The 56338-nt window shown below is 64.7% G+C and carries 54 protein-coding genes and 2 tRNA genes (2 of these 56 running past the window's edge); 24 read left to right on the forward strand and 32 right to left on the reverse strand.

Annotation, left to right across the window (positions count from 1 at the left end; translation table 11 throughout):
• The 11 genes from aspS to GVL12_RS00850 all read right to left on the reverse strand — a co-directional run.
• A protein-coding gene (gene aspS / locus GVL12_RS00800; protein ID WP_200843427.1) for an aspartate--tRNA ligase crosses the window boundary here: on the reverse strand, positions 1-293 show its start. It extends 1501 nt beyond the left edge of the window; the window shows 293 of its 1794 coding nt (coding positions 1-293); its start codon is at positions 291-293; its stop codon lies beyond the left edge, outside the window.
• Positions 294-340: 47 nt separating this feature from the next.
• Complete coding sequence (locus GVL12_RS00805; protein WP_159910735.1) at positions 341-961, reverse strand: DUF502 domain-containing protein; 621 nt, start codon at positions 959-961, stop codon at positions 341-343.
• A 9-nt stretch (positions 962-970) separates the two neighbouring features.
• Positions 971-1294 carry an FmdB family zinc ribbon protein gene (locus GVL12_RS26985; RefSeq protein ID WP_159910736.1) on the reverse strand — a complete coding sequence of 108 codons (324 nt, stop codon included), beginning with the start codon at positions 1292-1294 and terminating at the stop codon, positions 971-973.
• Positions 1295-1390: 96 nt separating this feature from the next.
• Entirely contained in the window at positions 1391-2845 is a 1455-nt protein-coding gene (locus GVL12_RS00815) for a sodium:solute symporter family protein (RefSeq protein WP_159910737.1), read from the reverse strand.
• 220 nt (positions 2846-3065) lie between these two features.
• Positions 3066-4631, reverse strand: a complete 1566-nt coding sequence (gene ubiB, locus GVL12_RS00820) for a ubiquinone biosynthesis regulatory protein kinase UbiB (RefSeq protein WP_159910738.1) — start codon at positions 4629-4631, stop codon at positions 3066-3068.
• The gene (locus GVL12_RS00825) at positions 4628-5158 is read right to left on the reverse strand and encodes an SCP2 domain-containing protein (RefSeq protein ID WP_200843399.1); all 531 of its coding nucleotides are present in this window, start codon (positions 5156-5158) and stop codon (positions 4628-4630) included. Before GVL12_RS00825 ends, ubiB begins: the two co-directional genes overlap by 4 nt.
• A gap of 137 nt (positions 5159-5295) precedes the next feature.
• The gene (locus GVL12_RS00830; protein WP_159910740.1) at positions 5296-6294 is read right to left on the reverse strand and encodes a Tim44 domain-containing protein; all 999 of its coding nucleotides are present in this window, start codon (positions 6292-6294) and stop codon (positions 5296-5298) included.
• A 67-nt stretch (positions 6295-6361) separates the two neighbouring features.
• Positions 6362-7093, reverse strand: coding sequence for a bifunctional demethylmenaquinone methyltransferase/2-methoxy-6-polyprenyl-1,4-benzoquinol methylase UbiE (gene ubiE, locus GVL12_RS00835; RefSeq protein WP_159910741.1), 732 nt, complete (start codon positions 7091-7093; stop codon positions 6362-6364).
• Between the two features lie 200 nt (positions 7094-7293).
• Positions 7294-7710 carry a gamma-butyrobetaine hydroxylase-like domain-containing protein gene (locus GVL12_RS00840; RefSeq protein ID WP_159910742.1) on the reverse strand — a complete coding sequence of 139 codons (417 nt, stop codon included), beginning with the start codon at positions 7708-7710 and terminating at the stop codon, positions 7294-7296.
• A gap of 19 nt (positions 7711-7729) precedes the next feature.
• Complete coding sequence (locus tag GVL12_RS00845) at positions 7730-8164, reverse strand: HIT family protein (RefSeq protein ID WP_159910743.1); 435 nt, start codon at positions 8162-8164, stop codon at positions 7730-7732.
• Positions 8161-12072: an FAD/FMN-binding oxidoreductase gene (locus tag GVL12_RS00850; protein ID WP_159910744.1), complete on the reverse strand. Its 3912-nt coding sequence runs from the start codon at positions 12070-12072 to the stop codon at positions 8161-8163. The genes GVL12_RS00845 and GVL12_RS00850 overlap by 4 nt, the downstream gene beginning before the upstream one ends.
• Before the next feature lie 402 nt (positions 12073-12474).
• Here GVL12_RS00850 and ugpB point away from each other — a divergent pair, with 402 nt between their 5' ends.
• From ugpB to ugpQ, 5 genes are all read left to right on the forward strand, one after another.
• Positions 12475-13782, forward strand: coding sequence for a sn-glycerol-3-phosphate ABC transporter substrate-binding protein UgpB (gene ugpB, locus GVL12_RS00855; protein WP_159910745.1), 1308 nt, complete (start codon positions 12475-12477; stop codon positions 13780-13782).
• Between the two features lie 217 nt (positions 13783-13999).
• Positions 14000-14881: a sn-glycerol-3-phosphate ABC transporter permease UgpA gene (ugpA, locus tag GVL12_RS00860; protein WP_159910746.1), complete on the forward strand. Its 882-nt coding sequence runs from the start codon at positions 14000-14002 to the stop codon at positions 14879-14881.
• A gap of 45 nt (positions 14882-14926) precedes the next feature.
• On the forward strand, positions 14927-15775 hold the full coding sequence (gene ugpE, locus GVL12_RS00865) for a sn-glycerol-3-phosphate ABC transporter permease UgpE (RefSeq protein ID WP_159910747.1): 849 nt from the start codon (positions 14927-14929) through the stop codon (positions 15773-15775).
• Positions 15776-15826: 51 nt separating this feature from the next.
• Positions 15827-16837, forward strand: coding sequence for a sn-glycerol-3-phosphate import ATP-binding protein UgpC (locus GVL12_RS00870; protein ID WP_159910748.1), 1011 nt, complete (start codon positions 15827-15829; stop codon positions 16835-16837).
• Positions 16838-16904: 67 nt separating this feature from the next.
• On the forward strand, positions 16905-17660 hold the full coding sequence (gene ugpQ, locus GVL12_RS00875; RefSeq protein ID WP_159910749.1) for a glycerophosphodiester phosphodiesterase: 756 nt from the start codon (positions 16905-16907) through the stop codon (positions 17658-17660).
• Between the two features lie 218 nt (positions 17661-17878).
• On the opposite strand, the gene GVL12_RS00880 is transcribed toward ugpQ, so the two are convergent.
• Together GVL12_RS00880 and GVL12_RS00885 are read right to left on the reverse strand one after the other, a co-directional pair.
• Positions 17879-18778: an N-formylglutamate amidohydrolase gene (locus GVL12_RS00880; protein ID WP_159910750.1), complete on the reverse strand. Its 900-nt coding sequence runs from the start codon at positions 18776-18778 to the stop codon at positions 17879-17881.
• Entirely contained in the window at positions 18778-19761 is a 984-nt protein-coding gene (locus GVL12_RS00885; protein WP_159910751.1) for a tripartite tricarboxylate transporter substrate binding protein BugE, read from the reverse strand. Before GVL12_RS00885 ends, GVL12_RS00880 begins: the two co-directional genes overlap by 1 nt.
• Before the next feature lie 121 nt (positions 19762-19882).
• Between GVL12_RS00885 and GVL12_RS00890 the strand changes: the two genes are divergently transcribed.
• Positions 19883-20833: a LysR substrate-binding domain-containing protein gene (locus tag GVL12_RS00890; protein WP_200843400.1), complete on the forward strand. Its 951-nt coding sequence runs from the start codon at positions 19883-19885 to the stop codon at positions 20831-20833.
• Here GVL12_RS00890 and GVL12_RS00895 read toward each other — a convergent pair.
• Positions 20786-21064, reverse strand: coding sequence for a hypothetical protein (locus GVL12_RS00895; protein WP_159910753.1), 279 nt, complete (start codon positions 21062-21064; stop codon positions 20786-20788). The genes GVL12_RS00890 and GVL12_RS00895 overlap by 48 nt on opposite strands.
• A gap of 74 nt (positions 21065-21138) precedes the next feature.
• Here GVL12_RS00895 and hemA point away from each other — a divergent pair, with 74 nt between their 5' ends.
• The 5 genes from hemA to GVL12_RS00920 all read left to right on the forward strand — a co-directional run bounded on the left by hemA (position 21139) and on the right by GVL12_RS00920 (position 26550).
• On the forward strand, positions 21139-22440 hold the full coding sequence (gene hemA, locus GVL12_RS00900) for a glutamyl-tRNA reductase (RefSeq protein ID WP_159910754.1): 1302 nt from the start codon (positions 21139-21141) through the stop codon (positions 22438-22440).
• A gap of 132 nt (positions 22441-22572) precedes the next feature.
• Positions 22573-23655: a peptide chain release factor 1 gene (gene prfA / locus GVL12_RS00905; RefSeq protein WP_159910755.1), complete on the forward strand. Its 1083-nt coding sequence runs from the start codon at positions 22573-22575 to the stop codon at positions 23653-23655.
• A 141-nt stretch (positions 23656-23796) separates the two neighbouring features.
• A complete protein-coding gene (gene prmC / locus GVL12_RS00910) occupies positions 23797-24636 on the forward strand; it encodes a peptide chain release factor N(5)-glutamine methyltransferase (RefSeq protein ID WP_200843401.1) in 840 nt (279 codons plus the stop codon).
• Between the two features lie 59 nt (positions 24637-24695).
• The gene (grxD, locus tag GVL12_RS00915; protein ID WP_159910756.1) at positions 24696-25019 is read left to right on the forward strand and encodes a Grx4 family monothiol glutaredoxin; all 324 of its coding nucleotides are present in this window, start codon (positions 24696-24698) and stop codon (positions 25017-25019) included.
• A 211-nt stretch (positions 25020-25230) separates the two neighbouring features.
• Positions 25231-26550 carry a hemolysin family protein gene (locus GVL12_RS00920; RefSeq protein WP_159910757.1) on the forward strand — a complete coding sequence of 440 codons (1320 nt, stop codon included), beginning with the start codon at positions 25231-25233 and terminating at the stop codon, positions 26548-26550.
• Here GVL12_RS00920 and GVL12_RS00925 read toward each other — a convergent pair whose 3' ends face one another.
• Entirely contained in the window at positions 26551-27213 is a 663-nt protein-coding gene (locus tag GVL12_RS00925) for a lytic transglycosylase domain-containing protein (RefSeq protein WP_159910758.1), read from the reverse strand. It lies immediately after the preceding gene.
• Positions 27213-28958, reverse strand: a complete 1746-nt coding sequence (locus GVL12_RS00930; RefSeq protein ID WP_159910759.1) for a proline--tRNA ligase — start codon at positions 28956-28958, stop codon at positions 27213-27215. Before GVL12_RS00930 ends, GVL12_RS00925 begins: the two co-directional genes overlap by 1 nt.
• A 54-nt stretch (positions 28959-29012) precedes the next feature.
• On the opposite strand from GVL12_RS00930, the gene GVL12_RS00935 reads away from it, so the two are divergent.
• The gene (locus GVL12_RS00935) at positions 29013-29720 is read left to right on the forward strand and encodes an RNA pyrophosphohydrolase (RefSeq protein ID WP_368855034.1); all 708 of its coding nucleotides are present in this window, start codon (positions 29013-29015) and stop codon (positions 29718-29720) included.
• Positions 29721-29823: 103 nt separating this feature from the next.
• Here GVL12_RS00935 and proB read toward each other — a convergent pair whose 3' ends face one another.
• The 4 genes from proB to rplU form a co-directional block, all read right to left on the reverse strand.
• The gene (gene proB / locus GVL12_RS00940) at positions 29824-30969 is read right to left on the reverse strand and encodes a glutamate 5-kinase (protein WP_159910760.1); all 1146 of its coding nucleotides are present in this window, start codon (positions 30967-30969) and stop codon (positions 29824-29826) included.
• A gap of 104 nt (positions 30970-31073) precedes the next feature.
• Positions 31074-32189: an Obg family GTPase CgtA gene (gene cgtA, locus GVL12_RS00945; protein WP_159910761.1), complete on the reverse strand. Its 1116-nt coding sequence runs from the start codon at positions 32187-32189 to the stop codon at positions 31074-31076.
• A gap of 294 nt (positions 32190-32483) precedes the next feature.
• A complete protein-coding gene (rpmA, locus tag GVL12_RS00950; protein ID WP_159910762.1) occupies positions 32484-32741 on the reverse strand; it encodes a 50S ribosomal protein L27 in 258 nt (85 codons plus the stop codon).
• Positions 32742-32754: 13 nt separating this feature from the next.
• The gene (gene rplU / locus GVL12_RS00955; RefSeq protein ID WP_159910763.1) at positions 32755-33066 is read right to left on the reverse strand and encodes a 50S ribosomal protein L21; all 312 of its coding nucleotides are present in this window, start codon (positions 33064-33066) and stop codon (positions 32755-32757) included.
• Positions 33067-33298: 232 nt separating this feature from the next.
• Here rplU and GVL12_RS00960 point away from each other — a divergent pair, with 232 nt between their 5' ends.
• Positions 33299-34228 carry a polyprenyl synthetase family protein gene (locus tag GVL12_RS00960; protein ID WP_159910986.1) on the forward strand — a complete coding sequence of 310 codons (930 nt, stop codon included), beginning with the start codon at positions 33299-33301 and terminating at the stop codon, positions 34226-34228.
• A 36-nt stretch (positions 34229-34264) separates the two neighbouring features.
• A tRNA-Pro gene (locus GVL12_RS00965) sits at positions 34265-34341 on the forward strand.
• A gap of 65 nt (positions 34342-34406) precedes the next feature.
• On the opposite strand, the gene GVL12_RS00970 is transcribed toward GVL12_RS00965, so the two are convergent.
• On the reverse strand, positions 34407-36518 hold the full coding sequence (locus GVL12_RS00970) for an aminotransferase class V-fold PLP-dependent enzyme (RefSeq protein ID WP_159910764.1): 2112 nt from the start codon (positions 36516-36518) through the stop codon (positions 34407-34409).
• Positions 36519-36616: 98 nt separating this feature from the next.
• Between GVL12_RS00970 and GVL12_RS00975 the strand changes: the two genes are divergently transcribed.
• Both GVL12_RS00975 and GVL12_RS00980 read left to right on the forward strand, forming a co-directional pair.
• Positions 36617-37084, forward strand: a complete 468-nt coding sequence (locus tag GVL12_RS00975; RefSeq protein ID WP_159910765.1) for an Lrp/AsnC family transcriptional regulator — start codon at positions 36617-36619, stop codon at positions 37082-37084.
• A gap of 172 nt (positions 37085-37256) precedes the next feature.
• Complete coding sequence (locus GVL12_RS00980; RefSeq protein WP_159910766.1) at positions 37257-37736, forward strand: carboxymuconolactone decarboxylase family protein; 480 nt, start codon at positions 37257-37259, stop codon at positions 37734-37736.
• Positions 37737-37751: 15 nt separating this feature from the next.
• Here the strand turns inward: GVL12_RS00980 and GVL12_RS00985 are convergent, their stop codons facing one another.
• Positions 37752-39203, reverse strand: coding sequence for a PLP-dependent aminotransferase family protein (locus GVL12_RS00985; protein ID WP_235033780.1), 1452 nt, complete (start codon positions 39201-39203; stop codon positions 37752-37754).
• A 251-nt stretch (positions 39204-39454) separates the two neighbouring features.
• Between GVL12_RS00985 and pilB the strand changes: the two genes are divergently transcribed.
• The 6 genes from pilB to GVL12_RS01015 all read left to right on the forward strand — a co-directional run bounded on the left by pilB (position 39455) and on the right by GVL12_RS01015 (position 45086).
• Positions 39455-41200 (forward strand): type IV-A pilus assembly ATPase PilB, encoded by a 1746-nt coding sequence (gene pilB, locus GVL12_RS00990; RefSeq protein ID WP_159910767.1) that lies wholly within the window; start codon positions 39455-39457, stop codon positions 41198-41200.
• Positions 41201-41228: 28 nt separating this feature from the next.
• Positions 41229-42437: a type II secretion system F family protein gene (locus GVL12_RS00995; RefSeq protein ID WP_159910768.1), complete on the forward strand. Its 1209-nt coding sequence runs from the start codon at positions 41229-41231 to the stop codon at positions 42435-42437.
• Complete coding sequence (locus tag GVL12_RS01000; protein WP_200843403.1) at positions 42437-43318, forward strand: A24 family peptidase; 882 nt, start codon at positions 42437-42439, stop codon at positions 43316-43318. Before GVL12_RS00995 ends, GVL12_RS01000 begins: the two co-directional genes overlap by 1 nt.
• Positions 43318-43962, forward strand: a complete 645-nt coding sequence (gene coaE / locus GVL12_RS01005) for a dephospho-CoA kinase (protein WP_159910770.1) — start codon at positions 43318-43320, stop codon at positions 43960-43962. The genes GVL12_RS01000 and coaE overlap by 1 nt, the downstream gene beginning before the upstream one ends.
• Before the next feature lie 132 nt (positions 43963-44094).
• Complete coding sequence (zapD, locus tag GVL12_RS01010) at positions 44095-44850, forward strand: cell division protein ZapD (RefSeq protein WP_159910771.1); 756 nt, start codon at positions 44095-44097, stop codon at positions 44848-44850.
• An 8-nt stretch (positions 44851-44858) separates the two neighbouring features.
• A complete protein-coding gene (locus GVL12_RS01015) occupies positions 44859-45086 on the forward strand; it encodes a DNA gyrase inhibitor YacG (RefSeq protein ID WP_159910772.1) in 228 nt (75 codons plus the stop codon).
• Between the two features lie 12 nt (positions 45087-45098).
• On the opposite strand, the gene GVL12_RS01020 is transcribed toward GVL12_RS01015, so the two are convergent.
• The 4 genes from GVL12_RS01020 to secA form a co-directional block, all read right to left on the reverse strand.
• The gene (locus GVL12_RS01020) at positions 45099-45560 is read right to left on the reverse strand and encodes an NUDIX domain-containing protein (protein ID WP_159910773.1); all 462 of its coding nucleotides are present in this window, start codon (positions 45558-45560) and stop codon (positions 45099-45101) included.
• Positions 45557-46504 carry an ATP-binding protein gene (locus GVL12_RS01025; protein ID WP_159910774.1) on the reverse strand — a complete coding sequence of 316 codons (948 nt, stop codon included), beginning with the start codon at positions 46502-46504 and terminating at the stop codon, positions 45557-45559. The genes GVL12_RS01020 and GVL12_RS01025 overlap by 4 nt, the downstream gene beginning before the upstream one ends.
• A 147-nt stretch (positions 46505-46651) precedes the next feature.
• The gene (gene argJ, locus GVL12_RS01030) at positions 46652-47881 is read right to left on the reverse strand and encodes a bifunctional glutamate N-acetyltransferase/amino-acid acetyltransferase ArgJ (RefSeq protein WP_159910775.1); all 1230 of its coding nucleotides are present in this window, start codon (positions 47879-47881) and stop codon (positions 46652-46654) included.
• A 111-nt stretch (positions 47882-47992) separates the two neighbouring features.
• A complete protein-coding gene (secA, locus tag GVL12_RS01035; RefSeq protein ID WP_159910776.1) occupies positions 47993-50740 on the reverse strand; it encodes a preprotein translocase subunit SecA in 2748 nt (915 codons plus the stop codon).
• A 283-nt stretch (positions 50741-51023) separates the two neighbouring features.
• Between secA and GVL12_RS01040 the strand changes: the two genes are divergently transcribed.
• Positions 51024-51323: a hypothetical protein gene (locus GVL12_RS01040; protein ID WP_159910777.1), complete on the forward strand. Its 300-nt coding sequence runs from the start codon at positions 51024-51026 to the stop codon at positions 51321-51323.
• Positions 51324-51373: 50 nt separating this feature from the next.
• Here GVL12_RS01040 and GVL12_RS01045 read toward each other — a convergent pair.
• The 6 genes from GVL12_RS01045 to petA all read right to left on the reverse strand — a co-directional run bounded on the left by GVL12_RS01045 (position 51374) and on the right by petA (position 55850).
• Positions 51374-51449 (reverse strand) — tRNA-Thr (locus GVL12_RS01045).
• A 364-nt stretch (positions 51450-51813) separates the two neighbouring features.
• A complete protein-coding gene (locus GVL12_RS01050; protein WP_159910778.1) occupies positions 51814-52308 on the reverse strand; it encodes a ClpXP protease specificity-enhancing factor in 495 nt (164 codons plus the stop codon).
• A 29-nt stretch (positions 52309-52337) separates the two neighbouring features.
• Positions 52338-52949 carry a glutathione S-transferase N-terminal domain-containing protein gene (locus tag GVL12_RS01055; RefSeq protein WP_159910779.1) on the reverse strand — a complete coding sequence of 204 codons (612 nt, stop codon included), beginning with the start codon at positions 52947-52949 and terminating at the stop codon, positions 52338-52340.
• Between the two features lie 107 nt (positions 52950-53056).
• A complete protein-coding gene (locus GVL12_RS01060; RefSeq protein WP_159910780.1) occupies positions 53057-53812 on the reverse strand; it encodes a cytochrome c1 in 756 nt (251 codons plus the stop codon).
• A 14-nt stretch (positions 53813-53826) separates the two neighbouring features.
• Complete coding sequence (locus GVL12_RS01065) at positions 53827-55242, reverse strand: cytochrome bc complex cytochrome b subunit (RefSeq protein WP_159910781.1); 1416 nt, start codon at positions 55240-55242, stop codon at positions 53827-53829.
• A gap of 11 nt (positions 55243-55253) precedes the next feature.
• Positions 55254-55850, reverse strand: coding sequence for a ubiquinol-cytochrome c reductase iron-sulfur subunit (gene petA / locus GVL12_RS01070; RefSeq protein WP_159910782.1), 597 nt, complete (start codon positions 55848-55850; stop codon positions 55254-55256).
• A gap of 149 nt (positions 55851-55999) precedes the next feature.
• Here petA and mscL point away from each other — a divergent pair, with 149 nt between their 5' ends.
• Positions 56000-56338, forward strand: the 5' portion of a protein-coding gene (mscL, locus tag GVL12_RS01075) for a large conductance mechanosensitive channel protein MscL (protein ID WP_159910783.1). It continues 99 nt past the right edge of the window; only the first 339 of its 438 coding nucleotides appear in the window; it begins with the start codon at positions 56000-56002; its stop codon lies beyond the right edge, outside the window.

The following is a 56338-nucleotide window of genomic DNA, read 5'->3' on the forward strand; positions in this document are numbered from 1 at the left end:
TCATGGCACAGCACTTCGATCTGGCCGCTCTTGAGCTTGTCGTTGGTCGTGCCCGCGGGGCGCGCGCGCACCAGGCCCTTGACCTGCACGCAGAATTCGTTGCGCACGCCTTCGGCGGTCTGGAACATCTCGGCGCGGTCCGGGTCGCAGACCACCTGCACATGGCCTTCGCGATCGCGCAGGTCGATGAAAATCACGCCACCGTGGTCGCGGCGACGGTTCACCCAGCCCGACAGGGTGACGGTTTGGCCCAACAGGGCTTCGGTCACAAGACCGCAATAGTGGGAGCGCATGGCCATGGCTAGTCTTCCTGCGCCCTCTTGGGACGCGACAAGGTTTGTTATTTCGGGTTCGCGAGCGTGGTGTCGGGTGGCGCCACCACGCCCATCGAAACGATGTATTTGAGCGCGGCATCCACGCTCATGTCGAGTTCAATGCAGTCGCTCTTGCGCACGATCACGAAATAGCCCCCGGTGGGGTTCGGGGTCGTGGGAACGAACACACTCAGGTATTCGTCGCGCAGATAGGCTGCGATCTCGCCGCTGGGCGAGCCCGTGACGAAGGCCACGGTCCAGACGCCTTCACGCGGCCACTGCACCAGCACGGCCGTGCGAAACGCATTGCCGCTTTCGGAAAACAGCGTGTCCGAAACCTGCTTGACGCTCGAATAGATCGAGCGCACCACAGGAATGCGGCTGACCACGGCATCGCCCCAGGATACCAGCGTGCGGCCCGCAAGGTTGCTCGCCGCGGCCCCGACCACCAGCAAGATGCCCAGCGTCAGCAGCACGCCGAAGCCGGGAATGTGAAAGCCCAGCAGACGGTCGGGCTGCCAGGCCTCGGGCAGGATGGTCAGCGTCTGGTCGAGCGTACCCACGATCCAGTTCAGCACCCAGACGGTGATGACGCCGGGAACAATCACCAGCAGGCCGGTGAACAGCCATTTGCGCAGAGCAGCCATGTGCCGGACTCAGTCGGCCGCGCCAGCGCTGGCGGTGGCAGGCGCGGCGGCCGGCGCCGCCGCAGCGGTTGCGGCCGGCGCCGCAGCGGCAGCAGCGGGGGCGGCGCCATCTGCGGCAGCAGGCGCCGAAGCGGCCGCAGGCTTGCTGCCGCCATTCTTGAAATCGGTGGCATACCAGCCCGTGCCCTTGAGCTGAAAGCCAGGGGCCGTGAGCTGCTTGGAGAACGCCTGTGCATTGCAGGCCGGACACTGCGTCAGCGGAGCATCGGACATTTTCTGCAGCACATCCTTGGCATGACCACAGGAACCACACTTGTACGCGTAAATGGGCATAGCGCTTCGAATCGAGGGAAAGTGCAAAACCCTCGATTATAGGCACGCGCCTCGAACCCGGCGCCGGCAGGGGTGTGTGAGCCCCTGCCCGAGTTTTCAGGCCGGCGTCTGAGCGAAATGATGCGCCGCTTCACGCTTGTTGCCGAACCATTGCGGCAGCAGCGATCCGGCCCACATGCCGCCCACCGCGCACAGCAGGCCCGCGAGCTGCTGCGGAAAGACTTCGGCCCAGCCGGGCACGCAGATGACGATCAGCCAGCCGCCCAGGCCCATCACCACCGCCGCCAGCGCGCCCTGGGTCGTGGCGCGCTTCCAGTACAGGCCCGCCGCCAGCGGCACCAGCGCGCCGACCAGCGGCACCTGGTAGGCACCCGAGACCATTTCATAGATCGAGCTGCCCTGCATGGCGATCGAGTAGACCAGCACGCACAGCGTGAAGCCCAGCACCGACAGCCGCATGGCCTTGAGCGTGTCTGCATCCGTCATGTTCGGGCGCAGGTTGCGCAGGATGTTTTCGACGAAAGCCGTCGACGGCGCGAGCAGCGTCGCCGAGGCCGTCGACATGATGGCCGACAGCAGCGCGCCGAAGAACGCGATCTGCAGCGCCAGCGGCATGCGCTCCATCACCAGCGTGGGCAGCAGCTTTTGCGGGTCGTCGGCAAGCAGCGCCTTGGCGGTCTCGGGCATGACCAGCACCGCGGCCGTGACCACGAACATAGGCACGAAGGCGAACAGGATGTAGAAAATGCCGCCGATGATGGGGCCGCGCTGCGCCACGGAAGCGTTCTTCGACGACATCACGCGCTGGAACACGTCCTGCTGCGGAATCGAGCCGAGCATCATGGTGATTGCCGCAGCGATGAAGAACAGCCACTCGCGCGCGTCGGCGCTTTCCGGGAAGAAGCGGAATTTTCCTTCGCGCGCCGCGAAGTCGATCACGCGCCCCGCGCCGCCGGCCAGATCAGCCGCGTACCAGGCGATCAACAGCAGGCCCACGGCGATCACGATCATCTGCACGAAATCCGTCATCGCCACCGACCACATGCCGCCGTAGAGCGTGTAGACCAGCACGATCAGCGTGCCCACCACCATGCCGGCCGTGACGGACATCGCGCCCTGCGTGAGCAGGTTGAACACCAGGCCCAGCGCGGTGATCTGCGCGCCCACCCAGCCCAGGTAGCTGAAGATGATGATTGCCGAGCACAGCATTTCTATCGTGCGACCGAACCGCAGGCGGTAGTAGTCGCCGATGGTCATCAGGTTCTTCTGGTAGAGCTTGTAGGCAAAGAACAGGCCGACCAGCACCAGGCACATGCCCGCGCCAAACGGGTCTTCGACCACGCCGCTCAGGCCTTCCTTGACGAATTGCGCCGAAACGCCAAGCACCGTTTCCGAACCGAACCAGGTCGCGAAGGTGGTCGCGACCACCACCGCCAGCGGCAGGCTGCGGCCGGCCAGCGCATAGTCGGCCGTATTCCTGACGCGCGTGGCCGCATGCAAGCCTATCCCTATGGACGCAAGCAAGTACAGAACGATGAACGTGATCAGCATGGCACCTCTCCCCAACCCCGGGTATTGTCAAAACCGCTGCGGATTATCAAGGCAATAGGCACCCTCCATCCAGACCTGTGGTGCAAATGATGCGCGCAATGAAAAACCATGGGGGCGTCATACAAGGCGGGCCTGCGAGCAGGGGCTGCGCGGCCCCCGTTCGCCCTGGGTTCTGAGCCTGCCCGAGGATCGAAGGGCCTATCCCTCCGGCAGGCGGGATTCAATAAAACCGCACGCGCGCCAGGACCTGCATCACCAGCAGTCCTAGCAGAAAGCCCACGCCGCCATAGACCAGCGCCTGCAGCAGGCTGTTGGTCCGATGCTGGGCCCTGACCAGCTCCTGCAGCGCCTTGTTCTGGTCGTCGTTGTTGTTGTGCAGCGCGCGGTACAGCAGGCGCGGCAGCTCGGGCAGCAGCTTGGCATAGGTCGGGGCCTCGTTGCGCAGTTCGCGCCACAGACGCTGCGGCCCCATCTGTTCGAGCATCCACTTCTCGAGGAAGGGCTTGGCCGTGCTCCACAGGTCGAGGTCGGGGTCGAGCTGGCGGCCCAGGCCCTCGATGTTGAGCAGGGTCTTCTGCAGCAGCACCAGCTGCGGCTGGATTTCGACCTGGAAGCGCCGCGAGGTCTGGAACAGCCGCATCAACACCATGCCCAGCGAGATTTCCTTGAGCGGCCGGTCGAAATACGGCTCGCAGACCGAACGGATCGCCGACTCGAGCTCCTCGACGCGGGTTGTCGCCGGCACCCAGCCGCTTTCGATATGCAGCTGCGCCACGCGCTTGTAGTCACGGCGGAAGAACGCCGTGAAATTCTGCGCGAGGTATTCCTTGTCGAACTCGGTGAGCGTGCCGACGATGCCGAAGTCTATCGAGATGTAGCGCCCGAAGGTCTGCGGATCGAGGCTGACCTGGATATTGCCCGGGTGCATGTCGCCGTGGAAGAAGCCGTCGCGAAACACCTGCGTGAAGAACAGCGTCACGCCATCGCGCGCGAGCTGGGGAATGTCCACGCCGGCTTCGCGCAGCCGCTCGACTTGGCTGATGGGAACGCCTTTCATGCGCTCCATGACCATGACCTGCGGATGGCAGAAATCCCAGTGGATCTCGGGAATCAGCACCAGGTCCAGCCCTTCCATGTTGCGGCGCAGCTGCGCGGCATTGGCGGCTTCGCGGATCAGGTCGAGCTCGTCGTGCAGATAGGTGTCGAATTCGGCGATCACCTGGCGCGGCTTGAGGCGCTTGGCGTCCGCCGACAGGCGCTCCACCCAGCGCGCCATCATGTGCATCAGCTGCAAGTCCTTGTCGATCACCGCCAGCATGCCGGGGCGCAGCACCTTCACGGCCACTTCGTGCTCTACGCCGTGGCGGTCGCGCAGCACGGCGAAATGCACCTGGGCGATCGAGGCGCTGGCCACGGGCTGCCGATCGAAGCTCACGAAGATCTCGGCCAGCGGCCGCTGGAACGAGCGCTCGATGGTCGCGACCGCGATCTCGGGATCGAACGGCGGCACGCGGTCCTGCAGCTTGGCGAGCTCGAGCGCCACGTCGGGCGGCAGCAGGTCGCTGCGCGTCGACAGCACCTGGCCAAACTTGACGAAGATGGGCCCGAGCTGCTCTAGCGCCTGGCGCAGGCGCACGCCGCGCGGCGTATGGAAACGCCGGCCCACGGTCAGCACCCGGCTGAGCAGGCGCAGCGACGGCTGCTTGAAGCCGGACAGCACCAGTTCATCGAGCCCGTACCGGAACACCACCCACAGGATGGTCACCCCACGCAGCAAGCGGCTCATGGCAGATTCCGGCCGCCAGCGTCCCCAGGATGCGTCTCGCCTGCATCCGTCGCCCGTGCCCCACGCGCGCCGACGAACTGGCGCAGCGTCTGCGTGGCCTTGCGCGCGACCTGCGACACGGTATGCGCGGGCGCGTCGCCGATCACGCGCGCCAGGTCTTCCTCTATATCCCACTGGACGTTGTCGACCAGCCAGTTGATGTCCGCAGCCAGTTGCACATCGCCTTCGATGCGGATCGCCGGCTTGTCGCCGCGCAGCGCGGCCTGGGCCAGCGCCAGCGGCGAGGAGTCGGCGACTTCGAGCTGCAGATCAGGCACGGCGTCGGCTTCGGCCAGGTCGAGCAGGCCGGCGGGCGTGATCGCCAGCGCCATGGAGAACGAGCGCCACTGGACGCGGGCGACGCGGCCTTTTTGCCGCACCAGACGCTCCATCGCCGCTTTCTCCTGCATCAGCACATGGTTGAGGAACAGCACCGTGCGCTGCTGCACTTCGTGCACCAGCCAGGAAGGAAGTTGCGGGCCTGACACAACGCGTTCCAGGAGGCCGTTCAGGAAAGAAAAAGGGGACTGTGTTGCCATAGTCCCCGATTATTCCCTAGTTAGTGCGCCCCACAAAACCCTTGAGACGTCGTTGCGTCGGGTTCTGCTGGGCGCCCTTGTGGAAATTACTGCAAAGCCTGCACTCCGGCCACCAGCCAGCCGCTGTTGCCGCTCTTGGTCTTGGTCATATTCCACACTTCGCGGAAGGGGCTGGGGCTGGCCGAAGCTTCTTCGCGGATCATGCCGGAGAACTCGACGCTGGCCATGTAGCCGTCGCCCAGGTCTTCGATGCCCAGCAACTGGGCTTCGATCATCAGCACGTCGGTCTGGTTGACCGCGCCGGGATGCTCGGCTTCACGCTCGGCCAGCTGGCTGCGGATTTCCGACAGCATGCCGTCGGTCATCATCGCGCGCAGGCTGTTGATGTCGGAACGGTCCCAGGCTTGCTGCAGGGTCACGAAGTTGCTCTTCGCGGCCGTGAGGAAACCTTCGGCGTCAAAGCCTTCGGGCACGCTCCAGCTCGAAGGCAGGCCCGCGCCAATCAGCGAACCCGAAGCCGAAGCCGCGGCCGGCTCGAAGGCCGTGGCCTGGCTTTCCCAGGGACGGGCCGACGCATCGTTGCCGACCTTGTCCGGGCTGTACTGGCGGGCCATGGGCACATCGCCCGCACCGCCAGCGCCTGCGCCCTGGAAGGCAAACGGGCTGCGCGCCGCGTTGACGTTGCCGGCCTTGGCCTTGCGCGCGCGCATCACCATGCCCACGACGACCATGATGGCCATCGCCAGCAGACCGAACATCAGCATGTTGGCGAACGCTTCACCAAAGCCCAGCGAGTTGGCCAGCCAGGCGAGGCCCAGGCCCGCGGCCAGGCCGCCGAGCATCGCGCCCCAGGGCTTCTTGGGCGCTGCCGCCGCCGGCGCAGCGCCGGGCCGGGCCGCAGCCGAATTGTTGCTTGCATTCTGCGTGGGCGCAGCGGAATTGCCAGGCGTCGCGCCCGAATCACGCTGCGTCACATTGCTCGATTGCTTGCCCATGGACTTGCCGCCGCCCATGCGCCTGGCGTCGGCATCCAGATGCACCACCGACAGCATTGCCACCAGTACTACCGACCAGAGCTTCATCATGTCATCTTCCTTCCGTTGTTCGTTTTACATACGCCCGGGATTGCGGCGTGTCTCGTCTCTATCCTACTCAGCACTTGATACCCACATGAAGCGCCACGATGCCGCCCGTCATGTTGTGGTAGTCGACATGGCCGAAGCCGCACTGCTTCATCAGCGCCTTGAGTTCATCCTGGCTGGGGTGCATGCGTATCGATTCGGCCAGATAACGGTAGCTCGCGTCATCGCCCGCGACCAGCTTGCCCAGCGTGGGCAGCACCTTGAACGAATACCAGTCATAGGCCTTGGTCAGCGGCTTGGCGACGCGCGAGAACTCGAGCACCAGCAGCCGGCCGCCGGGCTTGAGCACGCGGCACATCTCGCGCAGCGCCGCGTCCTTGTGCGTCATGTTGCGCAGGCCGAAGGCCACGCTCACCACATCGAAATGCGCATCGGGAAACGGCAGCTGCTCGGCATCGCAGACCAGGGTCGGCAGCAGCACGCCCTTGTCGATCAGCCGGCTGCGGCCCACGCGCAGCATGGCTTCGTTGATGTCGGTGTGCACGACTTCGCCGCTGGCGCCGACCTTCTTGGAAAACGCCAGCGACAGGTCGCCCGTGCCGCCGGCAATATCGAGCACCTTGCTGCCTTCGCGCAGGTTGGCCACCATGACGGTATAGGCCTTCCAGGCGCGGTGCATGCCGCCCGACATCAAATCGTTCATGACGTCGTACTTGGACGCGACCGAATCAAAGACGCCGCGCACATGGCGCGCCTTTTCCTGTTCGTCGACCGTCTCGAAACCGAAATGTGTGGTGCTCATATGCCATCAATGCTAAGCCGAGCATGCGTCTGGCGTACAGCGACAACCCCGTGGCGTCGCAGGGCTTGCCAGGCCTGCAGCTCAATGGAAAAATCATCTGCGGCGCAGGCTGAAACTGCGGCCGAAGCTACTATTAATATAGCATCCTCGACACGCCGGACCAGGGATTGTCCGTAGGCGCCGCGCGCGCCAGCAAGGCTTCAGTGGCTCGAACAGCCGTGTCCGGCGGACTTGCCCGGCATGGGCGTATCCCTGTCCACGCCCGCCGCCTCCAGCCGCTGCAGGTATTGCGCCCACCGCTGCTCCTGTTCGGTGCCCAGCTCATAGAGATAGACCCAGGTGAACAGCCCGCTCTCATGGCCATCGCTGAAGATCGGCTTGATCGCGTAGTTGCCCACGGGCTCGACGGCAACGATCTCCACGTTGCGCTTGCCGTACTGCAGCACTTCCTGGCCCGGGCCGTGGCCCTGGACTTCGGCCGAGGGCGAATACACGCGCAGCAGCTCGAACGGCAGACGGAACTGCGCGCCATCGGAATAGCCGACTTCGAGCACGCGCGAGGCGCCATGCACGGTGAGGGATTCGGGGGTCGGGATTCCGGGCTTCAAGCCTGCCATGTCGTCACCTTTTCTATGTTCAAGACCAGGGCTGCAGTGCCGCAGCCAACAGCGCATCGACTTCGGGCAGGCGCGCAGCCAGCGCGGCTTCCTGCTCCAGTGTGCGTTCGCGCTGGGCCGCGGCCCAGATCGGCGCCGGAAAGTGGCTGTCCCAGTCAAAGCGCGCAACCACATGCCAGTGCAGGTGCGGCACCATGTTACCCAGCGCCGCGAGATTGATCTTGGTCGGCTGCAGCTGCGCGCGCAAGACGCGCTCGACCGCGGCCACCACGTCCATGCACAGGCCCCGCTCCGCCGGCGACAGGTCGGAGAATTCCGCGACATGGTCCGTCCAGACCACGCGGTAGAACGCCGGGAAACCCGGCTCGTCGGCACGGATGACGCGCACGCGCGCGCCCTGCCAGACCAGGGCCCCGCCCGGCGTGGTGCAGAGCACGCAACCGCTGTCGTTCATACCAGCACCCGTTCGATGCCGCCGGCGTTGGCACGCTCGACGTACTCGGGCATCCAGTTCTCGCCCAGGATCTTGCGCGCCATCTCGACCACGATGTAGTCGGCTTCGAGCAGGCCGTTTTGCAGGTCGTCGCCGTAGCGGCTCAGGCCCTGCAGGCAGCTCGGGCAGCTGGTCAGGATCTTGACGTTGTCCTGGGCGTCCAGCGCACCCGCAGCCTTGAGCTGCGCCTGGCCCTTGAGCAGTTCTTCCTCCTTGCGGAAGCGGATCTGCGTCGAGATGTCGGGACGGCTCACGCCCAGCGTGCCGGATTCGCCGCAGCAGCGCTCGCTCTTGAGCACCTGGTCGCCCATCAGGCCCTTGACGGTCTTCATCGGGTCCTGCAGCTTCATCGGCGTGTGGCAGGGGTCGTGGTACAGATAGCCTCCGGCCTGGCCCAGCGTGATGCCCTTCTCGAGCAGGAACTCGTGGATGTCGATGATGCGGCTGCCGGGGAAGATCTTGTCGAACTCATAGCCCTGGAGCTGGTCGTAGCAGGTGCCGCAGCTCACCACCACGGTCTTGATGTCGAGGTAGTTGAGCGTGTTGGCGACGCGGTGGAACAGCACGCGGTTGTCGGTGATCATCTTGTCGGCGACATCGAACTGGCCGCTGCCGCGCTGCGGGTAGCCGCAGCACAGATAGCCCGGCGGCAGCACGGTCTGCACGCCCGCATGCCACAGCATGGCCTGCGTGGCCAGGCCCACCTGGCTGAACAGGCGCTCCGAGCCGCAACCGGGGAAGTAGAACACCGCCTCGGTATCGGCGTTGGTCGATTGCGGGTTGCGGATGATGGGAACGTAATCCTTGTTCTCGATGTCCAGCAGCGCGCGCGCGGTCTTCTTGGGCAGGCCACCGGGCAACTTCTTGTTGATGAAGTGGATCACCTGCTCCTTGATCGGCGCCTTGCCCACGGTCGACGGCGGACGCGCGGTCTGCTTGCGGCTCACGGCCTTGAGAATGTCCACGGCCATGCGCTGGGCCTTGAAGCCCACGCCGACCATGGCCTTGCGCATGAGCTTGATGGTGTCCGGATTGGTCGCGTTGAGGAACGTCATCGTGAGCTTGTTGCCCGGATTGAAGCTCTTCTTGCCCATCTTGCGCAGCAGGTTGCGCATGTTCATGGTCACGTCGCCGAAGTCGATCTTGACCGGGCAGGGGTTGAAGCACTTGTGGCAGACCGTGCAGTGGTCGGCCACGTCCTCGAATTCCTGCCAGTGCTTGATCGACACGCCGCGCCGCGTCTGCTCCTCGTAGAGGAAGGCCTCGACCAGCAGCGAGGTCGCGAGAATCTTGTTGCGCGGGCTGTAGAGCAGGTTGGCGCGCGGCACATGCGTGGCGCAGACCGGCTTGCACTTGCCGCAGCGCAGGCAGTCCTTGACCGAGTCGGCGATCGCGCCGATGTCCGACTGCTGCATGATCAGCGACTCGTGGCCCATCAGCCCGAAGCTCGGGGTGTAGGCGTTGGTTAGGTCCGAATACATCAGCGATTCGCGCGTCGCATGGCCGTCGTGCCGCAGCTCGCCCGCCGTGAGATGCGCATTGCGGATCAGCTTGCCCTTGTTGAAGCGGCCTTCGGGGTCGACGCGCTGCTTGTAGGCCGCGAACGGCGCGAGCTCTTCGTCGGTGAGGAACTCGAGCTTGGTGATGCCTATGCCATGCTCGCCCGAGATCACGCCGTCCAGACGCCGCGCGAGCACCATGATGCGCGCCACGGCTTCGTGCGCGGTCTGCAGCATTTCGTAGTTGTCGCTGTTGACCGGGATGTTGGTGTGCACGTTGCCGTCGCCGGCATGCATGTGCAGCGCCACCCAGACGCGGCCCTTGAGCACCTTCTGGTGTATGGCCTGGGCTTCGTCGAGGATGGGCTTGAACGCCCCGCCCGAGAAGATCTGCGCCAGCGGCGCGCGGATCTGGGTCTTCCAGCTCGCGCGCAGGCCGTGGTCCTGCAGTTCGGGGAACAGCGTTTCGACATCGGCGAGCCAGCCGGCCCATTGCGCGCGCACGCCGTCGACCAGCTCCAGCGCCTGCTGGACCCGGTCCTCGAGCAGCTCGGCCGAAGGAATCTCGCCCGCGTCGTCCTGCTTGCCCAGGGGCAGATTGCCGTGGGCGAAGAAGTCGTGCAGCGCGTCGCAAAGCGCGATCTTGTTGCGCAGGCTCAGCTCGATGTTGATGCGCTCGATGCCGTCGGTGTACTCGGCCATGCGCGGCAGCGGAATCACCACGTCTTCATTGATCTTGAAGGCGTTGGTGTGGCGCGAGATCGCAGCGGTGCGCTTGCGGTCCAGCCAGAACTTCTTGCGTGCCTCGGCGCTCACCGCGGTGAAGCCTTCGCCATTGCGCGAATTCGCGATGCGCACCACTTCGGCCGCGACGCGTGCCACGTCGTCGGCGTTGTCCCCGGCGATGTCGCCGAGCAGCACCATCTTGGGCAGATGGCCATTGCCCTTCTTGCTCTTGGTCGCGTAACCCACGGCCTTGAGGTAGCGGTCGTCGAGATGCTCGAGGCCGGCCAGCAGCACGCCCGAGCGCTTTTGCTCGGCGAACATGAAGTCCTTGATCTCGACGATGCTGGGCACGGCGTCCTTGGCGTTGCCGAAGAACTCCATGCAGACCGTGCGCGTGTGCTGGGGCATGCGGTGCACGACCCAGCGCGCGCTGGTGATCAGGCCGTCGCAGCCCTCTTTCTGTATGCCCGGCAGGCCCGACAGGAACTTGTCGGTCACGTCCTTGCCCAGGCCTTCCTTGCGAAAGCTCTTGCCGGGAATGCTCAGCGTCTCGCTGCGCACCGGCGTCTTGCCGTCGGCCTCGAAGTAGCGCAGCTCGAACGTCGCGACCTCGACATCGTGGATCTTGCCCATGTTGTGGTCGGTGCGCGTGACTTCGAGCCACTGCGCATCGGGCGTGACCATGCGCCAGCTGACCAGGTTGTCGAGCGCCGTGCCCCACAGCACGGCCTTCTTGCCGCCGGCGTTCATCGCGACATTGCCGCCTATGCACGAGGCTTCGGCAGATGTGGGGTCGACGGCGAACACGAAGCCGCCGCGCTCGGCCGCATCGGCCACGCGCTGCGTCACCACGCCGGCTTCGGTCCAGATCGTGCCCACTTCCTGGGCCTGGCCCGGAATGCGCAGCATCTCGACTTCGGTCATGGCTTCGAGCTTCTCGGTGTTGATCACCACGCTGCGCCAGGTCAGCGGAATCGCGCCGCCGGTGTAGCCCGTGCCGCCTCCGCGCGGAATGATGGTCAGCCCCAGCTCGATGCAGCCCTTGACCAGACCGGCCATCTCGGCCTCGGTGTCGGGCGTCAGCACCACGAACGGGTACTCGACGCGCCAGTCGGTGGCGTCGGTGACGTGGCTCACGCGCGAGAGTCCGTCGAACTTGATGTTGTCCTTGGCCGTGAGGCGGCGCAGCGTGCGCTGCACGCGCCGGCGCAGTTCGGTGGCGGCTTCGAAGGTAGTGTCGAACTCGGCGATCGCGCCGCGCGCGGCTTCGACCAGCTGGCCGACCAGCACATCGCGCTCGGCGTCTATGCCGGGCTCGCGGCGCTTGTCGACTTCGGCAAGGCGGTGCTGCAGCGCGTCGACCAGCGACTTGCGGCGCTCGGGGTTGTCGAGCAGGTCATCCTGCAGATAGGGATTGCGCTGCACCACCCAGATATCTCCGAGCACCTCGTAGAGCATGCGTGCAGAGCGGCCCGTGCGGCGCTCTTCGCGCAGCTGGTTCAACACGTCCCACATGGACGTGCCCAGCAACCGGATCACGATCTCCCTGTCGGAGAACGAGGTGTAGTTGTAGGGGATTTCTCGGAGACGGGCAGGTTCGGCAGCCTTGGCCAACAAGGCGGCCTGCGCAATCGGAAAGTTCATGGGGTGGACCGTGTTGGGCGTTTTGTACGCCCTTTGCCATGGGGATGGAGATTTTAAGCCGCGCACTGTTACTTGATGCATCCGCACTGGCGATGGCCCCCGGCGCCGCGGGCGTTTGCAGCAACCAAAAACGCGTCAAAAGGAAAAGAATCGACGTCCCAGCAATTGGTGTTTCCCCTATATTTACGCGCGGATCAGCCCGGAGCCGTGCCCTAGAATGCAATTTCGCCCGCGTTACGTTTCTTTCACATTCTTGCGACGAATCCTTGGCCAGCCCGGCCGGTTGCGGGTTTACGCGTTGATGTGACACGCGGCATATGCGCACAATCCATGACACAAATCTGTCATGCCCTGCACCTAGCATGGGCGGATTGTTCTTTCGTCTCGATTCGAGGAGTTTTCATGAATTTCAAACCATTGGCCATCGCTGCAGCCATTGCTGCCACCTGCGTTTCCGCCCAAGCCCAAACCGAAATCCAGTGGTGGCATTCGATGACGGCGGTGAACAACGAGTGGGTCACCGACCTGGCCAAGCAGTTCAATGAAAGCCAAAAGGAATACAAGGTCGTTCCTACTTTCAAGGGTGTCTACGATGAAAGCATGACGGCCGCGATCGCCGCTTTCCGCTCGGGCAACGCACCCCACATCCTGCAGGTGTTCGAAGTCGGCACCGCGACCATGATGGCGTCCCAGGGCGCGACCGTGCCCGTGGGCAAGATCATGACCGACGCCGGCCTGAACTTCGACCCCAAGGCCTACATCCCCGCCGTGGCCGGTTACTACACCGCGCCCAACGGCCAGATGCTGAGCTTCCCGTTCAACAGCTCGACCACGATCTTCTATTACAACAAGGACGCTTTCAAGAAGGCCGGCCTGAACCCCGACGTGGCACCCAAGACCTGGCCCGAAGTGTTCGAAGCCGCCAAGAAGCTCAAGGCCAGCGGCCACAGCTGCCCGATGACGCTGGCCTGGCAAGGCTGGACCCAGCTCGAGAGCTTCTCGACCTGGCACAACGTCGAATTCGCCACCAAGGCCAATGGCCTGGGCGGCATGGACGCGCGCATGAAGGTCAACTCGCCGCTGCACGTCAAGCACATCGACAACCTGGGCAAGGCTGCCGCCGCGGGCGAATTCGTCTACAAGGGCCGTGCCTCGACCGCACAGGCCTCGTTCACCTCCGGTGAATGCGCGATGATCCAGACCTCGTCGGGCTTCTACGGCGACGTGGCGAAGAACGCCAAGTTTGCCTACGCACTCGCTCCCCTGCCCTACTACCCCGACGTCAAGGGTGCTCCGCAGAACACCGTCATCGGCGGCGCATCGCTGTGGGTCATGGCCGGCAAGAAGCCTGCCGAGTACAAGGGCGTGGCTGCATTCTTCGACTTCCTGTCGCAGACCAAGGTCCAGGCCGCCAGCCACCAGCGCACCGGCTACCTGCCCATCACCATGGCAGCCTATGACCTGACCAACAAGTCGGGCTTCTACGAGAAGAATCCCGGCACCGACGTGGCCGTGCAACAGATGATCCGCACGGTCACCGACAACTCGCGCGGCATCCGTCTGGGCAACTACGTGCAGATCCGCACCATCGAGGACGAAGAACTCGAACAGGTCTGGAGCGGCAAGAAGTCGGGCAAGGACGCGCTGGACTCCATCGTCAAGCGTGGCGATGAATTGCTGGTGCGTTTCGAGCGCGCCAACAAGAAGTAAGCAATTTATACAAGGCTAAACCCCTATATTTGACGATATAGCGGGTTTTACGCTGGCACAGCGGCTGCCAGCTAGGCACAATACGCGCATATTCGCTGGATTAAGCGCTTCGACTCGGTTCGTTTAGATTCGCTTTTCACACCCAAGGTGGCCGGCGCCTTCCAATCCTCCGAATTCCATCAAAGGGGTTCGGCGGTTTTTTTTGTTTGTGAATCCCATGGAAAAACGCGTACTTTTCCGCTCGACATGGCTGCCCTGGGCGCTGCTGATGCCCCAATTGCTGGTCATTGGCATCTTCTTCTTCTGGCCCGCGGCCCAGGCAGTACTCCAGTCGTTCCAGATCGAAGATGCCTTTGGCATGAGCACCGAATGGGTGGGCCTGGAGAACTTTACCAACCTGCTCAACGATCCGACCTATCTCAACTCCTTCATGCGCACCGCCCTGTTCTCGGTGCTGGTGGCGGGCTTGGGTATCACGGTCTCGCTGGGCCTGGCGATCTTTGCCGATCGCATCGTGCGCGCGGCCATGATCTACAAGACGCTGCTGATCGTCCCCTACGCCGTGGCGCCGGTGATTGCCGGTGTGCTGTGGATGTTCATGTTCTCTCCCTCGCTGGGCGTCGTCGCCCACTACCTGGGCGAGCTGGGCTACAACTGGAACCACATCATGAACGAGAACCAGGCCATGGCGCTGGTGGTTCTGGCGTCGGTGTGGAAGCAGATCTCGTACAACTTCCTGTTTTTCCTGGCCGGCCTGCAGTCGATTCCGAAATCGCTGATCGAGGCCGCGTCCATCGACGGTGCCGGCCCCTGGCGCCGGTTCTGGAACATCCAGCTGCCCCTGCTGTCGCCGACCACCTTCTTCCTGCTGGTGATCAACATCGTCTACGCGTTCTTTGACACCTTCGGCATCATCGACGCAGCAACGGCCGGCGGCCCGGGTCAGTCGACCTCCATCCTGGTCTACAAGGTCTACCAGGACGGCTTCAAGGCGCTGGACCTGGGCAGCTCTGCCGCCCAGTCGGTGATCCTGATGATCATCGTCGTGGCCTTGACCGTGGTGCAGTTCCGCTACGTCGAAAAGAAGGTGCAGTACTGATGACTACCTCCTTCACCGCACCTGTTTTGAATCTGGAGCCCTGCCATGGTTGACCGCCGTCCCTGGATCACAATCTTCTCCCACTTCGTGATGATCGTGGGCGTGCTGATCGTGGCCTTCCCCCTGTACCTGGCCTTCGTCGCGTCCACGCACACCGCGGATGCGATCGTCCAGTCCCCCATGCCACTGCTGCCCGGCGCACACCTCTGGGACAACTACCAGGCCGCGCTGTTCGGCTCGGGCAAGCTGGGCTCGAACACCAACGTCATGCACATGATGTGGGTCAGCTTCGTGACCGCCATGGTGATCACCGTCGGCAAGATCGCGATTTCGCTGCTGTCGGCTTTCGCCATCGTCTACTTCCGCTTCCCGTTCAAGATGCTGTGCTTCTGGGCCATCTTCCTGACGCTGATGCTGCCCGTGGAAGTGCGTATCCTGCCGACCTACAAGGTCGTGGCGGAACTGGGCATGCTCAACACCTACGCGGGTCTCACGCTGCCGCTGATCGCCTCGGCCACGGCCACCTTCCTGTTCCGCCAGTTCTTCCTGACGGTGCCGGACGAGCTGGTCGAAGCCGCGCGCATCGACGGCGCCGGCCCCATGCGCTTCTTCAAGGACGTGCTGGTGCCGCTGTCCAAGACTTCGGTCGCCGCACTGTTCGTGATCCAGTTCATCTATGGCTGGAACCAGTACCTGTGGCCACTGCTGATGACTACCAGCGAAGACATGTACCCGGTGGTCATCGGTATCAAGCGCATGCTCGCCGGCGGTGAAGCCGCCGTGGACTGGAACATCGTGATGGCCACCGCCATCATCGCCATGCTGCCGCCCGCGGCGGTGGTGATGTTGATGCAAAAGTGGTTCGTAAAGGGCTTGGTGGACACCGAGAAATAAGCCCAGCATCCGCTCCTTTTGAACCTCTGAACGATCTGAACGAATACTCTCATGGCATCCATTACCCTCAAGAACGTCGTCAAGCGCTACGGCAGCGGCAAGACCGCAATTCCCGTGATACACGGCGTCAACGCCGAGATCCAGGACGGCGAATTCATCGTCATCGTCGGCCCTTCGGGCTGCGGCAAGTCGACGCTGCTGCGCATGATTGCCGGCCTGGAAGAAATTTCCGGCGGCGACATCTCCATCGGCGACCGCGTGGTCAACAACCTGGAGCCGGCCCAGCGCGATATCGCGATGGTGTTCCAGAACTACGCGCTGTACCCGCACATGACGAACTTCGAAAACATGGCCTACGGCCTGAAGATCGCCAAGGTGCCCGTCGACGAGATCAAGCAGCGCGTCGACAAGGCCGCGAAGATCCTCGAGCTGGGCCACCTGCTCGACCGCAAGCCACGCCAGCTCTCGGGCGGCCAGCGCCAGCGCGTCGCCATGGGCCGCGCCATCGTGCGCCAGCCCAAGGTGTTCCTGTTCGACGAGCCGCTGTCCAACCTCGACGCCAAGCTGCGCGCGCAGACCCGCATCGAAATCCAGAAGCTGCACAACGAGCTGGGCATCACCAGCCTGTTCGTGACCCATGACCAGGTCGAAGCCATGACCCTGGCCCAGCGCATGATCGTGATGAACGGCGGCGTGATGGACCAGTTCGGCACGCCCGAAGAGGTCTACAACACCCCGGCCACGACCTTTGTCGCCAGCTTCATCGGCTCGCCGCCCATGAACCTGCTGAAGAACGCGCCCGGCGGCAAGGCCGGCCAGATCCTGGGCATACGCCCCGAGCACATCGACATCGTGGCCAGCGGCGGCTGGGAGATGGAAATCATCACCGTCGAACTGCTGGGCGCCGAGCGCCTGGTCTACGGCACCGTGGGCGGTGAAATGGTCACCGTGCGCATCGAGGAAGCCCATGCCTTCCCCAAGGCCGGCGACACCATCCGCATCCAGCCGCGCGAAGAACGCCGACTGCACTGGTTCAATGCAGAGACTGGAAAACGCATCTAACTGCACCCCGCAAGAGAGCCCGAGTGGCTCTCTTTTTACGTTCCCCGTCATTTTTAATGGATTAGCGATGACCGCCCCCTCGACCTCCTGGCCCTATCCCCGCTGGATTGCCCACCGCGGCGCCGGAAAGCTCGCCCCCGAGAACACCATGAGCGCCTTCCGCCTGGGCGCGGCCCATGGCTGGCGCATGTTCGAATGCGACGCCAAGCTCAGCAGCGACGGCGTGCCCTTCCTGCTGCACGACGCCACGCTGGAGCGCACGACCAACGGCCAGGGCACGGGCAGCAACCTGACCATGGGCGAGATCGCCCGGCTAGACGCCGGCAGCTGGCATTCGCGCGCCTACGCCGGCGAAGCCCTGCCCACGCTCGAGGCGCTGGCACGCTGGTGCCTGGCCAACCATTTGTGCCTCAACGTGGAAATCAAGCCCACGCCCGGCCAGGAAGCCGAGACCGGCCGCATCGTCGCCGAACTGATGACCCGCATCTGGCCGCGCGACGCCGTCCAGCCCCTGTTCAGCTCGTTCAAGCCCGAAGCGCTGCAGACCGCCAGGGAAGCCGCGCCGCATATCCCGCGCGCCCTGCTGGTCGACAAGTTCGCCGCAGACGATGCCGATTTCCAGATCGCGCAAGACCTGGACTGCGTGGCCATGGTCTTCAACCACGCGCTGTGGGATGCCGCACGCGTGGCACAGGTGCATGGCCTGGGCATGCGCTGCCTCAGCTATACCGTCAACGACGAATGGGCCGTGCAGCGGCTGCTCGACCTGGGCACGGACGGCATCATCAGCGACCGGGTGGATCTGTTCAGCCCTGCCGCCTGAAACTGCCCCGGCTGTTCGTTCTCCATCAGCTGGACGAATACCGGGGCTTCGATCCTTCGACGGGCTCAGGACTCAGCCCGAACGGATCTTTTGCGGTCATGCCCGAGCTCAAACGTTCGTGGTGAGCCTCCACCTCCCGTTCGCCCTGAGCTTGTCGAAGGGCATCACACAAACAAAAATCCAGGCCATGGCCTGGATTTTTCATGGACGCCGTCAAATCAGGCCATGCCAGACAAAGGCAATTGGGCCCGCACATACTCGGCCACACCCTGCATCACCTTGTCCAGATGCGCCTGCAGCGGCGCGAAGCCGGCATTCGGCGCGCGCGTGTCCTCGTCCATATAGATGGGGCGGCGGATCTCGATCTGCAGGCTGTGGCGGTGGAGTTGCGGCTGGCCTATGCGGCCTATCAGCTCCACGCCCTTGTACGGCTCGTTGTAGGCCACGCTGTAGCCACCGGCCTGCAGCAGCTCGCCCACGAGGCGGATGAACTCCGGCGCGCAGGTCGTGCCGTCGCGGTCGCCGAGCACGAAGTCGGCCAGCGTGGCATCCGTGCGGCCCAGCCGCCGGTAGACGTCGTTGGGCATCGAATGCAGGTTCAGGTGCCAGACGCCGCCGAAACGCGCGACGCTGTCGTCTATCGCCTGCCGCAGCGCCGCGTGGTAGGGCTGCCAGTAGCCCTGCAGCCGCGACTGCACTTCGGCCACGCTGAGCTGGCGGTCGTAAAGCGGCGTGGGCTGGCCGTCGCGGATGATGCGCTGCCAGATGAGGCCCAGCCCCTGGCGGGTCTTGACGCTGGGCGCGAGCGGCGACGGCCAGGCCGTGGCCAGCTGCGCCGGATCGATGTCGTCGGCGGAACGGTTGACATCGATATAGGTGCGCGGAAACGTCGCCGCGAGCAGCGTCGCGCCATGCGCGGGCCAGCGCTGCCAGAGCCTGTGCACATCGGTGTCTTCGCCGCGGCGCAGCAGCGCCATCTCGACGCAGTGGCCGAAATCAGCCGGGTAGGCGGTGCCGCTGTGCGGCGAGTCGCAGACCAGCGGCAGGGCGCGCGCGGTCGGCGCGAACACCTCGACCGGGGTGTCCGGGCGGGGCTGCAGGAAGTCAGGCGCGGACATCAATCCAGCTTGATGTTGGCGCGCTTGGCAACGGCCGTGTAGCGGTCGATGGCGGCGGTGATCTGGCGGCTGAACTCGGCCGGCGTATTGCCCATGGATTCACCCGAAATGCCTTTTTGCTTCTCCAGGTAGTCGGGCATGGCCATGACCTTGTGCGCCGCGGCATTGAGCTTGGCGATGATGGCCGGGGGCGTGCCCGCAGGCGCGACCAGGCCGAACCAGCCGCCGTCGCCCATGCCGGGGAAGCCCAGCTCGGTATAGGTGGGCACATCGGGCAGCACCTCGCTGCGCTTGAGCGCGAGCACGGCCAGCGGGCGCAGCTTGCCGGACTTGATGTGCACCAGCGTCGATGGCAGGTTGTCGGTCATCGCCGTGACCTGGCCGGCGAGCGCGTCGTTGATCGCCTGGCCCGCGCCCTTGTAGGGGATGTGCAGCATGTTGATGCCCGCCAGATTCATGAAGTTCTCGATGTTCGCATGGCCCAGCGAGCCGCTGCCGGGCGAGGCAAAGGTGTACTTGCCGGGCTCGGCCTTGGTCAGCGCGATGAATTCCTGCATGGTCCTGGCCGGCACGCTGTTATGGATCACGAACACGCTGGGCACGGACATCACGTTGGTGATGGGCGCGAAGTCCTTGACGGCGTCATAGGGCAGCTTGGCCATGATGGCCGGGTTCGAGCCGTGCGTGGACACGGTCGCCATGCCTATGGTGTAGCCATCGGGCGCGGCCTTGGCGATCGCATCGGCACCGATGGAGCCGCCTGCGCCGCCGCGGTTCTCGACCACCACGGCCTTGCCCAGCACCTGGCCCATCTTGTCGGCCAGCAGGCGCGCCACCATGTCCGTCGAACCGCCGGCGCCGAACGGCACGATCAGACGCAACGGGCGGTTGGGGTAATCGGCCTGGGCATGGGCCAGGGGCGCCAGCAAGGCGGTCGCAGCGCAGGCTGCAAGGCTGGACAACAGGGTTCTACGCAGGGCCATGGGAAATCCTCTCGGGGGATGTGGTTCGAAAACGCTGATTCTGGGCAGACTGCGCGCCCGCGAAAAGAGACAAAATGACACGCAACTATTACCAACCGTCATAATTGCCCGCGCCATGCGCATGCACTCCCCTTCCCTCTCCGAATTGCACGCTTTCTCAACCGCGGCGCGCCTGGGCAACTTCTCGCTCGCGGCCGACAATCTGCATGTCACCCAGGGCGCGATCAGCCGCGCGATCGCCCGGCTCGAAGAGCACCTCGGGCTGGCACTGTTCGAGCGCCATGGCCGGCGCAGCGTGCTCACGGCTGCCGGGCGGGCCTACCTTGACGCGGTGGGCCCGGCCATCGTGACCATCGAATCGGCGTCGGCCCAGCTGCGCCGCCCGCATGCCGGCACGCACTTGCGCCTGTCGGTCACGCCCACGCTGTTCAGCCACTGGCTGATCCCGCGGCTGCCCGACTTCAACGCGCACTTTCCCGGCGTCATGCTGTCTTTCGCGCCCTACCGCCGCGACGACCCGGTCAACGCGCCGGAGATCGACGGCTGGCTGCGCATAGGCCAGAACCCCTGGCCCGCGCATATCGCGGCCGACTACATCGTCGGGCGCGAACTCGTGCCAATCTGCCGCCCTCAGGACCTGCTGGGCACCCAGGCCATACGCACGCCTGCCGACCTGCTGCGCCGCCCGCTGCTCGCGCATACCAATTACCAGGGCAATTGGGCCCAGTGGTGCGCACATGCCGGCTGCGAAGGCGAAGTGCCCGCGCCGGCCGCCGACTTCGAGCTGGTGTCCATGCTGGTGCAGGCGGTGATTGCGGGCATGGGCGTGGCCGTGGTCCAGCGCTGCCTGATCGAGGACGACCTGGCCGCGGGCCGCATCGTGGTCGCGATCGACCAGGCCGTGCAGATCGAACGCGGCTACTTTCTATGCCGGCCCGCAGGCCGCACACCGACGCCGGCGCTGCTCGATTTCCGCGAATGGCTGCTCAAACAGGCCGCGTCGGGGCACGACCACCCGGTCGTATCAGCGCCGCCAGGCGCCCGAGAGAACCCACTGGCAACAAGCACATGACAGCACCAGCGCCGCATAGGTGGCGAGCTTGCCATCGTGCCCGAACCAGACCAGCCCGCCCAGCAGCACGCCACCACCGACAGCGAAATTGATAGCTACCTGTGCCCACCAGCCAGTAATATGGGATGCTTTCGATACGATGAAGCGGGCAGCTACGGCCAGCCCCAGCGCGAGCACCAGGGCCGGGGCGAAAAAGTTCAGCAGATGCGCGAGCGCGGCGGGAAAACCCATGGCAGATGACCTAAATCAAGGCTTATGAAAGCAGAGGATGCCAAGTTGGCGCATAAATTTTATAATCTCAGTCTATGGCAGTCTGGGCTTTAGGCATCAACCACCACACGGCTCCGCTTGATTTGCGGGGTCGTTTTGCGTTTGCGCTCGACCAGATCGCACCGACGCTGCAAGGCCTGCGCCAGTCTTTGGCAAGCAGTGGCCGGCACGACGGCGTTGAAACCGCCATTTTGTCGACCTGCAACCGCACCGAAATCTACTGCGCGGCCAACACCCCGGCCATTGCCCACACGCTCGACTGGCTCGCGCGCAGCGGCGGCGTGAGCCCCGAGGTGCTGCGCTCGCACTCCTATCAACTGGAAGAAGGCCTGGCCGCGCGCCATGCGTTTCGCGTTGCCAGCGGCCTTGACTCGATGGTGCTGGGCGAAGCGCAGATCCTCGGCCAGATGAAGAACGCCGTGCGCGCCGCCGAAACCGCGGGTGCATTGGGCACCACGCTCAACCAGCTGTTCCAGCGCAGCTTTGCCGTCGCCAAGGAAGTGCGCAGCTCGACCGAGATCGGCGAGCACAGCATCAGCATGGCCGCGGCCGCCGTGCGCCTGGCCGGCCAGCTGTTCGAAGACCTGGGCAAGATTCGCATCCTGTTTGTCGGCGCGGGCGAAATGATAGAGCTCGCGACCACGCATTTCGCGGCCAGGAATCCACAGCACATCACGATCGCCAACCGTACCATGGAGCGCGGCGAGAAACTGGCCGCACGCTTCGGCGCCGAAGTGATGCGCCTGTCCGAGCTGCCCGACCACCTGCACGAATACGACGCGGTGATCAGCTGCACGGCCTCTAGCCTGCCCATCATCGGACTGGGCGCGGTCGAGAGCGCGCTGAAGAAACGCAAGCACCGGCCCATGTTCATGGTCGACCTGGCCGTGCCACGCGACATCGAACCCGAAGTCAAGGCGCTGCGTGACGTCTATCTCTACACCGTGGACGATCTGGCGCATGTGGTGCAGACCGCCCAGGCCCACCGCCAGGCCGCCGTGGCCCAGGCCGAAGCCATCATCGACACTGGCGTGCAGAGCTTTCTGCACTGGATGGACCAGCGCAGCCCGCAAGGCGGCGTTGTGCCGCTGATCCAGCAACTGCACGCGCAGACCGATGCCTGGCGCGCCGCGGAAATCGCACGCGCCAAGAAGCGCCTGGCCAAGGGCGAAGACATGGACGCCGTGCTCGAAGCGCTGTCGCGCGGCCTGACGCAGAAGATGCTGCACGGCACCATGACCGAACTGCATTCGGGCGACGCGCAGCAGCGTGCCCAGACCGTTCAAGCCGTCTCGCGGCTGTTCCTGCGCTCGCAGGGCGACAAGAACGCGCTCTAGCGGCGCTCCCGGTCGCGCGCCTGCCTGGCCGCGCCTCGCCGGCCACGTCTCGCCAGCCGCGCGCCGGTACCGCACTGATGGTGCAGCCCCCTTTTCAGCTATGCCCTGCATAGCGCACAACCGCTCCCCGCCATGCAAAATTTTCTCCGCAGCCAGCTGCAACGTTTCGCCCAGCGCCTAGAGGAACTCGACTTCCTGCTGTCGCGCGAAGACATCATGAGCGACATGGCCCAGTACCGCAAGATTTCGCGCGAGCATGCCGAGGTCACGGCTGTGGCCGGGCGCTACGCGCGCTATGAGCAGCGCGAGGCCGACCTGGCCGCAGCGCAGGAAATGCGCGAAGACCCCGAAATGGCCGACATGGCGCAGGAGGAAATCGCCAGCGCCACGGCCGAACTGGCCCAGCTCGAAGACGAGCTGCAGCGCCTGCTGCTGCCCAAGGACCCTGACGATGCGCGCGATGCCTACCTCGAAATCCGCGCCGGCACGGGCGGCGACGAGTCGGCGCTGTTCGCCGCCGATCTGGCGCGCATGTACACGCGCTACTGCGACAGCGTGGGCTGGAAGGTCGAAGTCATGAGCGCCAACGAGAACGAAGTCGGCGGCTACAAGGAAATCGTGCTGCATGTCTCCGGCGACCAGGTCTATGGCAAGCTGCGCTTCGAGTCCGGCGGCCACCGCGTGCAGCGCGTGCCCGCGACCGAGACCCAGGGCCGCATCCACACCAGCGCCTGCACCGTGGCCGTCATGCCCGAGCCCGACGAAGCCCAGGCGATCACGCTGAACCCGGCCGACCTGCGCATAGACACCTTCCGCGCCAGCGGCGCCGGCGGCCAGCACATCAACAAGACCGATTCCGCGGTGCGCGTGGTCCACCTGCCCACGGGCATCGTCGCCGAATGCCAGGACGGACGCAGCCAGCACGCCAACAAGGCCAAGGCACTGCAGGTGCTGCAGGCGCGCATCCAGGAAAAGGAGCGCAGCGAACGCGCGGCCAAGGAGGCCGCCCAGCGCAAGGGGCTGATCGGCAGCGGCGACCGCTCCGACCGCATCCGCACCTACAACTTCCCCCAGGGCCGCTTCACCGACCACCGCATCAACCTCACGCTCTACAAGCTGCTGTACATCATGGAAGGCGACATGGGCGACGTGCTGCAGGCCTTGCAGCACGCGCGCGAAGCCGAACAGCTCGCCGAGCTGGAAGTCAACACTTGACCCCCCTGAGCGGCTGCGCCGCTTCCCCCCAGGGGGACGACACCATCGCTGCGGGGCGGCCCTTGCTCGGTGTCGCTGGCTTTGGGACACGCCAGTTTCGAAGGCTGTGCACAATGCGAACGCCATGGATGACCCATTCCTATGACAAATGAACAAGCTTTGCGCCAGGCCCAGCAGGCCGGTCTGTCGCGCATCGATGCCCAGTTGCTGCTGCTGCATGCGGTGGGCCGGCCCGATGCCGGCCGCGCTTGGCTGCTGACGCACGATACCGACGCACTCACGCCAGAACAGCAGCAGGCATTCGACGCGCTGGCCGCACGGCGCCTGGCGGGCGAGCCCGTGGCCTATCTCACGGGCCGCAAGGAGTTCTACGGCCTGGCGCTGCAGATCGATGCGCGCGTGCTCGACCCGCGCCCCGACACCGAAACCCTGGTCGACTGGGCGCTCGAAGTGCTGGCCGACTGGAATGCGCCGCGCATCGTCGACCTGGGCACGGGCAGCGGCGCGATTGCGCTGGCGCTGCAGCAGCAGCGCCCCGACGCCAGCGTCTGGGCCGTGGATGCAAGCGCCGATGCGCTGACCGTTGCCCGGGGCAATGCGCACAGCCTCGACTTGCATGTGCAGTTCGCCCAGGGCTCGTGGCTGCAGGCGCTCGCGCCCGGCCAGTTATTCGACGCGATCGTGAGCAACCCGCCCTATATCGCCGCCGATGACCCGCACCTCGCCGCTCTGACGCACGAGCCTTTGTGCGCACTGGCCAGCGGCGCGGACGGGCTGGCCGACATCCGTGCGATCATCGAACAGTCGCCCGCACACCTTGCGCCCGGCGGCTGGCTGCTGATCGAGCATGGCTGGGACCAGGCGCCGGCCGTGCAGGCATTGCTGCGCGCCGCGGGTTTTGCCGCCGTGCAAAGCCGCAACGATCTGGCCGGCATTGCCCGTTGCACCGGCGGGTGCATGACGGATCTGGACAGACAGTGAAATAATCACGGGTGTACCCCCTGCCGCACAAGCGGCCGCCCCCCCCTTTGGAGCCAACCATGAGCAATACCCACCAACGCATCGACGACCTCGTCAAGACCAACGACATCCTGCTGTTCATGAAAGGCAACGCGAGCTTCCCGCAGTGCGGCTTTTCCGGCCGCGCACTGCAAATCCTCAAGGCCTGCGGCGTCGACACCAAGACCATCGCCACGGTGAACGTGCTCGAAGACCAGGAAATCCGCCAGAGCATCAAGGAATACAGCCAGTGGCCGACCATTCCCCAGCTCTACGTCAAGGGTGAGTTCATCGGCGGCTCGGACATCATGATGGAGATGTACGAATCCGGCGAACTCCAGCAAATTTTGGACAGCAAGGCCTGAGCCTGCGCTGACAACCACCAAGCCGCCTTCGGGCGGCTTTTTGCCGCCAGGCCCCTCTTGGGCAACGGCGGACCTTGCGCAGCCGGTGAAGCTGCCGGGTGATTTTTCGTGTGTGCGGCGGCCTCCTTCAAGGAGTTGGCATCTTTTATGATGCAATGCCAGCCATGGCCCTGCTGCGAGGCCCTTTTCGCAGCTTTTCGTTCTTTTGCCTATGAGTCTGTCCCAAAGTCTGTTCACCATTGCCGTGCTGATTGCTGTCAGCGCCTTTTTCTCGATGGCCGAAATCTCGCTGGCCGCCTCCCGGCGCCTGCGGCTGCGACAGATGGCTGACGAAGGCGACGCCCGCGCCGATCGCGTGATGCGCATGCAGGACCAGCCGGGCTACTATTTCACGGTGGTACAGATTGGACAGAACGCGATTGCCATCCTCGGCGGCATCGTCGGCGAAGGCGCCTTCAGCCCCTATTTCACGCGCGCGCTCGAACTGTGGTTCTCGCCGACCACGGCCGCTACCCTGGGCTTTCTGTCGTCCTTCTTCATCATCACTTCGCTGTTCATCGTCTTCGCCGACCTGATCCCCAAGCGCCTGAGCATGGCCGAGTCGGAAACCGTGGCGCTGCGCGTGGTCGGGCCCATGCAGACCTGCATGACGCTGTTCAAGCCCATCGTCTGGCTCTACAGTCGCACCACCGACGGCTTCTTCAGGCTGCTCAAGCTGCCGACCCAGCGCGACGAGCGCATCACGTCCGACGACATCCTGGCCATGACCGAAGCCGGCGCGCGCACCGGCATGATGGGCCAGCGCGAGCAGCAGATGATCGCCAATGTGTTCGAACTCGACTCGCGCACCGTGTCCTCGGCCATGACCCAGCGCGAGCGGATTGCCTACTTCCTGCGCGACGACTCCGAGGAAGTGGTGCGGCTGCGCATCGCCGCCGAGCCGTTTTCGACCTACCCGGTCTGCGAAGGCGACATCGACCATGTGGTCGGCTATGTCGACGCCAAGGACCTGTTCCAGCGCGCGCTGACCAACCAGCCGATCTCGCTGCGCGACGACACGCTGGTGCAAAAGGCGCTGGTCGTTCCCGACCGGCTGACGCTGACCGAAGTGCTGGACCAGTTCCGCCAGGTGCACGAAGACTTTGCGATCATCCTCAACGAGTACAGCCTGGTGGTGGGCGTGGTCACGCTCAACGACGTGATGAGCACGGTCATGGGCGACATGGTCGACATGGACGACGAAGAACAGATCGTGCGCCGCGACGCCAACTCCTGGCTGATCGACGGCGTGACACCGATCCAGGACGTGCTGCGCGCGCTGTCGCTCGACTCCCTGCCGCATGACCAGGAGTACGAAACACTGGGCGGCTTCCTGATGGTCATGCTGCGCCGCGTGCCGCGGCGCACCGACAGCGTGAACTGGGGCGGCTACAAGTTCGAGGTGCTTGACGTGGACAGCTATCGCATCGACCAGGTGATGGTTTCGCGCATCGATACCGATGCTCCGCCCGCAGCGGCTGCGCCAGCCTGATCAGGCGCGGCCCGCGGGATCGAACAGCCACCTGCGCTGCGCCGCAAACACCGCGTTCGGATAAGGCGGCTTGCCGCGGCTGCCGTTGTAGCGGCCCAGCGCCATGAACATGTCGCCGCGTTCGCGGTCGAGGTAATGGCGCAGGATCACGCAGCCAAAGCGCAGATTGGTCTGCATGTGGAACAGCTTGCCCGCGTCGCCATCGCCGATCACGCGCATCCAGAACGGCATGATCTGCATGTAGCCGCGCGCGCCCACGCTGGAGATCGCGAACTTGCGAAATGCGCTTTCGACTTCGATCAGGCCCAGCACCAGGCTCACGTCGAGGCCCGCGCGCCGCGACTCATACCAGACGGTCTGCAGGAATTCAAGTCGCACATCGGCATCTGCCTTGCGCCGGTAGAGCCGGTCGCTCATCGCGGCCAGCCAGCGCAGGTAAGACAGCTTGGCTTCGGTCGAGGCAAACGCAAGCTCGGGCGGCCCGGCGCTGGCCACCGCCGCGCGCAACGCGGTGCGCACCGAATCGGCCAGCGGTTCCTCGAGCTGCCCGCCCGCATGGGCAGGCAGGGCCAGCCACGCCGGCAGCGCGGCCAGCAGGCCACGCCGGCGCAGCCCTGCGGCCGCGGACCGCGGCAGGGGTGCAGCGGTGCGGCCGGTGGGCATCACAGGCCCAGTCGCGCCTTGAGGTGGTCGAGAATGCCGTCCTGCGCGACCTTGCTGGCTTCGGTCTCGCGGCGGTGCTGGTACTCGACCGTGCCCTCTTTGAGGCCGCGGTCGGAAATCACCACGCGGTGCGGCACGCCGATCAGCTCCCAGTCGGCAAGCATTGCACCCAGGCGTTCGTCGCGGTCGTCGAGGATCACGTCCACGCCCAGCGCGATCAGCGCGTCATACAGGCCGGTGGCCGTCGCCTGCACGGCTTCGCTGCGCGCCATGCCGATGGGGCACAGCACCACGGTGAAAGGCGCGATCGCGTCGGGCCAGATGATGCCGCGCTCGTCGTGGTTCTGCTCGATGGCCGCGGCCGGCAGGCGCGTGACGCCAATGCCGTAACAGCCCATCTCGAAGAACGCGGGCTTGCCGTTGTCGGCCAGGAACGTGGCGTTCATGGCCTTGGAGTACTTGTCGCCCAGGTAGAACACATGGCCGACTTCGATGCCGCGCTCGATCGCGAGCTGACCCTTGCCGTCGGGCGATGCGTCACCGGCCACCACATTGCGCAGATCGGCAACGACCGTCGGCTCGGGCAGGTCACGGCCCCAGTTCACGCCGGTCATGTGGAAACCTTCGGCGTTCGCGCCGCAGATCCAGTCGCCCATCACCGCGACGTCGCGGTCGACGACCAGATTCACGGGCTGCAACAGGTTCAGAGGGCCCAGGTAGCCGGGCTTGCAGCCGAAGTGCGTTTCGATCTCGGCCTGGGTCGCGAAGCGAAAGCCCGCGTCGAGGCCAGGCACCTTGGCGACCTTGATCTCGTTCATGTCGTGGTCGCCGCGCAGCAGCAGCAGCCAGACCTGGCTCTTGACCAGCACGCCCTTGTCGTCGAGTTCGTCGGTGGCCAGCACCAGCGACTTCACGGTCGTGGCCAGCGGCACGCCCAGCAGCTCGGCGACATCGGCGCAGGTGCTCTTGCCCGGCGTTGCGGTCTTGTTCAGCGCCAGGGTCGCGGCGGGGCGTTCAGCCGTGGGGGCCAGCGCTTCGGCCTTCTCGAGGTTGGCGGCGTAATCGCTGTCGGGGCAGTAGACGATCGCGTCTTCGCCGGTCGCGGCAATGACCTGGAATTCCTCGCTCAGGTCGCCGCCGATCGCGCCGCTGTCGGCGCGCACGGCGCGGTAGCGCAGGCCGAAGCGATCGAAGATCTGCTGATAGGCCTGGCGCATGTTCTGGTAGCTCAGCTGGGCCGCGTCGCGGCTCTTGTCGAAGCTGTAGGCGTCCTTCATGATGAATTCGCGGCCACGCATCAGGCCGAAGCGCGGACGGCGCTCGTCCCGGAACTTGGTCTGGATCTGGTAGAGATTCTTGGGTAACTGCTTGTGGCTGCGAAGTTCCTGGCGTGCGATGTCGGTGACCACTTCCTCGCTCGTTGGCTGGATCACGAAGTCACGGCCATGGCGGTCCTGGATGCGCAGCAGCTCGGGGCCCATCTTCTCGAAGCGGCCGGTTTCCTGCCACAGCTCGGCCGGCTGAACGACGGGCATGGCGATTTCAACCGCACCCGCGCGGTTCATCTCTTCGCGCACGATGGCTTCGACCTTGCGGATCACGCGCAGGCCCATGGGCATGTAGTTGTAGACACCCGCGCCCAAGCGTTTGATCAGACCTGCACGCATCATGAGCTTGTGGCTGACCACTTCGGCGTCGGCCGGAGCTTCTTTGAAGGTGGAGATGAAGAATTGAGAGGCTTTCATGGGGGCAGAGTACAGCGGAAATCAGGCGGGCGCGCTTGCCGGGGGCATGGCACCATGCATAATGGACGCAATTCAAAAAATTGGGGTTCGATTATGCTTGACCGGGACGGATTTCGCCCGAACGTCGGCATCATCCTGCTCAACCATAAAAACCAGGTGTTCTGGGGAAAACGCATCCGCACCCACAGCTGGCAGTTCCCGCAGGGCGGCATTGACCGGGGGGAATCTCCTGAGCAGGCCATGTTCCGCGAACTGCACGAAGAGGTGGGTCTGAAGCCCGACCACGTTCGCGTGGTCGCCCGAACCCGGGACTGGTTGCGCTACGAGGTGCCAGACCGGTATATCCGACGCGACGCGCGCGGGCATTACAGAGGCCAAAAGCAGATCTGGTATTTGCTGCAATTGATGGGCCACGATTGGGATCTGAACCTCAGGGCCACAGACCATCCGGAATTCGATGCCTGGCGCTGGAATGATTACTGGGTTCCGCTGGAGGTAGTGGTCGAATTCAAGCGCGGCGTCTATGAAATGGCGCTCACCGAACTCGCACGCTACCTGCCCCGGCAGGAACAGCGCAATCGCTACCTGCGCAGCGGCATGCGCAACCGGGAGCAGGATGGTGGCGTCCTGCCGATGACCTCACAGCCCTCGCGCACCACGCTGGGCCTGCTGCATCCGGGGCTTGAATTGCCGCCTGGCGCGAGCTTCGATCCCGATCCTCAGACCGATCTGACCGCGGCCAGCCAGCGCAAGCATTCCTGAAACCGGCGCGGCCCAGCATGGGGGCAGCGAGGAAGGGCCGCCCCGCACCGAAGCTGCCGTCCCCCTCCACCGAAGGTTGAGAGGGGGAAGCCGCGTCAGCGGCTCAGGGGGTGCCGTTAACAATCATATTGTCTCGGTGGATCATTTCGGATTCAGCGCTGTAACCCAGCAGTCGCTCGAATTCCGACGAGCTCTTGCGGCACAGCAAGCGCGCTTCGGCACTGGCATAGTTGGCCAGACCACGGGCAATCTCCCGGCCCTGCGGATTGCGCACCGCAATCACATCGCCGCGAGAGAAAGTGCCTTCGACGCCCGTCATGCCTATGGGCAGCAGGCTTTTGCCTTCCTCCTGCAGCTTGTCGGCCGCGCCCTGGTCGACGCTGACCGCGCCCCTGAGCTGCAGATGGTCGGCGATCCATTGCTTGCGCGCCTGCTTTTTCGGCGTCTGCGCCAGCAGCAGGCTGCCAATGGCCTCGCCCGCGACCAGCCGGCCCAGCACATTCGGCTCGCGCCCCCAGGCAATCACGGTCGACGCGCCCGAGCCCGCGGCGCGCTTGGCGGCAAGGATCTTGGTGATCATTCCGCCGCTGCCTATGCTCGAGCCCGCGCCGCCGGCCATGGCTTCGAGGGCCGGGTCTCCCGCCTGCGCTTCGTCGACGAAGCGCGCATCCGGGTTCTTGCGCGGATCGGCCGTGTACAGGCCTTTCTGGTCGGTCAGGATCACCAGCGCGTCGGCGTCGACCAGATTCGCGACCAGCGCGCCCAGCGTGTCGTTGTCGCCGAACTTGATTTCGTCGTTGACGACGGTGTCGTTTTCGTTGATGACCGGCACCACGCCCAGGTTCAGCAGCGTCAGCAGGGTGGTGCGCGCATTGAGGTAGCGCTCGCGGTCGGCGAGGTCGGCATGGGTCAGCAACACCTGGGCACTGCCCACGCCCTGCTCGCGCAGCTTGGTTTCGTACATCTGAACCAGGCCCATCTGGCCCACGGCCGCGGCCGCCTGCAGTTCATGCACCTGCCTGGGACGCGTTTTCCAGCCCAGGCGCTTCATGCCTTCGGCAATCGCGCCGCTGGAGACCATGACCACTTCGCGGCGCACGCCATCGGCGTCGCCGCGCACCAGGGCAGCGAGCTGCTGGCTCCACTGCGCGATCGCCTCTTCATCCAGGCCCCGGCCTTCGTTGGTCACGAGGCTGGAGCCCACTTTCACGACGATACGACGCGCGTCACGCAAAACACTGGAAGCCATGGTTCAGATTGTTCTTGAGCGCCTGCCCTGCAGGCCACAGGCGCTGGTCAGTCGATGGCCCTCAGGCCCCTCCCCCGGCAGGCCTTGCGGCCCGCCCGGCACTCTCATTGCGCGTCATCGCCCGCAAAGCGCGGATCGCGCGGATCGACTTCCGCCGGCGCATCGCCGACGAAGCGCAGATCGATTTCCTCGGGCGTGTTCTCGGCGCGCTGCTGCGTCTGGACATGCTGGAAGATGGTCTTGATCAGCGGCTCGCAGCCTTCGCGCGTCAGCGCCGAAATCTCGAACACCGGCCCCTTCCACTTGAAGCGCTTGACGAAGTCCTTGACGCGCGCGGCACGTTCCTCGGCCGGCACCATGTCGAGCTTGTTGAGCACCAGCCAGCGCGGCTTGTCGTAGAGCGCGGCATCGTACTTCTTGAGCTCGCCCACAATCGCCTTGGCCTGGGCGACGGGATCCACGGCATCGTCAAACGGCGCCATGTCGACCACGTGCAGCAGCAAACGGGTGCGCTGCAGATGGCGCAGGAACAGATGGCCCAGGCCCGCGCCTTCGGACGCGCCTTCGATCAGGCCCGGAATGTCGGCGATCACAAAGCTTTGCTCGGGTCCGACGCGCACCACACCCAGGTTGGGGTGCAACGTGGTGAACGGATAGTCGGCGATCTTGGGGCGTGCGTTGGACACGGCCGTGATCAGCGTCGACTTGCCTGCATTGGGCATGCCCAGCAGGCCCACGTCGGCCAGCACCTTGAGCTCGAGCTTGAGGCTCTTGCGCTCACCGGGCCAGCCCGGCGTCTTCTGGCGCGGCGCGCGGTTGATCGCGCTCTTGAAGCGCATGTTGCCAAAGCCGCCGTCACCGCCCTTGGCGATGGTCACGACTTCGCCCGGTGTCAGCAGCTCGTACAGCACTTCGCCGGTTTCCTGGTCGGAGAAGATCGTTCCCACGGGCACGCGCAAGGTGATGTCGGTGCCGGCAGCGCCGAACATGTCCGAACCCATGCCGTGCTCGCCGCGCTTGGCTTCATGGCGGCGCGCATAACGGAAATCGACCAGGGTATTCAGGTTGGAATCCGCTACCGCGAAGACGTGGCCGCCGCGGCCGCCGTCTCCCCCATTGGGGCCGCCGAATTCCTTGTACTTCTCGTGTCGGAACGAGACGCAGCCATTGCCGCCGTCACCGGCAGCAATGTCAATATAAGCTTCATCGACGAACTTCATGAGGCATCCAGTTTACAAAACAGTGTGCTTTCGGGCAGCGTGCTGCGTAGCCCGCCCCGCGCAAAAGCATAAGGCCCCGGGGAACGGGGCACTAAAAGGGGAAGAATACCCCTTGAAAGCGGCTAACAAAACCCAGCAAATCTTCAGATTTGCGGTTGAGGCTAGGCGCGGTGCCGTAGGCAGTGCAAGTAGCACGACAAGGCAACGCAACGACGCCTCAAGGGTTTTGATAGCCGCTCTAAACAGCAAAGCCCCGACAGGTCGGGGCTTCGCTGCGTGTCGAAGTGACAAACCTTAAGCAGGCGTCACATTGACCATGTGCTTGGACAGTGCGCCCTTGGTGGAGAAGGACACGTGGCCCTCGACCAAGGCAAACAGCGTGTGGTCCTTGCCCACGCCGACGTTGTCGCCGGGGTGGAACTTGGTGCCGCGCTGGCGAACGATGATGGAACCAGCCGTGATCAACTCACCGCCGAAAGCCTTCACGCCGAGCATCTTGGGCTTGGAATCGCGCCCGTTTCGCGTAGAGCCGCCGCCTTTTTTCTGTGCCATGACTCAGCTCCTATTAAGCAACGATTGCCACGATCTGCAGTTCGGTGAACTGTTGACGGTGACCCTGACGCTTCTGATAGTGCTTACGACGGCGCATCTTGAAGATGTGCACTTTGTCGTGTTTGCCGTGAGCAACCACAGTTGCCTTCACAGTTGCGCCGGACACCAGGGGTGTGCCAACCTTGAGTTCAGCGCCGTTGCCGACTGCCAAAACCTGGTCGATCACAATTTCCTGGCCTACGTCCGCAGCAATCTGTTCTACTTTGATTTTTTCGCCGGAAGCAACGCGATACTGCTTGCCGCCGGTTTTTATGACCGCGTACATGTATGACCTCTTAAATTGAGAGTTCTGCAGACGAATTTCCGCAGAGCCGGCGATTGTACCATGGCAGAATTTCTCGTGCATCCGGCTTGCCCGTGCAGATCGCTTGCCATGGCCCACGCCAACTGTAGTCACTTCCGGCCGACAGTTCCTATAATCCAAGGCTCACATGGCGGCCACCATCTTGACCACAGCTATCACCCCCCACAATCCCCTTTCCCTGATCGCCAACGACATGCGCGAGGTGGACAGCGTCATTGCCGACCGCCTGCACACCAGTGTTCCGCTGATCTCCCAGATTTCCCAGTACATCATTGCCGCCGGCGGCAAGCGGCTGCGCCCGGCGCTGCTGCTGATGATCTGCAAGGCCCTGGGCTACGAGGGAAGCCAGCGCTTCAACCTCGCGGCCGTGGTCGAGCTGATCCACACCGCGACGCTGCTGCACGACGACGTGGTCGATGAATCGACCATGCGCCGCGGCCGCGCCACGGCCAACGAAGCGTTCGGCAATCCGGCCAGCGTGCTGGTCGGCGACTTCCTGCACACGCGCTCGTTCCAGATGATGGTCGCGGCCGGCAGCACGCGCGTGCTGCAGATCCTCTCGGACGCAACCAACATCATTGCCGAAGGCGAAGTCCAGCAGCTGATGAACATGCACGACGCCTCACTCGACGAAGAAGGCTACCTGCAGGTGATACGCTCCAAGACCGCGAAGCTGTTCGAAGCCAGCGCCCAGCTCGGCGCCGTGCTCGCGGGCAGCAGCCCGGCCGTCGAAGAGGCCTGCGCCATCTATGGCCAGGCGCTGGGCACGGCGTTCCAGATCATCGACGATGTGCTGGACTACACCGGCGACACCGCCGAGATGGGCAAGAACCTCGGCGACGATCTGCGCGAAGGCAAATGCACGCTGCCGCTGATCGCCGCGATGCAGCGCGCCACGCCCGAGAAAGCCGCGGTCGTGCGCCAGGCCATCGAGCAGGGCTCGACCGAACAGCTGGCCGCCGTGATCTCCATCGTGCAGGCCACGGGCGCGCTCGATGTGGCCCGCGCTGCAGCCCACGCCGAAGCCCAGCGGGCAATTGATGCCTTAAACCAGCTTCCGGACAATTTGCACACCGCAAATTTGCTACAATTGGCGGCTCAGCTTCTGGACAGACGCACCTGAAACCCTTGTCGGTTTTGCGCCTGAAAAGAACTGCATCGGGGTGTAGCTTAGCCTGGTAGAGCGCTACGTTCGGGACGTAGAGGCCGGAGGTTCGAATCCTCTCACCCCGACCAGGATTTCATGCAAAAAGCCCAAGTGATTGAATCACTTGGGCTTTTTGCATTGAAGCTATCGAAATTCAGCGCGCCGCGGCAGGACAGTCGTGCGCCACGGATTCAGCCACGCGTGCCAGCAAGGGCTCGGCCCCCATTGCCAGCCCTCCCGCCAGGCTCCAGGCGGACATATGCCCGAGGCGGCGCAGCGCGCGCGCTGCCTGGGCGCTGCGGTTGCCGCTGCGGCAATAGAACACCACGGCCACCTGCGGCGCCAGCTCCAGCCACTGGGGCAGGGCCGAGACAAACCCCGACAAGGGCACGGACTGCGAACCCTGGATCAGCCGGCTGTCCACCTGGACATCGCGCTCATAGGCTTCGCGCACATCCACCCACAGCACATCCGTCTGCAGCCGGGCCAGCGCCGGCCGGTCCAGCGCAACCTCGGTGTTTTCAGCAACGCCACCCGCGAGCGGCCGTGCATTGCCTGCCGACGCCAAGGTCGTCGCAAACAGCCCGTGCGCATCATGGCGCGGCAGCAACAAGGTTTCTGGGCTGGCCCCATGCGCCTGCCAATCGTCCAGCCAGGTCACGCCGGCGCACGGCTCCACATCCAGCAGGTCGCCGACCAGCGCGTAGCGCAGCTTTGCGCCCAGGCGCAGGCCCCAGGCAGCCCGGCCATCCGGCACGCCCGGCAGGCGCAGCAGTTCATGCGCTCCCAGCGCCAGCCGCACGGCATCCGCCGGCCAGCCCTGTGCATCCACAGCCGCTTCGCGGCCAGAGCCGGTGGCTTCTCGCAGTTGCCGCGCAGCCGCCGCCGTCCCGTCGCCCGTGCCCAGCACTGCGCGCAAGGCCAGCTGCTGGCCACCCAGCCAGCGGGTGATGGGCTCGACCAGCTCCATGACGGGATCAATGACGATGCATTCGCCGCTGTCGCCATCGGCCAGTAGATAGCTGCAGGCGCTGCCATGCAGCAGGCGCGTGACCAGGGGCGGCGCATAGGCCTTGGCTGGCGCCACCGTGCTCAAGCCGCGCGCGCGCAGGACCTCGCCGCAGCGCTGCAGACGCGCGCAGGCCGCGGCAATGAATTCCGGACTGTCCAACGCGCCAAAGGACAGGCGCACCGCCGCCTGGGTCTGCCATTCGTCCAGGCCCATGGCCTGCAGCACATAGCTGGGCTCGGCCCTGGCGGCGCTGCAGGCCGAGCCGCCGCTGACGCGCAGGTCGGCGGCATCGAACAGGTCCAGCAGCAGCCTGGAGCTGACTCCGCGCACCGCAAAGTTCAAGGTGGTCGGCAGGCTCGGCGCATCGCCGGCATTGAATACCAGCCCGGGAAATGCCGCGCGCAAGGCCGCAACCAATTGGGCACGATGCGCGGCCAGTGCCGCGGGCGCCTGGAATACATCCCCGGCTTCCCAGGCCTGCAGGACCGCGCCCAGCGCAGCGATTCCCGCGATGTTCTCCGTGCCGCCGCGCAGCCCGTCCTCCTGCCCGCCACCCGTCAGCAGCGGCGTGAAAGGAGCGCCCGCGCGTACGTAGAGCAGGCCAATGCCCTTGGGCGCATAGAACTTGTGCCCGGAAAATGGCGCGTAATCGATGCGCCGCTCGACCAGCTTCAACGGCAGCTTGCCCAGGGCCTGCACCCCGTCGACCAGCCACAGCGCAGGACTGCCGCCCACTATCTCGGCAATGGCGTCGAGGTCGCTGATGACACCGGTCTCGTTGTTCGCGGCCATGGTACAGACCAGTCCCGCCGTCGCTGCGTGCTGGCGCAGCCAGGCGAGGTCATGGCGGCCCGTGCGATCCACCGGGATGGTCAGGACAGGCAGGTTCAGCCCCAGCAGCGCATTCCAGTGGTGCAGCGCCTGGGGCACGGCCTTGTGCTCGGTCGCGCCATAGAGCAGCACCTGGGCCGCGGGCTCGCCGGCGTCTCGCCGGCGGCGCAGTTCGCACAGCGCCGACAGCACGCTGGTCTGGATGCCTTCGGTGGCGCCGCTGGTGAAAAACAGCTGCCCGGACGGTGCACCCAGCACGCGCCGCGCGCTGGCTCGCACCTGTTCGACCACGGCGCGCGCCTTGAGGCCGCTGCCATGGATGCTGCTGGGATTGCCGAAGCTGTCGGCCATGACGGCCAGCGCGGCCTGCCGGGCGGGGGGAAAGACCGCCGTGGTGGCGTTCGCGTCAAGATAGATTTCCATAGAGGGAAAATTTTCCACCACACGCCCCGTATTGGTCTTGCAAAATACCGCTCTATTTCGCGAATTTCCGATATGAAATTTCACTTCACAATGAAAATATGAAAATAGATGCCATTGACTGCAGGCTGCTGGAAAAACTCCAGCAAAACGCCGATATCCCGGTGGCGGATCTAGCCACCGAGCTGGGCCTGTCGCAGACCTCCTGCTGGCGGCGCATACAGCGCCTCAAGGAGGCCGGCGTGATCACGCGCAATGTGGCGCTGCTGGACCGCAATCACGCCAACGTCAGCGTCACGGTGTTTGTCGCCGTGCGCACCAGCACCCACAGCCAGGAGTGGTTCGATCAATTTCACGCCACGGTCCAGTCCATCACCGAAGTGGTCGAGCTCTACCGCATGAGCGGCGATGTCGATTACCTGCTGCGCGTGGTGGTGCCCGACATCGCGGCCTACGACAAGGTCTACAAGCGCCTGATTGCCGGCACCCAGCTGCTGGACGTGTCCTCGAGCTTTGCCATGGAGGAAATCAAGTTCACCACGGCGCTGCCGCTGACCTACGTGCGCTGAGGCCGCGCAGGCAACATGGCCCAGTCAAAAACACCATTCATGGCCCTCACGGACCAGGCCATTGCGCCGCCACAATTGCGCCAACCGAGTGGCCGGGATGACTACCGCCAGCGCCTTGCTGGCGCATCCCGGTGACAGGAATCCGCCACCTGCCCTATCGATTGGAGCGACCATGAGCCAACGCCTCGACTACTACAAATCTTCCCCCGATGCCGCCAGGAAGTACGTCGAATTCAACCACCTGCTGCACAACAAGCCGTTTCTTGCCCAGCACGGACATCTGGTCACGCTGCGCGCTTCGCAGCTCAACGGCTGCGCTTTCTGCGTGGACATGCATGTCAAGGAAGCCAGGATCCACGGCGAGCGCGAATTGCGCCTGCACCATGTCACCGTCTGGCGCGAGTCGACGCTGTTCAGCACCAAGGAACGCGCCATCCTCGAATGGACCGAGGCCCTGACCCAGCTGGGCGCGCATGGTGTCTCCGATGCGATCTTCGACAGCGTGCGCGCCGAACTCACAGACGAGGAGCTTGCCGACCTGTCGTTCCTGATCGTCGCCATCAACGGCTGGAACCGGTTGAGCGTGGCGTTTCGCGCCGTGCCGGGTTCGGCCGACAAGCTCTACGGCCTCGACAAGTCCGGGCTGTCCTGAGCCGGACGCGGCCCGTCAGAGGGACTGCCGGATCAGAATGCCCAGGCGTTCGGCCTGCGTGGCGGTCGTGCAGTTGGTGAAGCTCAGCAGCAGGGCCGATTCCGTGCGCTGCGATGCCCACCAGCACGACATCGCCTGCACGGCCATTCCGCTGGCGAGCAGCTTCTCGGCCAGGGGCTGGTCGCTGCGTTCGCCGGGCAGGCGCAGCACCAGATGCATGCCACCGGGCTGCGGCTCGGTGCGCAGCCGGCCCTGCAAGCCGCGCTCCAGCGCGGCAATGGTCGCCATGCGGCGCTCGGCATAGAGCTTGCGCATGCGCTGGATGTGGCGCGAGAAATGCCCTTCGGCCATGAACTCCGCGACGATGGCTTGCGTAATGGCCGGCGTCGCGGCGGCAAAGAAGATGCGCCCCACCCGCTCGAACGCAGCCACCTGCGCCTGCGGAACGACCAGATAAGCCAGCCGTATTCCGGGGAACAGCACCTTGCTGAAGCTGCCCGCATACAGCACGCGACCATGCCGGTCCAGGCTGGCCAGGGCGGGCAGCGGCCGACCCGCATAGCGGAACTCGCCGTCGTAATCGTCCTCGACCACCCAGGCATTGCGCGCCGTGGCCCATTCGAGCAGCGCGTGCCGGCGCGGCAGCGACAGCGACATCGACAGCGGGCTTTGATGCGCTGGCGTGACGACGGCCAGGCGCGCGTCGGGCGCCAGCGCGATGCCGCGCTCCACGGCCAGGCCGCAGTCATCGACGGGCACAGGCACCGGCAACAGACCCGACTCGCGCAGCAGCTGGCGCGTGGGCGGGTAGCCGGGGTCCTCGACCCAGGCACGGTCTCCCGGCTGCATCAACGCCAGCGCGACCAGCTGCAGGCTGGCGCGGTAGCCGGTGGTGACGAACACCTGGTGGGCGCCGCAATCGATGCCGCGCGCGACCTGCAGGTACGAGGCGATCGCGCTGCGCAAGGCCGGCAAGCCGTGCGGCGGCGGGTAATCGAGGTCCGCGGTCTGCATGCCGCGCAGGTAGCGCGCGCCCAGCCGCGCCCAGATCTTGCGCGGAAACGCATCCATTGCCGGCACGCCCATCTGGAAAGGCAGGAGTTGTGCGGGCCGCCATAGCGTGTCCGGTGCAGGGGCCGCGCGTTCGCCTGGCGGCGCGACGGGCCGCGAATCCGGCGCCGCGGCGGGTTGCAGCGCCGGATGGATGACCGTGCCCGCCTGGCCGCGCGCCAGCAGATAGCCTTCGGATGCGAGCAGTTCGTACGCCAGCTCGATCGTGCCGCGCGCGACACCCAGCTCCTTGGCCAGCGCGCGCGCCGAGGGAACACGGTCCCCCGGTGCCAGGTCACCGGCCGCAATGGACGCACGCACCCGGTCATACAGCTGACGGTACAAAGGCGTGCTGCTTTCCCCGGCCAGCGGCGCGAAGGCATCCGATGAAATCGCAGGCGTCATGGTCCAGTTCATAGGCACGGTCTTGTGCGCGGGGCATTGTGGCATGCGACCTGGAGCGTCCGGGGCAGCCCTGCCCCGTCCCCACCATGCCCAGCGTTCTGCGCCGGACGGGACAGTGCGCTGCGCCCCGATTTGGCCTGGGCCGGCCCCCTGCACTGGATGCCTGGGCGCATGCCAGGGCAAAATTTGCCGCGCAGCTATGCAGCCCGCCGCGAATGAGGGATGATAGGGAAAATTCACTTTCGCCTCCAACCTCCTGCTCCATGCCTGCTGCTGACTCTGTCACTTCGTCAACATCCAGCAAGGCGCTTCCCGGACTGGGTCGCGCACTGATTTCTGCGGGCACCATCACGACCGAGATCGCCGAAGCGCTGCACCAGAAGTCCCAGACTGCACGCACCAGTTTCATCGCCGAGCTCATAGGCTCGGGCACCGTCACCCCCTCCGATCTGGCCCATACGCTGTCCGCGGTATTCGGCGCGCCGCTGCTCGATCTTGACGCCGTCGACCCCGCCACGCTGCCGCAGGGGCTGCTGCCCGCGAAGCTCTGCCTGACCTACCGCGTGGTGGTATTGAGCCGGCGCAACAACCGCCTGACGATTGCCGCGGCCGACCCGACGGACCAGGAGGCCGCCGAACGCATCAAGTTCACGTCCCAGATGGGGATAGACTGGATCATTGCCGAGTACGACAAGCTGGTGCAGCTGTGCGAAGCCACGCACAAGACCGCGGCCGAATCGCTGCAGAGCTATACCGCCTCGGGCGACTTCAACTTCGACGACATCAAGACCGAGGATGCCGAGGAAGCGACCGAAAGCGCCAATGCCGCTGCCTCGGACATCGAGGACGCACCGGTCGTCAAATTCCTGCACAAGATGCTGCTCGACGCCTTCCACATGCGCGCGTCCGACCTGCATTTCGAGCCCTACGAGCACAACTACCGCGTGCGCTTTCGCGTGGATGGCGAGCTGCGCGAGATTGCCTCGCCGCCGATCGCCATCAAGGACAAGCTCGCGTCGCGCATCAAGGTCATCTCCCGCCTGGACATCTCCGAGAAGCGCGTGCCGCAAGACGGGCGCATGAAGCTCAAGGTCGGCCCCAACCGCACGATCGACTTCCGCGTGAGCACCTTGCCCACGCTGTTCGGCGAAAAGATCGTGATCCGTATCCTGGACCCCGAAAGTGCCAAGATGGGCATCGATGCGCTCGGCTACGAGCCCGAGGAGCGCGAACGGCTGATGCATGCCATCGGCCGCCCCTACGGCATGATCCTGGTCACCGGCCCCACGGGCTCGGGCAAGACGGTTTCGCTCTATACCTGCCTGAACCTGCTGAACAAGCCCGGCGTCAACATCGCCACGGCCGAGGACCCCTCGGAAATCAACCTGCCCGGCGTCAACCAGGTCAATGTCAACGAAAAGGCCGGCCTGAGCTTTGCAACCGCACTCAAGGCCTTCTTGCGCCAGGACCCCGACATCATCATGGTCGGCGAGATCCGCGACATCGAGACCGCCGACATTTCGATCAAGGCCGCCCAGACCGGTCACCTGGTGCTGTCCACGCTGCACACCAACGACGCGCCGTCCACGCTGACGCGCCTGCGCAACATGGGCATCGCGCCGTTCAACATCGCGTCCAGCGTGATCCTGATCACCGCCCAGCGCCTGGCGCGGCGCCTGTGCCCGCAATGCAAGCAGCCCGCCGACATTCCGCACCAGGCGCTGCTCGACGCGGGCTATGACGCGCACGAGCTCGACGGCAGCTGGGTGACCTACAAGGCCGTGGGCTGCAAGGCCTGCAACAACGGCTACAAGGGCCGGGTCGGCATCTACCAGGTGATGCCGATCACCGAAGAAATGCAGCGCATCATCCTGCGCGATGGCAGCGCCCTCGAAATCGCCGCCCAGGCCAAGCTCGAAGGCGTGCGCTCGCTGCGCGAGTCCGGCCTGCACAAGGCGCGCCAGGGACTGACATCGCTAGAAGAAGTGCTGGCCGTGACCAACGAATAGAACAGCCCAGTACACGAGAGGGAACGGCATGGCGACTGCAGGCATCCAGGATTTTGTCTTCGAGTGGGAAGGCAAGGACCGGCACGGCAAGATCGTGCGCGGCGAGACCCGCGCGGGCGGCGAAAACCAGGTCCAGGCCACGCTGCGCCGCCAGGGCATCTTCCCGACACGGATCAAGAAGCGCCGCACACGCTCGGGCAAGAAGATCCGCCCCAAGGACATTGCGCTGTTCACGCGCCAGCTCGCCACCATGATGAAGGCCGGCGTGCCGCTGCTGCAGTCGTTCGACATCGTCGGGCGCGGCAACACCAACGCCAGCGTGACCCGGCTGCTCAACGACATCCGCGCCGACGTCGAAGTCGGCACCTCGCTGAACGCGGCCTTTCGCAAGCATCCGCTGTACTTCAACAGCCTCTACTGCAACCTGGTCGAAGCCGGCGAATCCGCGGGTATTCTCGAAACCCTGCTCGACCGGCTCGCGGTCTACATGGAAAAGACCGAGGCCATCAAGGGCAAGATCAAATCGGCGCTGATGTACCCGAGCGCGGTCATCATCGTGACTTTCGTCGTGATCGCGGTGATCATGATCTTCGTGGTGCCGGCCTTCAAGGACGTCTTCAGCTCGTTTGGCGCCGACCTGCCCGCGCCCACGCTGCTGGTCATGGCGATCAGCGAAGTCTTCGTGCAATGGTGGTGGCTGATCTTCGGCCTGATCGGCGGCGGCATCTACTTCTTCATGCAGGCCTGGCGGCGCAGTCCGCGCATACAGATCGCCATGGACCGCATCATGCTGCGCCTGCCCATCTTTGGCGTGCTGGTCGAGAAATCCTGCGTCGCGCGCTGGACGCGCACCCTGTCGACGATGTTCGCCGCCGGCGTTCCGCTGGTCGAAGCGCTCGATTCGGTCGGCGGCGCCTCGGGCAACGCGGTCTATGCGTTGGCGACCGACAAGATACAGCAGGAAGTCTCGACCGGCACCAGCCTCACGGCGGCGATGACATCCACCAATGTATTCCCCTCGATGGTGCTGCAGATGTGCGCGATCGGCGAGGAATCCGGCTCCATCGACCACATGCTGGGCAAGGCCGCCGATTTCTACGAGGAGGAAGTCGATGAAATGGTCGCGGGGCTGTCGAGCCTGATGGAGCCCATCATCATCGTATTTCTCGGGGTCATCATCGGCGGCATCGTGGTCGCCATGTATCTGCCCATTTTCCAGCTGGGACAGGTGGTTTGATGCTCATCGGTTGGGAAAATGCCGCCCTGGGCGGCGTGCTCGGTCTGCTCATCGGCAGCTTTCTGAACGTGGTGATCCACCGGCTGCCGAAGATCATGGAACAGCAATGGGCCGATGAATGCCGCCACCACGCCGAGGAACAGGCCCTGGCCACGGGCCAGGTGCCTGCTGCGGCGGCTGCCGCCGCACGCATCAGCCTCAGCGCCCCACGCTCGCGCTGCCCGCACTGCGGCCATGCGATCCGCTGGCATGAAAACATTCCGGTCGTGAGCTATCTCGCGCTGCGCGGCCAATGCGCAGGCTGCAAGGCGCGCATCAGCGCGCGCTATCCGCTGGTCGAGTTGGCCACGGCCGCGCTGTTCGCGTTCTGCCTGGGCCACTGGGGCCTGAGCCCGACGGGTCTGGCCTGGTGCGGCTTCAGCGCCGCGCTGCTTGCACTGGCGCTGATCGACTGGGACACCACCTTGCTGCCCGACGACATCACCCTGCCCCTGCTCTGGGCCGGCCTGCTCGCCGCGGCGCTGCGCTGGACGGACGTGCCGCTGGCCGACGCCGTCTGGGGTGCGGCCGCGGGCTATCTGTCGCTGTGGCTGGTTTTCTGGGGCTTCAAGCTCGCGACCGGCAAGGACGGCATGGGCTATGGCGACTTCAAGCTGTTCGCCGCGCTCGGTGCCTGGTTCGGCTGGCAGGCGCTGGTGCCCATCATCCTCGCGGCGTCCGTCATCGGCGCCATCATCGGCCTGATCATGAAGTTTCGCAGCCAGCTGCGCGAAGGCGGCTATATCCCGTTCGGCCCGTTCCTCGCAGGCGCAGGCTTCGCGGCGCTGCTGTTCGGCCCGCAGCGCATGCTCGAGCGCTTTCTGGGCCTGCTGGGCTTGTGATGGACAACATTTCTGCACGCGTCTTGCCACCGGCCCGCTGGCGCACGCCGCGCCTGGGAGTGACCGGCGGCATAGGCAGCGGCAAGAGCACGGTCGCCGCCATGCTCGCCGCCCGGGGTGCGATCCACATCGATGCCGACCAGATCGCGCGCGGCGTCACGGCCGCGGGCGGTGCGGCGATGGCGCCTATCGCCGCGGCCTTCGGCCAGGAACTGATAGCCGAAGACGGCGGCCTGCACCGCGAACGCATGCGCGCGCTGGCCTTTGCCGATGCGTCGGCACGCCAGCGCCTCGAAGCCATCGTCCATCCGCTCGTGGGCCAGGCCACGGCCGAGCGCATCGCCCAGGCCGAGCAGGCCGGCGCCGCGCTGATCGTGCTGGACATTCCCCTGCTCGTCGAATCGGGCCGCTGGAGCCGCCAGCTCGACCAGGTGCTGGTGGTCGACTGCAGCGAGACCACACAGATCCGCCGCGTGATCGAACGCAACCAGTTGCCGCGCGAAGCCATCGAACGCATCCTCGCGGCGCAGGCCACGCGCAAGGCGCGCAGAGCGGCAGCCGATATGATTATTTACAATGACACACAGGATCTGGAGCGTTTGCGCGCGCAAGCGGTTCGGATCGCTGCGTTGTTCGGGCTATGATGGGACAGGCTTGGCCTAAGCCGCAGGGCCCGGGTGGCCTGCCAGGGCGTCGTTACGCGTCTGGATTGGCGCGGTTTTGTCCTGTTCGCGCCGATAACAACAAGGTGAACAGGCCCTAGGAGCCCTGCAAGCGTGATCCTCTACGAATACCCCTTCAACGAACGCCTGAGAACCTATCTCCGGCTGGAGTGCCTGTTCCGTCGTCTTGGCGAACTGATTGCACGCCCCTATCCGACCGACCACCATTTCGCGCTGGTCACGATCTTCGAGATCATGGATGTCGCGGCCCGGGTCGACCTCAAGGCCGATGTGCTCAAGGACCTCGACAAGCAAAAAGCCCTGCTCTACAGCTACCGCGGCAACCCGTCGATCGCCACCGAGCTGCTCGACCAGATCATAGTCCGCATGGACGAGTGCTTCGCCGCGCTCAATGCCCAGAACGGCAAGACCGGCCAGATCCTCACGGAAAACGACTGGCTGATGGCCATTCGCAGCCGCATCAGCATTCCCGGCGGCACCTGCGGTTTCGACCTGCCGGCCTACCACGCCTGGCAGCACCAGGACAGCGACGTGCGCCAGCGTGCACTCGAAGGCTGGACCGCGGCGCTGACGCCGCTGGCCGATGCGCTGTTCGTGCTGATGCAGATGCTGCGCGACACCGGCGTGCCCCAGCGTGTGGCCGCCGAGAACGGCCAGTTCCAGCAGAACCTGCCCACGGGACGCACGTTCCAGCTATTGCGCCTGCGCATCGACCCGGCGCTGGACCTGGTGCCCGAGATCAGCGGCAACCGGCTGCTGGTGTCGGTGCGGCTGATGCGCGCCGATGCGAACGGCAAGCTCCAGCCCTGCCCCGAAGACGCGGACTTTGAAATAACACTCTGCGCTTGAGGACGCCGATGACAAATCCCCCCCAGCCCACCGCCCCCAAGCCGGGCGCCCCGATCGTGCGCTGCCCCACCTGCGGCGGCCCCAGCGTCTTCGCACCGCAGAACCGCTGGCGCCCGTTTTGCAGCGAGCGCTGCCGCCAGATCGACCTGGGCGCCTGGGCCAATGAAGAGTTCCGCGTGCCTTCGCCGATTCCGCCCGAAGGCGCGCCGCACGGCGACCCTAGAGAGCAAGACTGACAGCCCGCAGGCTCAGACTGTCGCGGGCAGGTCGCGGGTGTAGTAATCGGCGTCGAAGTCCAGCCCGCGCTCCTGGGCCAGCCATTCGAGTACCGGCAGCGCGCCGGGCAGCACGGGTTTGACATCGAGCGGCAGCTGCTGCCAGGCCATGGCCTGGCCTTCACGCATTTCAAAGTTGCCCTGCCAGTCGCGCACCTTGCACCAATGCAGCCGCACCAGCGCATGCGGGTAGTCGTGCTCGGTGACTTTCCACACTTCGGCCGCGCCGATGGTGATGCCCAGCTCCTCGATCAGCTCACGGCGCAGCGCCTGCTCCACCGTCTCGCCGGCTTCGAGCTTGCCGCCGGGAAACTCCCAGAAGCCCGCGCAGGGCTTGCCTTCGGGACGCGATGTGAGCAGCAGCGCATCGTCGGCGCGTATCAGCACGCCCACGGCGACTTCGGTGTGTTTGCGCGGTGCGGAATTCTCGGTCACAGCTCGGCTTCCTCGGCAAGATCGTTGACATCGGCGATGCTGGCGGTGGCCGCGGCATGCGTCTCCCGGCCCGCATAGTCGCGCGCGAACTGGTGGGCCACGCGGCCGCTGCGCGAGCCGCGCTCGAGCGCCCAGACCAGGGCTTCGGCACGCGCTGCGGCAATCGCCGCGTCATCGACGCCCAGCGCCGACAGCCACTGCGCGACCACGCGCAGGTATTCGTCCTGGCTGAACGGGTAGAAGCTGACCCACAGGCCAAAGCGTTCCGACAGCGAGATCTTCTCCTCGATCACTTCGCCGGGATGGATTTCACCATCGTCGCCGCGCTGCACCGACAGGTTGTCGGTCATGTATTCGGGCAGCAGGTGGCGGCGGTTGCTGGTCGCGTAGACCAGCACGTTGGGGCTCGCGGCGGACACCGAGCCGTCGAGAATCGATTTCAGCGCCTTGTAGCCGGGCTCGCCTTCCTCGAAGCTCAGGTCATCGCAGTAGATGATGAACTTCTCGGGCCGGCCCGCGACCACGTCGACGATGTCGGGCAGATCGGTCAGGTCCTGCTTGTCGACTTCGATCAGGCGCAGGCCCTGGGCCGCATAGGCGTGCAGGCAGGCGCGGATCAGCGAGGACTTGCCCGTGCCGCGCGCGCCCGTGAGCAGCACGTTGTTGGCCGTGCGGCCCTGCACGAACTGCTCGGTGTTGCGCGCGATCTTTTCCTTTTGCCCGTCGATGTTCTGCAGATCGGACAACGCCATCGCGCCGATATGCCGCACCGGCTCGAGCAGCCCGCAGCCATTGGCGCGCTTGCGGTAGCGCCAGGCAATCGCCTCGCTCCAGTCCTGGGGCGATTGCAGCGGCTGGGGCAGCACGGCTTCGATGCGCTGCATCAGCTGCTCGGCACGCGCCACCAGGCGCTCAAGGGGGTTGGTATCGGCGGGCAGGGTCATGAGATTGTCTCGATCGTTACGCTAGTTGTGCGCTCAGCGCTAGTTACCGGCGCGGCCCGGGCGAGGGGCAGCGAGCAAGGGCCGCCCCGCAGCGAGGCTGCCGTCCCCCCGGGGGGAAGCCGCGTCAGCGGCTCGGGGGGGGGAGGGTCAAGAACGATAATCGGCGTTGATGGTCACGTAATCGTGGCTGAAATCGCAGGTCCAGACCGTATCGACAGCATCGCCCCGTCCCAGCAGCACGCGCACGGTGATTTCCTGCTGCTGCATCACGCGCTGGCCGTCTTCCTCGCGGTAGTCGGGGTTGCGTCCACCCTGGATGGCCACATGCACATCGTCGAGGTACAGGTCGATGCCGGTCTGGTCGAGATCGGCAATGCCTGCATAGCCCACGGCCGCGAGAATGCGGCCCAGGTTCGGGTCGCTGGCATAGAACGCGGTCTTGACCAGCGGCGAATGCGCGATCGCATAGGCCACCTGGCGGCATTCGGCACCCGTCTTGCCACCTTCGACGCGCACGGTGATGAACTTGGTCGCGCCTTCGCCGTCGCGCACGATGGCCTGGGCCAGTTTTTGCGACACGTCCAGCAGGGCTGCCTGCAAGGCCTGGCCTTCGGCGCTGGAGAGAGACGTGATCTGCGCATGCTTTGCCCGGTTGGTCGCGACCAGCACGAACGAATCATTGGTCGAGGTGTCGCCGTCGATGGTCACGCGGTTGAAAGAGGCTTCGGCCAGGCCCGTCACCAGCGGCTGCAGCAGCTCGGGCGCGATATTGGCGTCGGTGGCGAGAAAGCCCAGCATGGTCGCCATGTTCGGGCGGATCATGCCCGCGCCCTTGCTGATGCCGGTGATCGCAACCGTCGCATCACCGATCTGCACCTGGCGGCTGAACGCCTTGGGCAGGGTGTCGGTGGTCATGATGCCTTCGGCGGCCCGCGCCCAGTGCGTGGGCTGGGCGTCGGCGAGCGCCGCGGGCAGGCCGGCGACGATGCGGTCGACGGGCAGCGGCTCCATGATCACGCCCGTGGAGAACGGCAGCACCTGGTGCGCGGCCACGCCCAGCAGTTCCGCGAGCGCAGCGCTCGTGGCGCGCGCAGCGGCCAGGCCCTGGGCACCCGTGCCGGCATTGGCATTGCCGGTGTTGATCACCATGGCGCGCACCGCGCCGCCCTGGGCCAGGTGCTCGCGGCTGACCTGCACCGGCGCGGCGCAGAAGCGGTTTTGCGTGAACACGCCGGCCACGGCCGCGCCTTCATCGAGCAGGACGACCGTCAGGTCCTTGCGATTGGCCTTGCGCACGCCGGCTTCGGCGACGCCGATACGGACACCGTCGATCGCAAGCAGCTCGGCGGCAACAGGGGCGGAGAGATTCACAGGCATGCGAATATCTTTCGTGAAAGGAATGTCGATGGATTATGCGGAAAAACGGACCAGCGCCAATGCAAACACGGGCCGTAGCCCGTGCGTGCATTCAGTGCCGGGGGCGCAGACTCAAGCCAGTTTGCCGTGGCATTGCTTGAACTTCTTCCCACTGCCGCAAGGGCAGGGATCGTTGCGGCCCACGCGCACCATCGGTGCAGCGGCCGCCGCCTCATCGGCGCGCACCGTGGTCTGGCTGCCGTCTTCGGTCGGCGAGGTGTAGGTCACGTTGGCGATGTGCTCGGCGCGCTGGCCCAGCACTTCGGTGGCTTCGTCGAGCTGTTCGTTGGACTGCACCTGCACCGTCATCAGCACGCGCGTGACTTCGTTCTTGACCTGGTCGATCAGCTGGCGGAACAGCTCGAACGCTTCGCGCTTGTATTCCTGCTTGGGCTGCTTTTGCGCGTAGCCGCGCAAATGGATGCCCTGGCGCAGGTAGTCGAGCGCGGCGAGGTGGTCGCGCCAGTTGGAGTCGAAGCTCTGCAGCAGCACGGCGCGCTGGAACTGGGTGAAGTTCTCGCGGCCGATCAGCGCCAGCTTGGCATCGAACGCGGCCTGTGCGGCCTGCAGCACCTTTTCGAGGATTTCCTCGTCGGTGATGGATTCGGCCGTGCCGGCTTCCTGCACCAGCGGCAGCTCCAGGCGCCACTCGTCGTTCAGGTGCTTTTCGAGCGCCGGCAGATCCCATTGCTCTTCCATCGATTCGGCGGGCACATGCTGGCGCACGATGTCGGTCACGGTCTCTTCGCGCATCACGCCGATGAGTTCGTTCAGGTCGACCGCGTCGAGAATCTCGTTGCGCTGCTGGTAGATGACCTTGCGCTGGTCGTTGGCGACGTCGTCGTATTCGAGCAACTGCTTGCGCACGTCGAAGTTGCGGGCCTCGACCTTGCGCTGCGCCGACTCGATCGAGCGCGTCACGATGCCCGCTTCGATGGCTTCGCCATCGGGCATCTTCAGGCGTTCCATGATGGCCTTGACGCGGTCGCCCGCAAAGATGCGCAGCAGCGTGTCGTCCAGGCTCAGGTAGAAGCGCGAGGAACCGGGGTCACCCTGGCGGCCCGAGCGGCCGCGCAGCTGGTTGTCGATGCGGCGCGATTCATGGCGTTCGGTGGCGATGATGCGCAGGCCACCCAGGGCCGCGACCTTCTCATGCTCGATCTGCCACTGTGCGCGCACTTCCTCGAGACGGCGCGCGCGCTCGGCCTCGCCCAGCGAGGTATCGGCTTCGACCACGCTGAGCAGCTTCTCCAGGTTGCCGCCCAGCACGATATCGGTGCCGCGGCCCGCCATGTTGGTGGCGATGGTGATCATGCCCGTGCGACCGGCCTGGGCCACGATGTCAGCCTCACGCGCATGCTGCTTGGCGTTGAGCACCTGGTGGGGCAGCTTGGCTTCGTTGAGCAGCCCGTCGATGATTTCCGAGTTCTCGATCGATGTGGTGCCGACCAGCACGGGCTGGCCGCGCTCGTAGCATTCGCGGATGTCCTTGATCGCGGCCGCGTACTTCTCGGCCGTGGTCTTGTAAACCCGGTCGAGCTGGTCTTCGCGGCGGCTTTGGCGGTTGGGCGGAATGACCACGGTTTCAAGGCCGTAGATTTCCTGGAATTCGTAGGCTTCGGTATCGGCCGTGCCGGTCATGCCGCCGAGCTTGCCGTAGAGGCGGAAGTAGTTCTGGAACGTGATCGAGGCCAGCGTCTGGTTCTCGGCCTGGATGGTCACGCCTTCCTTGGCTTCGACGGCCTGGTGCAGGCCATCGCTCCAGCGGCGGCCCGACATCAGGCGGCCCGTGAACTCGTCGACGATCACGATCTCACCGTTTTGCACCACATAGTGCTGGTCGCGGTGGTACAGGTGATTGGCACGCAGCGCAGCGTACAGGTGGTGCATCAGCGTGATGTTCGCCGGGTCATAGAGCGAAGCGCCCTCGGCGATCAGCTTGGCGCTGGCCAGCACGCGCTCGGCCGTTTCGTGGCCCTGCTCGGTCAGGAAGACCTGCTGCGTCTTCTCGTCGAGCGTGAAATCGCCGGGCGTGGTGACGCCTTCGCCGGTGCGCGGGTCGGCTTCGCCGATCTGGCGCTGGAGCATGGGCACGATGGTGTTCATCGCCAGGTACATGGCGGTGTTGTCGTCGGCCTGGCCGCTGATGATCAGCGGCGTGCGCGCCTCATCGATCAGGATGGAGTCCACCTCGTCGACGATGGCGTAGTTCAGCTGGCGCTGCACGCGGTCACCCGACTCGTAGACCATGTTGTCGCGCAGGTAGTCGAAGCCGTATTCGTTGTTCGTGCCGTAGGTGATGTCGGACTGGTAGGCGGCCTGCTTTTCCTCGCGTGGCATGTTGGGCAGGTTGATGCCCACCGTCAGGCCGAGGAAGTTGTACAGTCGCGCCATCCACTGCGCATCGCGGTTGGCCAGGTAGTCGTTCACGGTCACGACGTGCACGCCCACGCCCGCCAGCGCATTCAGGTACACGGGCAGCGTGGCGGTGAGCGTCTTGCCTTCGCCGGTGCGCATTTCAGCGACCTTGCCATCGTGCAAGGCCATGCCGCCGAGCAGCTGGACGTCGAAGTGGCGCATCTTCATGACGCGCTTGGAGCCTTCACGCACGACCGCGAAAGCTTCGGGCAGCAGACTGTCCAGGCTTTGCCCCTGACTCACCCGCTCCTTGAATTCCTGGGTCTTGGCACGCAGTGCATCGTCGCTGAGCTTTTCAAGTTCGGGCTCCATCGCATTGATGCGAGCCACCGTCTTGCGGTATTGCTTGAGAAGCCGGTCATTGCGGCTGCCGAATAATTTGGTGAGGAAGTTGGTGGCCATGCAAACAGATTCACCTTGCCTGCACCAGGGCATTCAAGGAAACCAGAGTCCCTAAGAAGAATAGATTTCAGATGGGGCCGCCCCATGGAATTTCTACAGCAAGAACCCATAATGCGGAGACTGATCCAATGATTCTAACTGCCTCATCCCGTGCGGGGCATGCATGCCGCCCACATCACTGCGCAAAGCGCAGTCGCAAACGCTCCGGAGCCAGCGGGCTTTTGCCATCCACTCCCCACGCAGCCGGCGCGCAGACGCGCTGCGGCAGCCACTTTCCCAGGCCATGAACCGACGCAATTACCCTATTTCCCTGCAGCAGGCCGCCCAGTCTTCGCCCACCTTGGCCAAGCTGGTGGCAATGACGCAGGATTCCTCGGCACGCCTGCAGGCGATACAGCCGCTGATGCCCATCACCTTGCGCAAGGTGGTACAGGCCGGGCCCATCGAAGGCAGTTGCTGGTGCCTTCTGGTCAACAGCAATGCGGCCGCGGCCAAGCTGCGCCAATTGCTGCCGGCGTTTGCGGCGCATCTGCGTGTCAAAGGGTGGGATGTGACGGAAATACGCCTCAGGGTGAAGTCCTGAGTGCCGGGCAGCGGATGCCTGGGCCTGGACGGGCGTTTTCGTCGAAAAGATGGTGCCGGTTGTCGGAATCGAACTGACGACCTACCGCTTACAAGGCGGGTGCTCTACCAACTGAGCTAAACCGGCGAAGCCCGAATTCTAGCGTATAGAAAATGGGCAGAAATCCAAACCAGGGATTTTTATTTGCCGCTGGCCGTCCCAAGGCAAAAACGCGTTGGGGGCTTTGCCCCCCAGGTAACCCTTAGACAAGCTCCGGACGCAGCGAGCAAGCGTGGGGGCACGGTTTTTGCCGCCGGGCCGCCCCAAGGCAAAAACGCGTTGGGGGGCTTTGCCCCCCAGGTAACCCTTCGACAAGCTCCGGACGCAGCGAGCAAGCGTGGGGGCTCGGTTTTTGCCGCCGGGCCGCCCCAAGGCAAAAACGCGTTGGGGGGCTTTGCCCCCCAGGTAACCCTTCGACAAGCTCCGGACGCAGCAAGCAAGCGTGGGGGCCTTATTTGACTCGCTTGAGCGCGGGCCGCGGTCCCGAAGGCGGCGTGCGCGGCGGCACCGGGGCATCGTCATCATCCTGCACAAGCTGCATGATGGGCGCATCGCCACCGGTCTCGGTCGGCACGGAACTCAGCGCCGGGGGCGTGATGCCCACGGGTTTGCGCTCCGACGCTTCCTGGGCCAGCGGAAAAGCCATGCCTTCGCCGGTCTCGCGCGCATAGATCGCGATCACACGCCCCACGGGCACCGAGATCTCGCGCGGCTGGCCGCCGAAGCGGGCCTTGAACGCGATGAAGTCGTTGCCCAGCTGCAGCCCGCCCGTGGCGTCGTAGCTGGTGTTGAGCACGATCTCCCCGTCCTTGACGAACTCCTGCGGCACCTGGACCGTGTGGTCCACGCGCACCGCGAGATAAGGCGTCAGGCCATTGTCCGTGCACCACTCATGGAGCGCGCGGATCATGTAGGGCCGGGTAGAACTGGATTCCAATGCATTCATGGGCTAAGTCTCGGGCAGCAGGCAGGCGCTTACTTGCGCATCACCTTTTCGGAAGGTGTGAGCGCTTCGATGTAGGCGGGGCGCGAGAAGATGCGCTCCGCGTACTTGAGCAGCGGCGCGGCGTTCTTGCTCAGCTCGATGCCATAGTAGTCGAGGCGCCACAGCAGGGGCGCAATGGCCACGTCGAGCATCGAGAAATTCTCGCCCAGCATGTACTTGTTCTTGAGGAACACCGGAGCGAGCTGCGTCAGGCGATCACGGATGTGCGCACGCGCCTTCTCGATGGCCTTTTCGTTGCCCTTGATGTTGCGCGCTTCGAGGATGTTGACGTGAACGAACAGTTCCTTCTCGAAGTTCAGCAGGAACAGGCGCACGCGTGCGCGGTCCACCGGGTCACCGGGCATCAGCTGGGGATGGGGGAAGCGCTCGTCAATGTATTCATTGATGATGTTCGATTCGTACAGAATCAGGTCGCGCTCGACCAGGATGGGCACCTGGCCGTAGGGGTTCATCACATTGATGTCTTCGGGCTTGCTGTACAGGTCCACATCACGGATCTCGAAGTCCATTCCCTTTTCAAACAGCACAAAGCGGCAGCGGTGAGAGAAGGGGCAGGTTGTTCCCGAGTAAAGCACCATCATGGTGAAGGCTCCTAAAAATCAAAAAGAGTGGGACGCATGAAGCGCCCACTCTGTACCGATCCGTCTGCGGACACGCAGCAAGCGTGCCCTCAGGCGTGGACCGTCCGTTACTTGACGTCTTTCCAGAATGCAGCGTTCAAGCGCCAGGCAATCAGGATGAAAATTCCAAGGAAGATCAGCACGCCCACGCCTATGCGTACACGGCTGTTTTGTGCAGGCTCACCCATCCATTGGAGGTAATTCACCAAGTCGCCAACGGCCCGATCGTACTGCACAGGCGTCATAGACCCCGGGGTGAGCTGTTCCCAGCCTTTGAAAACCTGGGTTTTCTGGCCGTGGACGTCATGTTCCTCGAACACCGCGCGGCGCTCGCCCTGCAGCTGCCACAGCGCATGCGGCATGCCGATGCTGGGGAAAGCCAGGTTGTTCCAGCCCGTGGGCTTGGTGTCGTCGCGGTAGAACGTGCGCAGGAAGGTGTAGAGGTAGTCCGCACCCGAGCCACCGGAGCCGGCGCGCGAGCGCGCGATCACCGTCAGGTCAGGGGGATTGTCGCCAAACCAGTCCTTGGCCTGCCTGGGATCTATCGTGGCCTTCATCGTCTCGCCGACCTTGTCGGTCGTGAACAGCAGGTTGTCCTTGATCTCCTGCTCGGTCAGGCCGATGTCCTGCAGGCGGTTGTAGCGCATGAACGCCGCCGAATGGCAGCTCAGGCAGTAGTTGACGAACAGCTTGGCGCCGTTTTGCAGCGAGGCCTGGTCGGTCGTATCCACCGGCGCCTTGTCCCAGGCGATGCCGCCTTCGGCAGCCTGGGCGCCCGCGACAAACCCGAAGGCAGCGATCAGCGTGAGTATCAGTTTCTTCATTATTTTTCTCCGACTCAGTGCTGCTTGAACGTCACGCGGTCAGGCACGGGCTTGGGTGTGCCCAGGCGGCTCCACCAGGGCATCAGCAGGAAGAAGCCGAAATAGAACAGCGTGCCGAGCTGGGAAATGCGCTCGAACACCGGCGATGGCGGCTTCACGCCCAGGTAGCCCAGCACCACGAAGTTGACGACGAACACCGCGTAGACATACTTGTGCCATTCGGGACGGTAGCGGATCGACTTGACCGGGCTGTGGTCGAGCCAGGGCAGGGCGAACAGGATGATCACGGCACCGCCCATCACGACCACACCCCAGAACTTGGCGTCGATCGACAGCATCAGCACGATGGCCAGCGCGGCGACCACGGCCACGCCGCCCTTGACCACCGATGGCAGGCGCGACTTGAACACGCCAAAGCCCGCACCCAGCGCCACGCAGGCGATCAGCACGTACATCATCTCGGTGGTGATCGCACGCAGCATCGAATAGAACGGCGTGAAATACCAGACCGGCGCGATGTGCGACGGCGTCTTGAGCGGATCGGCCGGGATGAAGTTGTTGTACTCGAGGAAGTAGCCACCGAACTCGGGCGCGAAGAACACCACGGCCGAGAACAGGAACAGGAACACGCACACGCCCAGGATGTCATGCACCGTGTAGTAGGGATGGAAAGGCACGCCGTCGAGCGGGCGGCCCTTTTCATCCTTGGGGGCGTTCGGGCCCTTGATCTCGATGCCGTCGGGGTTGTTCGAGCCGACGTCGTGCAGCGCCAGCAGGTGGGCCACGACCAGGCCCAGCAGCACCAGCGGCACGGCGATCACGTGGAACGCGAAGAAGCGGTTGAGCGTCGCGTCTCCAACCACATAGTCGCCGCGGATCAGCAGCGCCAGGTCAGGGCCGATGAACGGAATCGCGGCAAACAGGTTGACGATCACCTGCGCGCCCCAGTACGACATCTGGCCCCAGGGCAGCAGGTAGCCCATGAAGGCTTCGGCCATCAGCGCCAGGAAAATGGCGCAGCCGAAGATCCAGACCAGCTCGCGCGGCTTGCGGTACGAGCCGTAGAGCAGGCCACGGAACATGTGCAGATAGACCACGACGAAGAAGGCCGAGGCCCCGGTCGAGTGGATGTAGCGGATCAGCCAGCCCCAGGGGACGTCGCGCATGATGTACTCGACCGACTCGAACGCCTTGGCGGCATCGGGCTTGTAGTGCATCACCAGGAAGATCCCGGTCACGATCTGGATCACCAGCACCAGCAGCGCCAGCGAGCCGAAGATGTACCAGAAGTTGAAATTCTTCGGAGCGTAGTACTCCGACATGTGAACGCGGTAGGCGTCGAAAGCCGTGGGGAACCGGTTCTCAAACCAGTTCGTGACCTTCGCGCCCGCGGTGGCGTTCGGAGAGATGTCCTTGAATTCGTGAGCCATGTCGTTTTCCCTCAGGCCTTGTCTTCACCGATCAGGAGCTTGGTCTCCGACAGGTACTTGTGGGGCGGCACTTCCAGGTTGTCCGGCGCGGGCTTGTTCTTGAAGACACGGCCGGCCAGGTCGAAGGTAGAACCATGGCAGGGGCACAGGAAGCCGCCTTTCCAATCGTCGGGCAGGGAGGGCTGCGGACCCGCCTGCAGCTTGTCGACCGGCGAGCAGCCCAGATGGGTGCAGATGCCGACGGCAACCATGATCTCGGGCTTGATCGAGCGGTACTCGTTGCGCGCGTACTCGGGCGTCAGCTCGGAAGGCTTGCGCTGCGACTGGGGATCGGCGAGCTGTCCATCGAGGGCCGGCAACTCGGCCAGTTGCTCGGGCGAACGCTTGATGATCCAGACGGGCTTGCCGCGCCATTCCACCGTGACCTTCTCACCGGGCTTGAGGGCGGAAATATCCACCTCCACCGCCGCGCCTGCAGCCTTGGCCTTTTCGGACGGCTGGAAGGTGCTCACAAAGGGTACGGCTGTTGCCACGCCGCCCACCGCACCAGCGCAGGCCGACGTGATGATCCACGTGCGCTTGCTGGAGTCGATTGGAGTATCACTCATGGGGATCCTCGATGTAGATCGCTATTATTTGGGGGTCAACTACAAATTGTAGCGGAGTGAGTGGGGTTATTCCATGCGCTGTTTTCTGTTGACACTGAGGCAAGTCAAGCAATACTGAGATCCTTGATTGATCAACAGGAGTTGAGCGTATGGGCATGATGCAAGAATTCCGCGAATTCGCGGTCAAGGGAAACGTGATTGACTTGGCAGTCGGTGTGATTATTGGAGGCGCCTTCGGCAAGATCGTCGACTCGGTCGTCTCCGACCTCATCATGCCGGTCGTCGGCCTGGTGTTCGGCAAGCTTGACTTCTCCAACCTGTTCCTGGTGCTGGGAGCGGTGCCCGAAGGAACGGTGCAGACGCTCGACGGCCTGCGCAAGGCGGGCGTGCCAGTGCTGGCCTACGGCAACTTCATTACCGTGGCCGTCAACTTCATCATCCTGGCGTTCATCATTTTCCTGATGATCAAGCAGGTCAACCGCCTCAAG

The organism is Pantoea sp. 18069, assembly GCF_902706035.1.
GTDB lineage: Bacteria > Pseudomonadota > Gammaproteobacteria > Burkholderiales > Burkholderiaceae_C > Comamonas.

Coding starts and splice junctions, on each gene's coding strand:
- GVL12_RS00805 (WP_159910735.1), bottom strand. CDS start 961: ATGGCTGCTCTGCGCAAATGGCTGTTCACCGGCCTGCTGGTGATTGTT.
- GVL12_RS26985 (WP_159910736.1), bottom strand. CDS start 1,294: ATGCCCATTTACGCGTACAAGTGTGGTTCCTGTGGTCATGCCAAGGAT.
- GVL12_RS00815 (WP_159910737.1), bottom strand. CDS start 2,845: ATGCTGATCACGTTCATCGTTCTGTACTTGCTTGCGTCCATAGGGATA.
- ubiB (WP_159910738.1), bottom strand. CDS start 4,631: ATGAGCCGCTTGCTGCGTGGGGTGACCATCCTGTGGGTGGTGTTCCGG.
- GVL12_RS00830 (WP_159910740.1), bottom strand. CDS start 6,294: ATGATGAAGCTCTGGTCGGTAGTACTGGTGGCAATGCTGTCGGTGGTG.
- ubiE (WP_159910741.1), bottom strand. CDS start 7,093: ATGAGCACCACACATTTCGGTTTCGAGACGGTCGACGAACAGGAAAAG.
- GVL12_RS00840 (WP_159910742.1), bottom strand. CDS start 7,710: ATGGCAGGCTTGAAGCCCGGAATCCCGACCCCCGAATCCCTCACCGTG.
- GVL12_RS00845 (WP_159910743.1), bottom strand. CDS start 8,164: ATGAACGACAGCGGTTGCGTGCTCTGCACCACGCCGGGCGGGGCCCTG.
- GVL12_RS00850 (WP_159910744.1), bottom strand. CDS start 12,072: ATGAACTTTCCGATTGCGCAGGCCGCCTTGTTGGCCAAGGCTGCCGAA.
- ugpB (WP_159910745.1), top strand. CDS start 12,475: ATGAATTTCAAACCATTGGCCATCGCTGCAGCCATTGCTGCCACCTGC.
- ugpA (WP_159910746.1), top strand. CDS start 14,000: ATGGAAAAACGCGTACTTTTCCGCTCGACATGGCTGCCCTGGGCGCTG.
- ugpE (WP_159910747.1), top strand. CDS start 14,927: ATGGTTGACCGCCGTCCCTGGATCACAATCTTCTCCCACTTCGTGATG.
- GVL12_RS00870 (WP_159910748.1), top strand. CDS start 15,827: ATGGCATCCATTACCCTCAAGAACGTCGTCAAGCGCTACGGCAGCGGC.
- ugpQ (WP_159910749.1), top strand. CDS start 16,905: ATGACCGCCCCCTCGACCTCCTGGCCCTATCCCCGCTGGATTGCCCAC.
- GVL12_RS00880 (WP_159910750.1), bottom strand. CDS start 18,778: ATGTCCGCGCCTGACTTCCTGCAGCCCCGCCCGGACACCCCGGTCGAG.
- GVL12_RS00885 (WP_159910751.1), bottom strand. CDS start 19,761: ATGGCCCTGCGTAGAACCCTGTTGTCCAGCCTTGCAGCCTGCGCTGCG.
- GVL12_RS00890 (WP_200843400.1), top strand. CDS start 19,883: ATGCACTCCCCTTCCCTCTCCGAATTGCACGCTTTCTCAACCGCGGCG.
- GVL12_RS00895 (WP_159910753.1), bottom strand. CDS start 21,064: ATGGGTTTTCCCGCCGCGCTCGCGCATCTGCTGAACTTTTTCGCCCCG.
- hemA (WP_159910754.1), top strand. CDS start 21,139: ATGGCAGTCTGGGCTTTAGGCATCAACCACCACACGGCTCCGCTTGAT.
- prfA (WP_159910755.1), top strand. CDS start 22,573: ATGCAAAATTTTCTCCGCAGCCAGCTGCAACGTTTCGCCCAGCGCCTA.
- prmC (WP_200843401.1), top strand. CDS start 23,797: ATGACAAATGAACAAGCTTTGCGCCAGGCCCAGCAGGCCGGTCTGTCG.
- grxD (WP_159910756.1), top strand. CDS start 24,696: ATGAGCAATACCCACCAACGCATCGACGACCTCGTCAAGACCAACGAC.
- GVL12_RS00920 (WP_159910757.1), top strand. CDS start 25,231: ATGAGTCTGTCCCAAAGTCTGTTCACCATTGCCGTGCTGATTGCTGTC.
- GVL12_RS00925 (WP_159910758.1), bottom strand. CDS start 27,213: ATGCCCACCGGCCGCACCGCTGCACCCCTGCCGCGGTCCGCGGCCGCA.
- GVL12_RS00930 (WP_159910759.1), bottom strand. CDS start 28,958: ATGAAAGCCTCTCAATTCTTCATCTCCACCTTCAAAGAAGCTCCGGCC.
- GVL12_RS00935 (WP_368855034.1), top strand. CDS start 29,013: ATGCATAATGGACGCAATTCAAAAAATTGGGGTTCGATTATGCTTGAC.
- proB (WP_159910760.1), bottom strand. CDS start 30,969: ATGGCTTCCAGTGTTTTGCGTGACGCGCGTCGTATCGTCGTGAAAGTG.
- cgtA (WP_159910761.1), bottom strand. CDS start 32,189: ATGAAGTTCGTCGATGAAGCTTATATTGACATTGCTGCCGGTGACGGC.
- rpmA (WP_159910762.1), bottom strand. CDS start 32,741: ATGGCACAGAAAAAAGGCGGCGGCTCTACGCGAAACGGGCGCGATTCC.
- rplU (WP_159910763.1), bottom strand. CDS start 33,066: ATGTACGCGGTCATAAAAACCGGCGGCAAGCAGTATCGCGTTGCTTCC.
- GVL12_RS00960 (WP_159910986.1), top strand. CDS start 33,299: ATGCGCGAGGTGGACAGCGTCATTGCCGACCGCCTGCACACCAGTGTT.
- GVL12_RS00970 (WP_159910764.1), bottom strand. CDS start 36,518: ATGGAAATCTATCTTGACGCGAACGCCACCACGGCGGTCTTTCCCCCC.
- GVL12_RS00975 (WP_159910765.1), top strand. CDS start 36,617: ATGAAAATAGATGCCATTGACTGCAGGCTGCTGGAAAAACTCCAGCAA.
- GVL12_RS00980 (WP_159910766.1), top strand. CDS start 37,257: ATGAGCCAACGCCTCGACTACTACAAATCTTCCCCCGATGCCGCCAGG.
- GVL12_RS00985 (WP_235033780.1), bottom strand. CDS start 39,203: ATGAACTGGACCATGACGCCTGCGATTTCATCGGATGCCTTCGCGCCG.
- pilB (WP_159910767.1), top strand. CDS start 39,455: ATGCCTGCTGCTGACTCTGTCACTTCGTCAACATCCAGCAAGGCGCTT.
- GVL12_RS00995 (WP_159910768.1), top strand. CDS start 41,229: ATGGCGACTGCAGGCATCCAGGATTTTGTCTTCGAGTGGGAAGGCAAG.
- GVL12_RS01000 (WP_200843403.1), top strand. CDS start 42,437: ATGCTCATCGGTTGGGAAAATGCCGCCCTGGGCGGCGTGCTCGGTCTG.
- coaE (WP_159910770.1), top strand. CDS start 43,318: ATGGACAACATTTCTGCACGCGTCTTGCCACCGGCCCGCTGGCGCACG.
- GVL12_RS01015 (WP_159910772.1), top strand. CDS start 44,859: ATGACAAATCCCCCCCAGCCCACCGCCCCCAAGCCGGGCGCCCCGATC.
- GVL12_RS01025 (WP_159910774.1), bottom strand. CDS start 46,504: ATGACCCTGCCCGCCGATACCAACCCCCTTGAGCGCCTGGTGGCGCGT.
- argJ (WP_159910775.1), bottom strand. CDS start 47,881: ATGCCTGTGAATCTCTCCGCCCCTGTTGCCGCCGAGCTGCTTGCGATC.
- secA (WP_159910776.1), bottom strand. CDS start 50,740: ATGGCCACCAACTTCCTCACCAAATTATTCGGCAGCCGCAATGACCGG.
- GVL12_RS01040 (WP_159910777.1), top strand. CDS start 51,024: ATGAACCGACGCAATTACCCTATTTCCCTGCAGCAGGCCGCCCAGTCT.
- GVL12_RS01050 (WP_159910778.1), bottom strand. CDS start 52,308: ATGAATGCATTGGAATCCAGTTCTACCCGGCCCTACATGATCCGCGCG.
- GVL12_RS01055 (WP_159910779.1), bottom strand. CDS start 52,949: ATGATGGTGCTTTACTCGGGAACAACCTGCCCCTTCTCTCACCGCTGC.
- GVL12_RS01060 (WP_159910780.1), bottom strand. CDS start 53,812: ATGAAGAAACTGATACTCACGCTGATCGCTGCCTTCGGGTTTGTCGCG.
- GVL12_RS01065 (WP_159910781.1), bottom strand. CDS start 55,242: ATGGCTCACGAATTCAAGGACATCTCTCCGAACGCCACCGCGGGCGCG.
- petA (WP_159910782.1), bottom strand. CDS start 55,850: ATGAGTGATACTCCAATCGACTCCAGCAAGCGCACGTGGATCATCACG.